Source organism: Pseudomonas mandelii (assembly GCF_900106065.1).
Classification (GTDB): Bacteria; Pseudomonadota; Gammaproteobacteria; order Pseudomonadales; family Pseudomonadaceae; genus Aquipseudomonas; species Aquipseudomonas mandelii.
In genome coordinates this window covers 2,491,062-2,548,732 of sequence record NZ_LT629796.1, presented here as the reverse complement: position 1 = coordinate 2,548,732, position 57,671 = coordinate 2,491,062, and the positions used below count along the sequence as shown (strand labels likewise).

51 protein-coding genes (2 of these 51 cut by a window edge) are annotated in these 57,671 nt (G+C 60.7%); 29 read left to right on the top strand and 22 right to left on the bottom strand.

All coding sequences use genetic code 11. The features are described from left to right. On the bottom strand, positions 1-1,823 hold the 5' portion of the coding sequence (locus BLU63_RS11495; protein WP_083375487.1) for an ATP-binding cassette domain-containing protein. Its footprint begins 88 nt before the window's first position; the window shows 1,823 of its 1,911 coding nt (coding positions 1-1,823); it begins with the start codon at positions 1,821-1,823; the stop codon falls past the left edge of the window. A 50-nt stretch (positions 1,824-1,873) separates the two neighbouring features. Here BLU63_RS11495 and BLU63_RS11490 point away from each other — a divergent pair, with 50 nt between their 5' ends. Next, on the top strand, positions 1,874-2,338 hold the full coding sequence (locus BLU63_RS11490; RefSeq protein WP_083375486.1) for a TIGR02444 family protein: 465 nt from the start codon (positions 1,874-1,876) through the stop codon (positions 2,336-2,338). On the opposite strand, the gene BLU63_RS33165 is transcribed toward BLU63_RS11490, so the two are convergent. Beyond that, on the bottom strand, positions 2,335-3,471 hold the full coding sequence (locus BLU63_RS33165) for an AlgP family protein (RefSeq protein WP_083375485.1): 1,137 nt from the start codon (positions 3,469-3,471) through the stop codon (positions 2,335-2,337). The genes BLU63_RS11490 and BLU63_RS33165 overlap by 4 nt on opposite strands. Positions 3,472-3,663: 192 nt before the next feature. Between BLU63_RS33165 and BLU63_RS11480 the strand changes: the two genes are divergently transcribed. Further along, positions 3,664-4,329, top strand: coding sequence for an FKBP-type peptidyl-prolyl cis-trans isomerase (locus tag BLU63_RS11480; protein WP_083375484.1), 666 nt, complete (start codon positions 3,664-3,666; stop codon positions 4,327-4,329). A 59-nt stretch (positions 4,330-4,388) separates the two neighbouring features. Here BLU63_RS11480 and BLU63_RS11475 read toward each other — a convergent pair whose 3' ends face one another. The 7 genes from BLU63_RS11475 to BLU63_RS11445 form a co-directional block, all read right to left on the bottom strand. Beyond that, positions 4,389-4,847 carry an Rsd/AlgQ family anti-sigma factor gene (locus BLU63_RS11475; RefSeq protein WP_007899333.1) on the bottom strand — a complete coding sequence of 153 codons (459 nt, stop codon included), beginning with the start codon at positions 4,845-4,847 and terminating at the stop codon, positions 4,389-4,391. Between the two features lie 177 nt (positions 4,848-5,024). Next, positions 5,025-5,576, bottom strand: coding sequence for a disulfide bond formation protein B (locus tag BLU63_RS11470; protein ID WP_083375483.1), 552 nt, complete (start codon positions 5,574-5,576; stop codon positions 5,025-5,027). Between the two features lie 359 nt (positions 5,577-5,935). Continuing rightward, positions 5,936-7,174 carry a heme biosynthesis protein HemY gene (locus BLU63_RS11465; RefSeq protein ID WP_010465069.1) on the bottom strand — a complete coding sequence of 413 codons (1,239 nt, stop codon included), beginning with the start codon at positions 7,172-7,174 and terminating at the stop codon, positions 5,936-5,938. Further along, on the bottom strand, positions 7,171-8,313 hold the full coding sequence (locus BLU63_RS11460) for a uroporphyrinogen-III C-methyltransferase (RefSeq protein ID WP_010465071.1): 1,143 nt from the start codon (positions 8,311-8,313) through the stop codon (positions 7,171-7,173). The genes BLU63_RS11465 and BLU63_RS11460 overlap by 4 nt, the downstream gene beginning before the upstream one ends. Before the next feature lie 16 nt (positions 8,314-8,329). After that, a complete protein-coding gene (locus BLU63_RS11455; RefSeq protein ID WP_083375482.1) occupies positions 8,330-9,097 on the bottom strand; it encodes a uroporphyrinogen-III synthase in 768 nt (255 codons plus the stop codon). Next, on the bottom strand, positions 9,094-10,035 hold the full coding sequence (hemC, locus tag BLU63_RS11450; RefSeq protein WP_010465075.1) for a hydroxymethylbilane synthase: 942 nt from the start codon (positions 10,033-10,035) through the stop codon (positions 9,094-9,096). The genes BLU63_RS11455 and hemC overlap by 4 nt, the downstream gene beginning before the upstream one ends. A 138-nt stretch (positions 10,036-10,173) precedes the next feature. After that, positions 10,174-10,920: a LytR/AlgR family response regulator transcription factor gene (locus BLU63_RS11445; RefSeq protein ID WP_010465077.1), complete on the bottom strand. Its 747-nt coding sequence runs from the start codon at positions 10,918-10,920 to the stop codon at positions 10,174-10,176. Positions 10,921-11,381: 461 nt separating this feature from the next. Between BLU63_RS11445 and argH the strand changes: the two genes are divergently transcribed. Beyond that, entirely contained in the window at positions 11,382-12,776 is a 1,395-nt protein-coding gene (gene argH / locus BLU63_RS11440; RefSeq protein ID WP_010465079.1) for an argininosuccinate lyase, read from the top strand. 121 nt (positions 12,777-12,897) lie between these two features. On the opposite strand, the gene BLU63_RS11435 is transcribed toward argH, so the two are convergent. Beyond that, positions 12,898-13,557 (bottom strand): glutathione S-transferase family protein, encoded by a 660-nt coding sequence (locus tag BLU63_RS11435; protein ID WP_010465081.1) that lies wholly within the window; start codon positions 13,555-13,557, stop codon positions 12,898-12,900. 125 nt (positions 13,558-13,682) lie between these two features. Here BLU63_RS11435 and BLU63_RS11430 point away from each other — a divergent pair, with 125 nt between their 5' ends. The 3 genes from BLU63_RS11430 to BLU63_RS11420 all read left to right on the top strand — a co-directional run bounded on the left by BLU63_RS11430 (position 13,683) and on the right by BLU63_RS11420 (position 17,484). Further along, positions 13,683-13,967: a hypothetical protein gene (locus BLU63_RS11430; protein ID WP_010465083.1), complete on the top strand. Its 285-nt coding sequence runs from the start codon at positions 13,683-13,685 to the stop codon at positions 13,965-13,967. 235 nt (positions 13,968-14,202) lie between these two features. Further along, positions 14,203-14,448 carry a TIGR02647 family protein gene (locus BLU63_RS11425; protein WP_010465085.1) on the top strand — a complete coding sequence of 82 codons (246 nt, stop codon included), beginning with the start codon at positions 14,203-14,205 and terminating at the stop codon, positions 14,446-14,448. A 192-nt stretch (positions 14,449-14,640) separates the two neighbouring features. Further along, a complete protein-coding gene (locus tag BLU63_RS11420) occupies positions 14,641-17,484 on the top strand; it encodes a class I adenylate cyclase (RefSeq protein ID WP_083375481.1) in 2,844 nt (947 codons plus the stop codon). Positions 17,485-17,489: 5 nt separating this feature from the next. Here BLU63_RS11420 and rnk read toward each other — a convergent pair whose 3' ends face one another. From rnk to cyaY, 3 genes are all read right to left on the bottom strand, one after another. Then, positions 17,490-17,900, bottom strand: a complete 411-nt coding sequence (rnk, locus tag BLU63_RS11415; RefSeq protein ID WP_010465090.1) for a nucleoside diphosphate kinase regulator — start codon at positions 17,898-17,900, stop codon at positions 17,490-17,492. Positions 17,901-18,176: 276 nt separating this feature from the next. After that, positions 18,177-18,395, bottom strand: a complete 219-nt coding sequence (locus BLU63_RS11410) for a DUF1289 domain-containing protein (RefSeq protein WP_010465092.1) — start codon at positions 18,393-18,395, stop codon at positions 18,177-18,179. Positions 18,396-18,399: 4 nt separating this feature from the next. Next, on the bottom strand, positions 18,400-18,732 hold the full coding sequence (gene cyaY / locus BLU63_RS11405) for an iron donor protein CyaY (RefSeq protein ID WP_010465094.1): 333 nt from the start codon (positions 18,730-18,732) through the stop codon (positions 18,400-18,402). A 314-nt stretch (positions 18,733-19,046) separates the two neighbouring features. Here cyaY and lptM point away from each other — a divergent pair, with 314 nt between their 5' ends. The 6 genes from lptM to BLU63_RS11370 are packed head-to-tail and all read left to right on the top strand — an operon-like array spanning position 19,047 to position 23,654. Continuing rightward, the gene (gene lptM / locus BLU63_RS11395) at positions 19,047-19,220 is read left to right on the top strand and encodes an LPS translocon maturation chaperone LptM (RefSeq protein WP_010465096.1); all 174 of its coding nucleotides are present in this window, start codon (positions 19,047-19,049) and stop codon (positions 19,218-19,220) included. Positions 19,221-19,229: 9 nt separating this feature from the next. After that, entirely contained in the window at positions 19,230-20,477 is a 1,248-nt protein-coding gene (gene lysA, locus BLU63_RS11390; protein WP_083375480.1) for a diaminopimelate decarboxylase, read from the top strand. Between the two features lie 4 nt (positions 20,478-20,481). Beyond that, positions 20,482-21,312, top strand: coding sequence for a diaminopimelate epimerase (dapF, locus tag BLU63_RS11385; protein ID WP_010465099.1), 831 nt, complete (start codon positions 20,482-20,484; stop codon positions 21,310-21,312). A 13-nt stretch (positions 21,313-21,325) separates the two neighbouring features. Next, the gene (locus BLU63_RS11380; RefSeq protein WP_010465101.1) at positions 21,326-22,051 is read left to right on the top strand and encodes a DUF484 family protein; all 726 of its coding nucleotides are present in this window, start codon (positions 21,326-21,328) and stop codon (positions 22,049-22,051) included. A 2-nt stretch (positions 22,052-22,053) separates the two neighbouring features. Next, positions 22,054-22,953, top strand: a complete 900-nt coding sequence (xerC, locus tag BLU63_RS11375; RefSeq protein ID WP_083375479.1) for a tyrosine recombinase XerC — start codon at positions 22,054-22,056, stop codon at positions 22,951-22,953. Next, complete coding sequence (locus BLU63_RS11370) at positions 22,950-23,654, top strand: HAD family hydrolase (RefSeq protein ID WP_083375478.1); 705 nt, start codon at positions 22,950-22,952, stop codon at positions 23,652-23,654. The genes xerC and BLU63_RS11370 overlap by 4 nt, the downstream gene beginning before the upstream one ends. A gap of 200 nt (positions 23,655-23,854) precedes the next feature. On the opposite strand, the gene sutA is transcribed toward BLU63_RS11370, so the two are convergent. The 4 genes from sutA to glnK form a co-directional block, all read right to left on the bottom strand. Beyond that, positions 23,855-24,178, bottom strand: coding sequence for a transcriptional regulator SutA (sutA, locus tag BLU63_RS11365; protein ID WP_010465107.1), 324 nt, complete (start codon positions 24,176-24,178; stop codon positions 23,855-23,857). Positions 24,179-24,279: 101 nt separating this feature from the next. Further along, positions 24,280-24,705: a secondary thiamine-phosphate synthase enzyme YjbQ gene (locus tag BLU63_RS11360; RefSeq protein WP_008030499.1), complete on the bottom strand. Its 426-nt coding sequence runs from the start codon at positions 24,703-24,705 to the stop codon at positions 24,280-24,282. Between the two features lie 214 nt (positions 24,706-24,919). Beyond that, on the bottom strand, positions 24,920-26,257 hold the full coding sequence (locus BLU63_RS11355; protein WP_010465110.1) for an ammonium transporter: 1,338 nt from the start codon (positions 26,255-26,257) through the stop codon (positions 24,920-24,922). Between the two features lie 37 nt (positions 26,258-26,294). Next, a complete protein-coding gene (gene glnK, locus BLU63_RS11350) occupies positions 26,295-26,633 on the bottom strand; it encodes a P-II family nitrogen regulator (protein WP_002555808.1) in 339 nt (112 codons plus the stop codon). A 417-nt stretch (positions 26,634-27,050) separates the two neighbouring features. Here glnK and BLU63_RS11345 point away from each other — a divergent pair, with 417 nt between their 5' ends. After that, on the top strand, positions 27,051-27,311 hold the full coding sequence (locus BLU63_RS11345; RefSeq protein ID WP_010465113.1) for an accessory factor UbiK family protein: 261 nt from the start codon (positions 27,051-27,053) through the stop codon (positions 27,309-27,311). Between the two features lie 418 nt (positions 27,312-27,729). Further along, positions 27,730-28,257, top strand: a complete 528-nt coding sequence (locus tag BLU63_RS11340; RefSeq protein ID WP_010465114.1) for a BRO-N domain-containing protein — start codon at positions 27,730-27,732, stop codon at positions 28,255-28,257. Here BLU63_RS11340 and BLU63_RS11335 read toward each other — a convergent pair. Then, positions 28,254-28,532: a HigA family addiction module antitoxin gene (locus BLU63_RS11335; RefSeq protein WP_042932484.1), complete on the bottom strand. Its 279-nt coding sequence runs from the start codon at positions 28,530-28,532 to the stop codon at positions 28,254-28,256. The two genes, BLU63_RS11340 and BLU63_RS11335, sit on opposite strands and share 4 nt — an antisense overlap. Before the next feature lie 294 nt (positions 28,533-28,826). Between BLU63_RS11335 and BLU63_RS11330 the strand changes: the two genes are divergently transcribed. Together BLU63_RS11330 and BLU63_RS11325 are read left to right on the top strand one after the other, a co-directional pair. After that, positions 28,827-30,320, top strand: coding sequence for a YifB family Mg chelatase-like AAA ATPase (locus BLU63_RS11330; RefSeq protein WP_083375477.1), 1,494 nt, complete (start codon positions 28,827-28,829; stop codon positions 30,318-30,320). A gap of 57 nt (positions 30,321-30,377) precedes the next feature. Next, positions 30,378-30,956, top strand: a complete 579-nt coding sequence (locus BLU63_RS11325) for a hypothetical protein (RefSeq protein ID WP_083375476.1) — start codon at positions 30,378-30,380, stop codon at positions 30,954-30,956. Positions 30,957-31,298: 342 nt separating this feature from the next. On the opposite strand, the gene BLU63_RS11315 is transcribed toward BLU63_RS11325, so the two are convergent. Continuing rightward, positions 31,299-32,510 (bottom strand): aldose 1-epimerase family protein, encoded by a 1,212-nt coding sequence (locus BLU63_RS11315; RefSeq protein WP_077748592.1) that lies wholly within the window; start codon positions 32,508-32,510, stop codon positions 31,299-31,301. A 266-nt stretch (positions 32,511-32,776) separates the two neighbouring features. Between BLU63_RS11315 and BLU63_RS11310 the strand changes: the two genes are divergently transcribed. Genes BLU63_RS11310 through BLU63_RS11260 form a run of 11 tightly spaced genes read left to right on the top strand, consistent with a single transcriptional unit; the run spans position 32,777 to position 49,172 of the window. Beyond that, positions 32,777-34,150, top strand: coding sequence for an SrfA family protein (locus tag BLU63_RS11310; protein ID WP_083375474.1), 1,374 nt, complete (start codon positions 32,777-32,779; stop codon positions 34,148-34,150). 17 nt (positions 34,151-34,167) lie between these two features. Next, complete coding sequence (locus BLU63_RS11305; protein ID WP_010465128.1) at positions 34,168-37,233, top strand: virulence factor SrfB; 3,066 nt, start codon at positions 34,168-34,170, stop codon at positions 37,231-37,233. After that, positions 37,230-39,941, top strand: a complete 2,712-nt coding sequence (locus BLU63_RS11300) for a putative virulence factor (RefSeq protein ID WP_083375473.1) — start codon at positions 37,230-37,232, stop codon at positions 39,939-39,941. The genes BLU63_RS11305 and BLU63_RS11300 overlap by 4 nt, the downstream gene beginning before the upstream one ends. 3 nt (positions 39,942-39,944) lie before the next feature. Further along, positions 39,945-40,961, top strand: coding sequence for a hypothetical protein (locus BLU63_RS11295; protein ID WP_083375472.1), 1,017 nt, complete (start codon positions 39,945-39,947; stop codon positions 40,959-40,961). Then, on the top strand, positions 40,961-42,952 hold the full coding sequence (locus tag BLU63_RS11290) for a vWA domain-containing protein (protein ID WP_083375471.1): 1,992 nt from the start codon (positions 40,961-40,963) through the stop codon (positions 42,950-42,952). The genes BLU63_RS11295 and BLU63_RS11290 overlap by 1 nt, the downstream gene beginning before the upstream one ends. 10 nt (positions 42,953-42,962) lie before the next feature. Beyond that, entirely contained in the window at positions 42,963-43,664 is a 702-nt protein-coding gene (locus BLU63_RS11285; protein ID WP_010465137.1) for an ABC transporter ATP-binding protein, read from the top strand. Then, entirely contained in the window at positions 43,648-44,871 is a 1,224-nt protein-coding gene (locus BLU63_RS11280; protein WP_010465139.1) for an ABC transporter permease, read from the top strand. Before BLU63_RS11285 ends, BLU63_RS11280 begins: the two co-directional genes overlap by 17 nt. Continuing rightward, positions 44,861-46,405 carry an SUMF1/EgtB/PvdO family nonheme iron enzyme gene (locus BLU63_RS11275; RefSeq protein ID WP_077748589.1) on the top strand — a complete coding sequence of 515 codons (1,545 nt, stop codon included), beginning with the start codon at positions 44,861-44,863 and terminating at the stop codon, positions 46,403-46,405. The genes BLU63_RS11280 and BLU63_RS11275 overlap by 11 nt, the downstream gene beginning before the upstream one ends. A 45-nt stretch (positions 46,406-46,450) precedes the next feature. After that, a complete protein-coding gene (locus BLU63_RS11270; protein ID WP_083375470.1) occupies positions 46,451-47,182 on the top strand; it encodes a hypothetical protein in 732 nt (243 codons plus the stop codon). A 4-nt stretch (positions 47,183-47,186) separates the two neighbouring features. Continuing rightward, positions 47,187-47,693, top strand: coding sequence for a hypothetical protein (locus tag BLU63_RS11265; RefSeq protein WP_010465145.1), 507 nt, complete (start codon positions 47,187-47,189; stop codon positions 47,691-47,693). Between the two features lie 57 nt (positions 47,694-47,750). Further along, positions 47,751-49,172: a vWA domain-containing protein gene (locus BLU63_RS11260; protein ID WP_083375469.1), complete on the top strand. Its 1,422-nt coding sequence runs from the start codon at positions 47,751-47,753 to the stop codon at positions 49,170-49,172. A 139-nt stretch (positions 49,173-49,311) separates the two neighbouring features. Here BLU63_RS11260 and BLU63_RS11255 read toward each other — a convergent pair whose 3' ends face one another. After that, on the bottom strand, positions 49,312-51,288 hold the full coding sequence (locus BLU63_RS11255; RefSeq protein ID WP_010465150.1) for a methyl-accepting chemotaxis protein: 1,977 nt from the start codon (positions 51,286-51,288) through the stop codon (positions 49,312-49,314). 184 nt (positions 51,289-51,472) lie between these two features. After that, positions 51,473-52,393, bottom strand: coding sequence for a LysR substrate-binding domain-containing protein (locus BLU63_RS11245; RefSeq protein ID WP_083375468.1), 921 nt, complete (start codon positions 52,391-52,393; stop codon positions 51,473-51,475). 159 nt (positions 52,394-52,552) lie between these two features. On the opposite strand from BLU63_RS11245, the gene BLU63_RS11240 reads away from it, so the two are divergent. Next, entirely contained in the window at positions 52,553-53,947 is a 1,395-nt protein-coding gene (locus BLU63_RS11240; protein ID WP_042932982.1) for a NorM family multidrug efflux MATE transporter, read from the top strand. Positions 53,948-54,055: 108 nt separating this feature from the next. Here the strand turns inward: BLU63_RS11240 and BLU63_RS11235 are convergent, their stop codons facing one another. Next, complete coding sequence (locus BLU63_RS11235) at positions 54,056-55,729, bottom strand: putative bifunctional diguanylate cyclase/phosphodiesterase (RefSeq protein WP_010465155.1); 1,674 nt, start codon at positions 55,727-55,729, stop codon at positions 54,056-54,058. A 262-nt stretch (positions 55,730-55,991) separates the two neighbouring features. On the opposite strand from BLU63_RS11235, the gene rep reads away from it, so the two are divergent. Further along, positions 55,992-57,671 carry the 5' portion of a DNA helicase Rep gene (rep, locus tag BLU63_RS11230; RefSeq protein WP_010465157.1) on the top strand. It continues 330 nt past the right edge of the window, so the window shows 1,680 of its 2,010 coding nt (coding positions 1-1,680); the start codon lies at positions 55,992-55,994; the stop codon falls past the right edge of the window.

Here is a 57,671-nt window from a genome sequence, read left to right as displayed (position 1 = left end):
TTCAACTTGGCCTGTTCAGCCAGCAGATCGCGCAAATCGTTCTTGCGCGCCGGTTCGTAAATGTCACTGTCGCCAAGGCTGGTATCGATCTTCGCCAGTTTCTCGTGCAGCTTGCCCAACTCGGTTTCGAGCTTGTCAGCCTCACGCTTGTGCGGTGCCAGTTGCTGACGCAACGCAGCAGCGGCCTGGCGCTGGGCCTTCTTGTCGGTCTTGTCCGGGTTGACCGGGGTGTTGCTGACCGGCGCATTGCGCTGACGGTAGTCGACCAGCCAGCGGGCGTAGTCTTCCAGATCGCCGTCGAACTCCTCGACCTTGCCGTCGGCCACCAGATAGAAATTATCGGTGGTGCTTTTGAGCAAATGACGATCGTGAGAGACCACCAGCACCGCGCCACTGAATTCCTGCAGGGCCATGGTCAGCGCCAGGCGCATTTCGAGGTCCAGGTGGTTGGTCGGTTCGTCGAGCAGCAACAGGTTCGGCCGATCCCAGGCAATCAATGCCAGGGCCAGACGGGCCTTTTCGCCACCGGAGAAATTCAGCACCGGCTCATCGATGCGCGCGCCACGGAAGTCGAAACCGCCAAGGAAATCACGCAGAGTCTGCTCGCGCTCGGTCGGTGCCAGGCGCTGCAAATGCAGCAACGGGCTGGCCTTGGAATCGAGAGAGTCCAGCTGATGCTGGGCGAAGTAGCCCACGACCGTGTTCTCGCCACGGGTCAGGCGACCGGCCAGCGGCGACAGTTCACCGGCGAGGTTTTTGATCAGGGTCGATTTACCGGCGCCGTTCGGGCCGAGCAAACCGATCCGTGCGCCGGGGGTCAGTTGCAGCTTGACCTTCTCCAGCACGGCTTTGTCGCCATAACCCAGGCGAGCATCCGACAGATCAATCAACGGGCTGGAGATTTTCTGCGATTCGCGGAAGACGAAGTCGAACGGCGAATCGACGTGGGCGGCGGACAGTTCCTCCATCCGCTCCAGCGCCTTGATCCGGCTCTGGGCCTGACGGGCCTTGGTGGCCTGGGCCTTGAAACGGGCGATGTAGCTTTCCATGTGCGCACGTTGCGCCTGCTGCTTCTCGTAGGCCTGCTGTTGCTGGGCCAGGCGTTCGGCACGGGCGCGTTCGAAGGCGCTATAACCACCGCGGTACAGAGTGATCTTGCGCTGGTCAACGTGGGCGACGTGATCGACCACGGCGTCGAGGAAGTCCCGGTCGTGGGAAATCAGCAGCAAGGTGCCCGGATAGCTTTTCAGCCAATCTTCGAGCCAGATGATGGCGTCGAGGTCCAAGTGGTTGGTCGGTTCGTCGAGCAGCAACAGGTCCGAGGGGCACATCAAAGCCTGCGCCAGGTTCAGACGCATCCTCCAGCCACCAGAGAAATCTCCTACCGGACGATCCATTTGCTCGTTAGTGAACCCAAGACCGGCCAGCAGCTTGCGGGCCCGGGCGTCGGCGGTGTAACCGTCGGCACTGTCGAGTTCCACGTGCAGACGGGCCTGAGCGGCGCCGTCATGCGATGCTTCGGCAGCGGCGAGGTCGCGTTGCACCTCACGCAGGCGCAGGTCACCATCGAGCACGTAGTCGACCGCCAGGCGTTCGAGGGTCTCGATTTCCTGACGCATGTGGGCGATGCGCCAGTCGGCCGGCAGGAAGCAGTCACCCGAGTCCGGGTGCAGTTCGCCTCGAATCAAGGCGAACAGGCTCGATTTGCCGGCGCCGTTGGCACCGATGAGGCCGGCTTTGTGGCCGGCATGCAGGGTCAGCTCAGCGTCTTCTAGCAGACGTTGAGGGCCACGCTGTAAAGTCAGGTTCTGAAGTCGAATCATAATGGCGGCGGAGTCTACCAGCTTCGCTCGCAACTGGCGCGAGTAGCACTATGTCCTCTGACCTGTGGAGCTTTTCCCTTACCACCTACGCGCGTCCCGGCATTGAAGACGCGTGCCTGACGTTGCAGTCGGCGGGTGTGAACGTGTGCTTGCTGCTATGCGGGTTGTGGCTGGGAGAACGGGGCGTCACCTGTAACGAACAACGCTTGCAGTTGCTTCGCGATATAGCCGGACCTTGGGACGCAGATGTCGTGCAACCGTTGCGCGCCTTGCGAATGCAATGGAAAGCCGCCGCCAGCGAGGATGCCGGACTGGATGATCTGCGCGAACAAGTGAAAGCACTGGAGATGGAAGCCGAACGGCATCTGCTGTTGCGACTGGAACGTGTGGCGCAGAGTTGGCCGCAGTATGAGGTGACCGATTCAACGGCCTGGCTGGAAGGTGTGGCGGCAGGCGCCGCCCACCTGAACCGCGACGCGCTGCATCAGCTGCGCGTCGCGGCAACCGGCACTTAAGAAGCGCTGGCTGGGGTGGTGCTGGTGCTCGACGGTGCGGCTGGCGTTGGCGCAGTCGATGGGGTCGAGGGGGTGGCTGCTGCCGCTGGCGAAGCCGATGCAGCTGGAGTCGCGGGTTTGGTAACTGGCGCAGTAGCTGGCTTGGCAGCAGCGGCAGGCTTTTTCACGGCCGGTTTGGCGGCAGGTTTTGCAGCTGGCTTCGCGGCAGCAGGTTTTGCTGCAGCTGGTTTGGCTGCTGGTTTCGCTGCAGCAGCTGGCTTGGCGGCGGCAGCGGGTTTCGCGGCGGCAGCTTTGGCAGCGGGTTTAGCAGCGGGTTTCGCCGCAGCTTTTGCAGCCGGTTTTGCGGCAACGGTTTTAGCCGCGACAGGTTTTGCGGCTGGCTTGGCGGTAGCAGTTCTTGCAGCGGCAGGTTTTGCAGCAGGCTTCGCAGCAGCCGATTTTGCAGCTGGTTTTGCCGCTGCGGTTTTCGCCACAGCCGGTTTCGCAGCAGCGGTTCTTGCAGCAGGTTTAGCGGCGGCCGTTTTGGCAGCAGCTGGCTTGGCGGCAGTTTTGGCAGCCGTCGATTTAGCCGCTGGTTTTGCAGCGCTGGCAGCAACCGGTTTTTTCGCCGCAGGTTTTGCTGCGGCTTTCACCGGCGCTTTGGCGACAGGTTTGGCAGCAGGCTTGGCCGGTGCTTTTGCAGCCGCCGGTTTGGCAGCGGCTTTCTTGGCAGGTGCCGCAGCAGGCTTGGCCGAACGCAGGGACAACGCCTTGCCGACAGCCTCTTGTACACGACCGATACCCTGGGCCAGTTTCAGGCTTTCTTGAGCATCGCGCTTGAGTTGCAGAATGTAGCTGCGCGTTTCGGATTGACGATCCTTGAGGGCATCGAGCAAGTCCTCAAGTTCTTTCACCGCACCCTTCGCTTTGGTTTGTGCCTTGGCTTTACCGGCAGTTGCGGCGTCCTGCAACTTGGTACGGGATTTGTGCAATTTCTCCTGCGCTTTTCCGCGCTGCTTTTCCAGTTTGGCGAGCAGTTTTTCAGCATCAGCCAAGGCTTGGGAACAAGCGTTTTCCAAATGATCGAGCAGGCTGCCCGAGAGTTGTTGGAGTAAGTGCAACGGGGTATTTACAGGCTTCTTGGTGGCCGACATGGTTTACCTCCTGGCTGACGTGGGTGCGGCTCATACTAGACCTCTGATGACACCGCCGCTAGGGCATGTTGACAGTATCGAAAGCGCTGCGTTGCAACAGATTGAAATTCTTCTGCGCGGGTGCAAAACCAGTTCACCTTTGAGCGCACTCACACTGGCATAATCCACCGCATCTCAGATCGGAGTGTGCCCATGTCGCGCTACTTTTTTTTATCGTTGTGTGTGTTTTTTTCCGTGGCCCAGGCCGCCGAAAAAACCACCCCGAACGAGGCTCACGATCTTGCTTACAGCCTGGGTGCGAGCCTGGGTGAACGCTTGCGCCAAGAGGTGCCGGATCTGCAACTCCAGGCATTGCTCGACGGTCTGCAACAAGCCTATCAAGGCAAGCCACTGGCATTGAAAGACGAGCAGATCGAACAGATTCTGGCCGAGCACGAAGCCCAGGTCGCCGAGCAACCCGCCCTGCCACAAAGTGAAGTCGCGCTGGAAAAAGAGCAGCGCTTTCTCACCGAGGAAAAAGCCAAACCGGGTGTTCGTGAATTGGCGGATGGCATTTTGCTGACCGAGTTGGCACCGGGCACGGGGGCCAAGGCAGGCCCTGATGGCAAGGTCGAAGTTTTATATGTCGGACGCCTTCCCGACGGGACCGTGTTCGATCAGAACAGCAAGCCGCAGTGGTTCAGTCTGGATAGCGTAATCAGCGGCTGGCGCAGCGCATTGCAAAACATGCCGGTCGGTGCGAAATGGCGCCTGGTGATTCCATCGTCGCAAGCCTATGGCGCGGACGGTGCCGGCGACCTGATCGCTCCATTTACGCCGCTGGTGTTCGAAGTCGAATTGCGCGGTGCCACAAGCTGAAAACCGAGAACGAAAAACGGCGCGCATAGCGCACCGTTTTTTAGTCTTGCAGGAGAGGTTCAGGCCTGAACCGAGTCCTCTTCCTTGTGAGCAGTGTGCAGCACTTCGATCAGGCAATCTTCCAGTTCGAAGCGTTCGTGCAACAGCCCGCCCAGCTCCTTGAATTTCTCTGCCACGCACTTGCCTGCATCACACAGGTCGTTGAACGCCAGCAGCTTCTCGGTGATGACGTCGATGCGCGGGTAAATCGTCTCGGCCAGCTCCAGCCCGCGAGTATCGCCAAAAGCCTTGGCTTCGCCGGTCAGCTGTTCGTAGATTTCGAAGTGCCCGGCAGACACGTAGTCGACCAGCACGCCGCAGAATTCCTGCAACGGCTTTCGGTTTTCGCCCAAAGCCTCTGGCTTGGCACCGAGAGCATCGTAGGCTCGAACCAGTTCGTGACGCTCCTGCAACCAGCGATCGATCAGCAGATGCACTCCACCCCAACGTTCCTGAGCATTCTGACAACTTTCGAGCATGGTGATCTCTCTTCCCTTGTGGGTCATGCTGCCCTACACCTGTCGCAGTCTTGATCATCAAGAATCGGCCAGGCAGAGCGCCATCGAGCAACATAATTCCAATGACACGTGCGGGCCAGATTATGCCCGCGCGACAATGGCTTCAAGGTACGCAGGAGATAAAGTTCATACAAGTGTTTAATCACCCGCCAGCCCCCGGTGCGACGACACGCCGCTGAGCGGTCGCTTGCAGGCAAGCCAGACAACGCGCAGCAGCAGATAAACACTCAGAATTGTCACCGCCATGAAGAGCAGCAGACTCCACTCCGGGATGCTCAGGTCGAACAGCGTCCAGGAGATTTCTGCGCAATCTTCGTCCCCTTTGAACATCCGCGTCACTTTGCACAGCCAGGGCACGTTCTCGTATAAGGCCTGCGGATTGGTAGAGCAGGTCGATAGCTGATGCGCCGGATCGCTTTGCAACAAGACTTGCCGCCACGCCGCGACCATACCGGCGAGACTGCATGACAAACCGAGCAGCCAATAAAGACAAGTCCCGAAGCGGCCGGGGCCATGCACCGAAGCTGTCAGGCAGACACCGGTGAACAACGCCAGGCAGACTCGCTGCAAAAGGCATAACCCGCAAGGCTTGAGGCCGATTGCGTATTCCAGGTAATAGGAAACGCCCAAGGCCAAGGCACCTGCAATAAAAGCCATGAAAAACAAGGAGCGTGAGCAGGCCAAAAACATGGCTTATCCGTAACAGTAGAGACAGGCGGTTACGGTAGAGGAAAGCGCGCCAGCCTTTCAAGGCAGGCCGGCACGGACACTTCACCAGAAGTGTAGGGAATTCCCGACAGCGTCGGGAGGACTTGATGAAGTCCCGTGTAGGACAAAGCCGATCAGGGATTACAAAGCTAAACATTCAGCGAAATTCGAGCGGCCGGATCGCGCCCAGGAACGACTCCCGCCCCAGGCGCAGCCTGCATCCGGCTGCTGAGCAGTCGTCATACATTTAAACGCGATTGGCCTGATGAAACCGTGGTGCTCGCTTTACAACTGCTTCGCAGCCGGACGCAGGCTGCGCCAGCTGCTACAGAAGGAATACGTCAGGCGTAAACGGGCGCTGGGAGTGGTGCCGCCAGCAGGCGCTCATCCAGCAGGCCCAGACCTTCCTGAAACAGCTGATTGCTGCGCTCTGTGTCGCCGAGCTGAGCGAGCAACCGCGCCAGTTCCGCACAGGCTTCCGGGTTGCGCTGGACCCGCAAACTGCTTTCCAGATAGTCCCGCGCCTTGCCCCACAGACTGCTTTGCAGGCACAGGCGGCCGAGTGTCAGCAGAAGGCTTGGGTCGGCCGGATGATCCTTGAGCCAACCCTCGGCCGTTTGCAGTTGACGAGCCGGATCGCTACCACGCACCAGACCGTAGAGACGCGCCAGATGACTGTCGTACTTGCGCTTCAGCGCTGTGCGCAAAACCTCCTCCGCTTCGACCTGTGCTCCCAGTTGCCGCAGTTGCTCGGCATAGGCCAGCACCAACTGAGGCTCCTGGCGCTGAGCCGAGGTGAGTTGCTGCCAGGCGCGATTGAGCGATTGCAAACCCACCGTGCCGTCCGCTTCCTGATGCGCCGCCAGGGAAAGGTTTTCACCCCACGCCCGTCGCTCCAGATCGGCCAGCTCGGCGGGAGGCAAGACTTTATCCTTGCGCAGCTCCGGCAGCAGGCGAATCACCGCCGACCAGTCGCCGCGCTGCTGATGCAGACGCTGCAACTGGCGCAAGGTCTGGACGTTATGAGGATGACGCTCGTGCATGGCTTGCAGGGTCACCAGGGCGCCTTCGGTGTCGCCACGGTCGTTCTGCAACTGGGCGTGACTCAAGGCAATCGCCAACTCCGCCTGGGGCTGGCGTTCGAGGGCGCGCTCCAGCAAGTTGTCGCATTCCTCGTAGTGACCTTGTTCATTGGCGGCGCGTGCGGCGCCAAGGTAGTAGAGCAGCGGCTGGCGCTCGGCTTCGGCGGCGCGATGCAAATGACGCTGCGCACTGGCCCAGCGACCTTCCGCCAGGTCCAGCTGACCGTGTTCGATCGCCACTTGCACCCGACGGCTGCGATTGCGCCGCGACCATGGATTGACCACGCCGCTGGACGTCATCACCAGCTCAACCAACGCCTTGATGCCCCAGAACACCAGCCAGAGCACCGCGACCAACGCCAGGGTGGCCCACAGACTCGCTTCATAACGGAAGGTCTTGTAGGCAATCAGCACGTAACCGGAATGCTCGGCGATCGCCAGGCCCAGTGCAGCGGCTGCGGCGATGACCAGAAACACGATCACATAGAGGCGTTTCATGGCGTGGCCTCCTGCGCAGTGTTCGCGGCCGGTTTTGCCATCGGTTTGATCGAATCTTCGGCGTTGACGTTACGCCGCTCCAGATACCCCTGAACCGCACTCAATGTCCCGGTCAGGTCCGGCGTGACCACAGTGACCGGCTGCTTGCTCAACTCGCCCACCTGCTCAAGCATGACTTTGCTTTGAGGGTTGTCCGGGTTGAAGTTGCCCGTCAATACGTCACGCGCCTCAGCCAGCGCCTGGGTGTAGACCGCTGCCTGGCCATTGAGCGCGGCCCATTGCGCCTGCTCCAGCGCCAGGCTCAGCGCCAGACGCACCTGACTCAGGCTCTGCCCTGCCAGCAATGGGCGAACATTTTTGTCAGCATTGAAGTCGATGCGGATGTAGCGCGAAATCTGATCCCACCACTGCGCCCAACGACTGGCTCCGTCGCCATCGGCCGTCAGGCCCAACAGCGATTCGCCACGATCCTTGTACTCGGGGGCCAGCTCGGTGAGGTTGATGACCTGATCGCGCAGTGCGCCCAATCGCAGGAACAACCCGGTGCGATCCGGCTGTTCTGTGCTGCGCAGCGCCACCAGGGTTTTGGCCACTTGCTCGCGAGCTGCGAAGGCACCGGGATCGTTCTGTTCACGCAGAATTTCATCGGCACCCTGCACCAGGGCCTGGGCGCTGCTGATGTCCTGCAGCGCAGAAAGGCGCAGGCTGGCCAGACGCAACAAGTGCTCGGCTTCGGCCAGACGCCAATCCTTGCGACTCGCACCGAGGACCGTCTCCAGACGCTGATTCAAGCGTTGCTGATCGCCTTGCAACTGCGCCACCAAACGGCTGCGAGCGTCCAGTTCTTCGGCTGCAGGCATTTGTTCAAGGCGCGCGCTCAAGCGCTGTTCATTGAGTTTCAGGCTCTGCGCCTGATCGCTCAACGCCTGGACCTGGCTCAACTGCTGCTGAGTGTTGGCTTGCAGGTGACGCACCTGCCAGACACCCCAACCGCCCACGGCAACACCGGCGGCGCCCAACAGCAGCGCGACGATTGCCAGCCCATTGCCCCGGCGCTGCACTGTGGCAGGTGGTGGAGTTTCAACCGGCGCTTCAAGCACCGGCAGCACGTCATCTTTAGGCAAGGCTGTTTCGCTCACGTATCCATCCTTTGCATTAGAGAACGGGTTCGGGATGCTCCCGTAACGCCGTCAGCAAAGCCGTGGCACTGGCGCCACGACAATCCACAACTGTTTGGGCCCCGGCGGCACGTGCCAGCTCGGCGACCCTGGGGCTTGGAACAAACAACGGCAACTGCGCCATTTCAGTCCAGGCATTGCCTGCCAATTGGCGCAGGTGCTCAAAACCCTGTCCACTGCTGACCACCAGCCCGTTCAAGCGTTCCGCTTCGATCCGGTCAGGCAGCACCGTCGACGGGTAGTGAGGCAGTCCACGACGGTATAACTCCAGATACTCGACACTAGCACCAAGCTCGCGCAAACGCTCAGCCAGCAACTCGCGCCCGCCCTCCCCGCGCAAGATCAGCACCCGCGGATAGGGTCGGGCAATCGCCTCGCGCAACGAGGGCAACTCAAGCAAGGCTTCGCTGTCATCGCCCTCGGCGGGGAAACTCACGTCCAGCCCGTTATCCGCCAGGATCTGCGCAGTCGCAGCGCCCACGCTGAACCAGCGCGGGGACGGTGGCTGTGGCCAATACTGATTGAGCAGGTCAACGCCCATTCTCGCGGCCGGTTTACTGACCACGATCACCGCACAGTAACGATCCAGCCCCTGAATCACCTCGCGCATTGTGTCAGAGACAGCAATCGGCTCGATCTCCAGAAGCGGCAAACTGCTGCTGAAAATCCCCGCTTGCGACAAAACGCTGGCCAGCGCCGCCGACTCATCTGCGGGGCGCGTCAGCAGCAGGCGCCAGCCCGTCACTCGTGACCTGCCTCGCCATAGACCGCTTTCAGAATGTCGGCGGCGCCCTGGCTCAGCAAGTCTTCAGCGACTTGCACACCCAAGGCTTCTGCATCGGCCCTTGGCGCACGAGCCTCGGCGTTGAGCAGCAGGCCGCCGCTCGGATCGCCCACCAGACCGCGCAACCAGATCTGCTCGCCTTCAAGCACGGCGTAGCAGGCGATTGGCACTTGGCAGCCACCATTCAGATGTTTGTTGAGGGAACGTTCCGCGGTCACGCGGGTGGCGGTGTCCTGGTGGTGCAACGGCGCCAGCAGGGCGTGAATTACGCTGTCGGCGCTACGGCATTCGATGCCGACCGCGCCTTGGCCACCAGCCGGCAAGCTGTCGTCGACACTGATTGCCGAGGTGATGCGATCTTCGAAGCCGAGACGAATCAGGCCGGCAGCCGCGAGGATGATGGCGTCGTATTCGCCGGCATCAAGCTTGGCCAGGCGCGTGTTGACGTTGCCGCGCAGGAAGCGGATTTCAAGGTCCGGGCGGCGAGTCAGCAGCTGAGCCTGACGGCGCAGGCTGGAGGTGCCGACGATGCTGCCTTGCGGCAACTCATCCAGGCTGGCGTAGGTATTGGAAACGAACGCATCGCGCGGGTCTTCACGCTCGCAGATGCAGAACAGACCGAGGCCTTCGGGGAAATCCATCGGCACGTCTTTCATCGAGTGCACGGCGATGTCGGCTTCGTTTTCCAACAACGCGGTTTCGAGCTCCTTGACGAACAGGCCCTTGCCACCGATTTTCGACAGGGGCGAGTCGAGCAGCTTGTCGCCACGACTGACCATGGGCACCAGCGTCACAAGCAAGCCCGGATGAGCCTGTTCCAGACGTGTCTTGACGTATTCGGCTTGCCACAGGGCAAGAGCACTTTTGCGGGTGGCGATGCGGATTTCGCGAGAGGACATGGATCAATCCGTACTGAATAGATACGGCGGATAATAACAGCTCAGCCAAATCCACTTTGACTTGTATCAGAAACTACGTGGCCTCCCTGGCCCCGGACGTCCAACAAACGGGTGTGAAGTTCGCTTCTGATCAGCGAATCAAAGCTGTTGCATCATTTTTCGTACGCCGGCCACATGGCGACGGCTGACGATCAGGGCATCGCCATTGAGGCCTTTGAGGAACAGCTGAAAATGCCCCAGCGGCGTGCGCTGCAAGCGTTCGATGCGTTCGCGGGCGACCAGAGCGTTGCGGTGAATGCGCACGAAACGGTCGCCGAATTCATCTTCCAGGGCCTTGAGCGGTTCATCCAGCAGCACTTCGCCGCCTTCATGGCGCAAGGTCACGTATTTGTGGTCGGCAATGAAGTAGACCACCTGACCCAACGGGATCAGCTCAATGCCTTTACGTGTTCGGGCACTGATGTGGCTGCGGGGGCCGCTGCCGCTTTCGGCGGCTGGACGGGTCAGGGCGGCGAGCTGGACGCGATTGGGCCGCTCGGCTTTTTTCAATGCATCATGTAAATGTTCGGTTCGCACAGGCTTCACCAGATAGCCCACGGCGCTGGCCTGCAGGGCTTCCACGGCAAATTCATCGGGCCCGGTGCAAAACACCACGGCGGGCGGGGTTTCGCGTTCGCACAACCGGGCAGCCACTTGCAGGCCATCAAGGCCTGGCATGCCGATATCGAGCAACACGATATCCGGCTTGTGACTGTCGATCAGCGCTAACGCCTCTTCGCCGTTCGTGGCGCTGGGCTCCAGGACAGTGTATCCCTCGAGTTCGCCAACCATTCGGCTCAGGCGCTCGCGGGCTAGGGGTTCGTCATCAACGATCAGGACATTCATATTGCGCTGGATTCCTGCGTGAGTCTCGCACAAGGATAGCGTAGACAGGTGAAGTGACGTCCGTCACCGCGATCCACGCTAAGACTAGCGCGAGGGCCAAAAAGTGCCGCGAGACCGGCGGCTAAATTTTCATCTGCCAATTGATTGGAGGCTCTGGCCCGCATAAGCGAGGTATCGCCGTAGGGTTTGCCGATACACAATATGAACACCCCCTCTTCTTATAGTCAGCCGCAGCGCCGAGAAGTGCGCTGTTCCTATTGTCCAACTGTAGACGGTTGCAGGGACGATATTGCTCAATCGGAAAATATCGTTGCGCAATTTCCCACAAGGCATGTCCCGAGTATGGACCCCGCCTTGTGAAAAAAACCTGTCGACCAGCGTCAGCGACAGGATTGGCAACCCTGTTATTATCCGCGGCAGCTTCCACCGTCATTTTTTCTTCAGCCGACACGAGCGAATTCATGAGCACTGACAAGACCAATCAGTCCTGGGGCGGCCGCTTCAGTGAACCCGTCGACGCCTTCGTCGCCCGCTTCACCGCCTCCGTCACTTTCGACCAGCGCCTGTATCGCCACGACATCATGGGCTCGATCGCCCACGCCACCATGCTGGCCAAGGTCGGCGTGCTGACAGACGCCGAGCGCGACAGCATCACCGATGGCCTGAAGACCATCCAGGGTGAAATCGAGGCCGGTCAGTTCGACTGGCGCATCGACCTCGAAGACGTGCACATGAACATCGAGGCGCGCCTGACCGACCGCATCGGCGTCACGGGTAAAAAACTGCACACCGGGCGCAGCCGCAACGACCAGGTCGCCACCGACATTCGCCTGTGGCTGCGCGACGAGATCGACCTGATCCTCAGCGAAATCACCCGCCTGCAAAAAGGCTTGCTGGAGCAGGCCGAGCGCGAAGCCGGCAGCATCATGCCGGGCTTCACCCACCTGCAAACCGCGCAGCCGGTGACTTTCGGGCACCACATGCTGGCCTGGTTCGAAATGCTCAGCCGCGACTATGAGCGCCTGGTCGACTGCCGCAAGCGCACCAACCGCATGCCGCTGGGCAGCGCCGCGCTGGCCGGCACCACTTACCCGATCGACCGCGAGTTCACGGCTCAGTTGCTGGGCTTCGATGCCGTGGGCGGCAACTCGCTGGACAACGTGTCTGATCGCGACTTCGCCATCGAGTTCTGCTCGGCCGCGAGCATCGCGATGATGCACTTGTCGCGGTTCTCCGAAGAGCTGGTGCTGTGGACCAGCGCCCAGTTCCAATTCATCGATCTGCCGGACCGTTTCTGCACCGGCAGCTCGATCATGCCGCAAAAGAAAAACCCGGACGTTCCAGAGCTGGTGCGTGGCAAGACCGGCCGTGTCTTCGGCGCGCTGATGGGCCTGCTGACCTTGATGAAGGGCCAGCCACTGGCCTACAACAAAGACAATCAGGAAGACAAGGAACCGCTGTTCGACGCGGCCGATACGCTGCGCGATTCGCTGCGAGCCTTTGCCGACATGATCCCGGCGATCAAGCCCAAGCACGCGATGATGCGCGAAGCGGCGCTGCGTGGTTTCTCCACCGCGACTGACCTGGCTGACTACCTGGTACGCCGCGGCCTGCCGTTCCGTGATTGCCACGAAATCGTTGGCCATGCCGTGAAGTACGGCGTGGAAAGCGGCAAGGACCTGGCGGAAATGAGCCTGGAGGAGCTGCGCAAGTTCAGCGACCAGATCGATCAGGACGTATTCGCCGTGCTGACCCTGGAAGGCTCGGTGAACGCCCGCGACCATATCGGCGGGACTGCGCCGGCGCAGGTGAAGAAGGCCGTGGCGCGCGGTCAGGCATTGCTCGCCAGCCGCTAAAAGCTTCGCGGGCAAGCCTCGCTCCTACGGGATCTGTGTCGCCCCGCAATTGCGCGAACGACACCGATCCCGCAGGAGCGAGGCCTGCCCGCGAAGACTGATTCAAGAACGCTACAAAACCCTACTTCTTGGAAGCGACCATCGCCATAAACGCCGGCATCGCCGCTTCCTTGTCCGCCGCAATCCGCTGTACGTTCGGGTTCTGCTCCAGTCGCTCCAACAGCGCCCTGGCCGCCGGCATCTCGGCCAGCAGATCGATATCGAACAGCTTATGCGCCACCGCACAGGCCAGTGGAACGCTGTACAGGAAGTACAAATCCGCAATGCTCAGACTGTCCCCTGCCACATAAGGGGCGAACTTGCCGTGCCTGCCCAACGCGGCAAAGCCTGCCAGCAGCTCGGTCTTGGTCTTGTCCCTGATCGCGTCCGGCACCTGCATGCCGAAAAATGCCTGGGGATAACAGGCGCGAGCCGGCAACTCGATGTACAACTCGATTTCCTTGGCCACTGCCAGCACTTGCGCCCGCTCGAACGGGTCGCTCGGCAGGAGCGGTATACCGTTCTGACTTTGCTCGATGAACTCGAGGATTACCGCGGTTTCATTGATGAAACCCTGCTCGGTGCGCAAAACCGGCACCTTGCCGCGCGGACTGATGGCCAGCGAGTCCGGGCTGGTGCCGGCATAAAACGGTACTTCTTCAAACGGCACGCCCTTCTCCAGCAGCGCCAGCTTGACCATGTTGTAGTAGTTACTGACGGAAAATCCATAAAGCTTGAGCATCACAAAGCCTCCAGGCCGTGCGGGGTTGGCAGTGCCTGTTTATAGAACGCCGAAGCGATTCCTGCCAGCAGCATCACAGCGCTGAATGCAGGTAAACTGGCCGCCTTAAACTTGAGGAGCCTGCCATGAGCGAGCCAACTGATATCGATAGCGACGAAGAAGAATTCACCGAAACCACCCTGATCGAAGCCATCGAAAACCAGATCGAAAGCGACAACCCGCCTGCGGCCAAGGCCACGTTCAACAAGCTGACCCTGGTCGGTTACGAGCGCGAGGAAATCCTCAACCTGATGGCCCATGTGCTGGCAGTAGAAATCGACGCAATCCTCGAAGAAGACCGCGCGTTCAACACCGAATGGTATGAAACCGCCCTGCGGGCATTGCCAGAGTTGCCGCCGGAAAAGAAGTAACCCCGATTCCGTAGGAGCGAGGCTCGCCCGCGAAGGGTGCGCTGAAGTTTTTCCAGACAAACCGTGTCATCGCTCTTGGCGGGCAAGCCTCGCTCCTACGCACCCCGCTGGCGCACCACCCTGCGGGGAATGCATCCCGAGGCGAAAAAACCCTGTCGCGAGCACTGGACATGCCGCACGAGTGGGCTCACCTTAGGGGCGCTGTCGTCCAATTCCTAGAAAGTCTGGAGTCCTTATGTCGCTTACCCCTGAGTTGGTTGCCGAACTGGAAATCCTCGCACTCTTCAACCTGGACAGTTCCCAGGAAGGTTTGAAAATTCATCAGACCGCTGCCCCGAAAGCCATTGCTGCCGCCCAAAGACTGTTCGACAAAGAACTGATCACCCAGCCAGATGGTGGTTATCTGACCAGTCTGGGTCGTGACGCCGCGCAAAATGTGCAAACCGTTCTGACCATTCTCAACGTCCAGGAAACAGCCTGAGCATTACCGTAGCGCCCACGGAAACCCCTGCTACGGGTTTTCCGCGGGCACACTTTGTGACTTGACGTCGCCTCGCGGTAGAAATCTGGCGTCAAAAATACAAATTCAGCTTAAAAGTCCCGCGTCCGAGGCGCTAAACTGCCCCCATCCGCAGACCCCACGTCCGAGCTTCGCGAGCCGGTTTGAGCTGACATGACCCGCACCCATGAAATCCGCCCCGATCTGGACGAGGGAATCGACCGCAAGGTTCTCAGCCAGCTGCGCGCTCGCTTTCTGAAGCTCAACGAAGGCCGCATGGCCCGTGCCATGGAAGGGCTGTCGCCCCGCCAACAAACGGTGCTGACGCTGCTGCCGCTGTTTTTCCACGTCAATCACCCGCTGTTGCCAGGTTATGTGTCGGGCAGCACGCCAGCCGGGCTGTCGAATTTCGAGCCTGACGCCAACGCCCTCGCCGAAGCCCAGCGCCTGACCCGATCGTTTTCCTATAAGCCACGCCACGGCAGCAATCCACCGCGTCCGATCCACGGACTATTCCTGATGGGCAGTCTGGGCACCCTGGCCCAGGCCGATCAAAGCGACATGGACGTGTGGGTCTGTCACAGCCCGGAATTGAACGAGAACGAACTCGCCGAGCTGCGCAAAAAGTGCCAGTTGCTCGAGGCCTGGGCCGCCAGCCAGGGCGCCGAGGCGCATTTCTTCCTGATCGACCCGGCCCGCTTCGTGCTCGGCGAGCGCGATACGCAATTGAGTTCGGAAGACTGCGGCACGACCCAGCACTACCTGCTGCTGGATGAGTTCTACCGCACCGCAATCTGGCTGGCCGGCCGCACGCCAATCTGGTGGCTGGTGCCAGTCTACGAAGAAGCCGCCTACGACCGTTACACCCACACGCTGCTGTCCAAGCGCTTCATCCGTGCGGACGAGTCGCTGGATTTGGGGCATCTGGCCTATATCCCGCCGGGGGAATTCATCGGTGCCGGGCTCTGGCAGTTGTTCAAGGGCATCGAGTCGCCCTACAAATCCGTGCTCAAACTTCTGCTGATCGAGGTGTATGCCAGCGAACACCCCAAGGTCCATTGCTTGAGCCTGCGCTTCAAGCAGGCGGTATTCGCCAATCAACTGGACCTCGACGAGCTCGACCCCTACATCGTGGTCTACCGACGCATTGAGGAATACCTCACCGCGCGGGGCGAGCCGGAGCGCCTGGAGCTGGTACGCCGCGCGTTGTACCTGAAGGTCAACCGCAAGCTCACCGGCAGCAGTCGCACCCAGAGCTGGCAACGTTCGCTGCTTGAGCGCCTGGCTCACGAATGGCACTGGGATCAGCGGCAGCTGGCGCTGCTCGACAGCCGCAGCCAATGGAAAGTCCGCCAGGTCAGCACCGAACGCCGAGCCCTGGTCAATGAACTGAACTACAGCTACCGCTTCCTGACCCAGTTCGCCCGCAACGAGCAAACCGCCAGCCTGATCAACAAACGCGACCTCAACGTGCTGGGTCGGCGGCTGTATGCAGCCTTTGAGCGCAAAGCGGACAAAGTCGAGTTCATCAACCCCGGCATCGCTCCGGACCTGGCCGAAGACACCCTGACCCTGGTGCAAGCACCCAACAAGAAAGAACCCGGGCAAACCCAGTGGGGCTTGTACAACGGCAGCCTGGCAGCCCACGAGTGGGAACATTTCGCGCCGATCAAGCGCAGCCGCCAATTGCTGGAGCTGCTGACCTGGTGCCACCGCAACGGTGTGATCGACAGCAGCACCCGCCTCGCCTTGCACCCAGGCACCAGCGATTTGAGCGAGTTCGAACTGTTCAACCTGCTCGGCAGCCTGCAACAAAGCATCGCCCTGCCGTTGGCGACGGTTGCCGAAGAGCCCTTGCTGCGCGCCAGTGTGCCGAGTGAAGTGCTGATTCTGGTAAACGTCGGCGTCGATCCGCTCAAGCATCACCGCGACCTGAATATCCTGATGACCACCGAGCGCACCGACTCCCTGAGCTACGCCGGTGTCCGGGAAAACCTGGTGCTGACCCTGGACCAGGTCACGCTCAACAGCTGGAACGAAGTGCTGGTCAACCGCTACGACGGCCCCCACGCCCTGCTCGACTGCCTGCGCGATTACCTCAACAACTTGCCGAACGGTCTACAACAACCCCGTTTGAGGGTGCGTTGTTTCTGCCACAACCGGGCGCAATTCATTGCACGGCGGGTCGAAGAGGTCCTCGATACGGCGCAGAACCTGCTGCTGAGCCAGCTCAATCATCGCTACCTGCTACAGGTCCAGCAGCATTACCACGTGCTGGAGTTGGTGCCCGGCCAGGTCAATCACGTCGCCCTCGCCACGCTGCCGGCGCTGTTCGATTACCTGGGCGAAGAACTGGCGAGCTACAGCCCGCTGCACCTGGACCCGATGGCACTGGAAGACCACGACCTGGCGCTGATCCTGCCCATGGGCCAGCCCGAATGCATTCAAGTGTTCTACCGAATCACCGAACAGCAGGCGGAGCTGTACGTACTGGATGAATTCAATGCCCTGTGGCAGCAGCGCTTGCCCTATCACGACGAACAAAGCCTGCTGGTGCCACTGCAACGGTTCCTGCAATCAATCAAGTACCGACGCGACGCGTTGTTGCCGATGAACGCCGCCCAGCCCCTGAACCTCGACACGTTGTATTACCAGCTATTGCCGTCAGGTCCTGGCCGGGCGCGTCGCGTCGAAGCCCGGCCGGCGCCGCAAACCCCGATCAATAAACCGTTCTACGACGTGCAGGCGATCATCGGCAAAGCCGCGCCGGGACAGGTGCAGGTCACGTTGTATTGCAATCAGCGAGAATTTTCAGAGCTGGAGTATGGCGACCATTTGTTTAGCGTGGTCGCCCAGGAGATCGTCGAGCAGCGCCGGGAAATCGAGCGCTATCGCTGCTACATCACCGACCTGGACTTGTCGGGCCTGCTCGGTGATGGTCAGAGTTCAAGCAATTTGTACTTGCGCTACAAGGCCGACCTGGAGCGCGCGTTGAATGAGGCGCTCGAGCAGGTCTAAGCGGTTTATTCCGGAAAATGACCGCCCCCGGCCGGCTGGGATTCAACTTCCAGCAGGGTCAGTTTGAGGGTTTTGCCGCCTGGTGCTGGCCAGTCGATGTGCTGGCCAACTTTAAGGCCGAGCAGCGCGCTGCCGACCGGCGCCAGAATGGAAATCTTGCCTTCGTCGGCGTTGGCGTCCTTGGGATAAACCAGGGTCAGGTGATAGTCCTTGCCACTGCCTTCTTCGCGGCAATGCACACGGGAATTCATGGTGACGACATCGGCGGGCACTTCTTCGTGACCGACCACGGTATCGGCGCGATCCAGTTCGGTTTGCAGCGCAATGACGCCCGGCAGCGTGTCATCCAGGCTGTCGATCAGGCGCTCCAGACGTTGCACGTCCAGACGAGTAAGGGTGATGGAAGGTGTGGTCATGATTGAGGCAGACTCCTTTCTTCTGCACAAAAAAAGCAAAACCCCGCCAGAAAAAGGCGGGGTTTTCACGAGCCTCGATGGGTTGAGGCGTTTCTGGACACTATCACAGCTCAATAAATATACAAGTGAGCGGCGACCACGCACCTGCGCTGACATTTTTGAGAGAGGCTTGCCTGTGGCGAGGGAGCTTGCTCCCGTTCGGCTGCGCAGCAGTCGTAAGCTTTTTGGGGCCGCTTCGCAGCCCAGCGGGAGCAAGCTCCCTCGCCACAAAAGCTCTTATGCCAAGGCTTTGCGCTGGACTGCCTGGGCGCAGATCACACGCCGACGATCATCATCCGCCGAGCGCCATTCGCGGATGTCTTCGACATGGCGAAAACAGCCGAGGCAGACCTTCTGTTCGTCCAGCCGACACACACCGCTGCACGGCGAAGGCACGGCCGGGCTGACATTGCTGTAGAGCGGTTTGGGCGGACGAACGGGCGCAGGCTGGGTCACGGTCTCACAGGCCTTCGAAATCGAGCTCGACGTCAGCTTGCTGCTTGACGATGCGCTCAAGCATCTCGCCCAATTGTTCTTCACTCTTGTCGCACATCCAGCGCTCGCTCTCTTCGTCGTAATCGAAGTGGAAACCACCGGACACGGCCGCAAGCCACAGCTGACGCAGGGGTTCCTGGCGGCTGAAGATCAACTGGCTGCCGTTTTCGAACTTGACGGTGAGCACACCGGCCGAGCTCTCCAGATCGATATCCAGGCCACTATCGTCAAAAATATCCTCCAGCGTCTGCTGGGTGGCATCGACCAGGTCATGGAAACGGGCTTCGGTCAAACTCATTACGGCAACCTCAAAAAGTGTCTGTTCACGCTCAAGCGCCGCAAGATACGGGCGAGCCCCGGTGATTGCAAAGGATAACGACCCACGGTGATCACGAAACCTGTGGGAGCGAGCCTGCTCGAGAAGGGCCCATCATATTCAACATCAATGTTGACTGACACTACGCCTTCGCAAGCAGGCTCGCTCCCACAGGGATTGCGCCCGGCTGACCAGCATCGTGCCAAGCCCCGCCGGACGGGAGCCCCGTCGCATAGGCAAGCTGACGGGTGGCCGGTATACTCCGGCGCAATTAATGCATTTTCAAGGATTTCGCCATGAAGCGCCTGATCTCTTCCCTTGCTGCGCTCGTCGCGGTTGCCTGCCTTGTGTCGGCCTGTGGTCAAAAAGGCCCGCTGTATCTGCCCGACGATTCCCAGGATCCCGCCGAGCAGGCTCAGTCCTCGCAAAAGCAGCCGTCCAAAGCACACAAGCACGACGTCTACCAATAAGGGAACGCCATGGACGCTTTTAATTACCGTGGCGGGGAGCTGTTTGCCGAAGGTGTGGCCCTGTCGGCCATCGCCGAACGTTTCGGCACACCGACCTACGTCTACTCCCGCGCGCACATCGAAGCCCAGTACCTGGCATACGCCGATGCGCTGGTCGGCATACCGCACCTGGTCTGCTTTGCGGTCAAGGCCAACTCCAACCTGGGTGTACTGAATGTCCTGGCCCGTCTTGGCGCCGGTTTTGACATCGTCTCCCGTGGCGAGCTGGAACGCGTACTGGCCGCCGGCGGCAGCGCCGACAAGATCGTTTTCTCCGGTGTCGGCAAGACCCGTGACGACATGCGTCGCGCCTTGGAAGTTGGCGTCCATTGCTTCAACGTCGAATCCACCGATGAGCTGGAGCGTCTGCAAGTGGTCGCCGCCGAGCTGGGTGTTCGCGCACCGATCTCGCTACGTGTGAACCCGGACGTCGATGCCGGCACGCACCCGTACATTTCCACCGGTCTCAAAGAGAACAAGTTCGGCATCGCCATCGCCGACGCCGAAGACGTGTACATCCGCGCCGCCCAGTTGCCCAACCTGGAAGTGGTCGGCGTCGATTGCCACATCGGTTCGCAACTGACCACCCTGCCGCCGTTCATCGACGCCCTCGACCGCCTGCTGGGCCTGGTCGACCGCCTCGGCGATTGCGGCATTTACCTGCGCCACATCGATCTCGGTGGCGGTTTGGGCGTGCGTTATCGCGATGAAGAGCCGCCATTGGCTGCCGACTACATCAAAGCCGTGCGCGAGCGTCTCGACGGTCGCGACCTGGCGCTGGTGTTCGAGCCGGGCCGTTTCATCGTCGCCAACGCCGGCGTGCTGCTGACCCAGGTCGAGTACCTCAAGCACACCGAACACAAAGACTTCGCCATCGTCGACGCGGCCATGAACGACCTGATCCGTCCGGCGCTGTACCAGGCCTGGATGGATGTCACCGCCGTGCGCCCGCGCACTGCAGCAGCGCGCGCCTACGACATCGTCGGCCCGATCTGCGAGACCGGCGACTTCCTGGCCAAGGATCGTGAACTGGCCCTGGAAGAAGGCGATCTGTTGGCCGTGCATTCGGCCGGCGCCTATGGGTTTGTCATGAGTTCCAACTACAACACCCGCGGCCGCGCCGCCGAAGTGTTGGTGGACGGTGATCAGGCATTTGAAGTGCGTCGCCGTGAGACGGTAGCCGAGTTGTTTGCTGGCGAAAGCCTGCTGCCGGAGTAATCCCATGCTGCTGCGTTTTACCAAGATGCACGGCCTGGGCAACGACTTCATGGTCCTCGACCTGGTCAGCCAGCACGCGCACATCCTGCCCAAGCACGCCAAGCAATGGGGCGATCGGCATACCGGCATCGGTTTCGACCAGTTGCTGATCGTCGAAGCGCCGAGCAACCCGGACGTGGACTTCCGCTACCGGATCTTCAACTCCGATGGTTCCGAAGTGGAACAGTGCGGCAACGGTGCGCGCTGTTTCGCCCGCTTCGTGCTCGACAAACGCCTGACCGCCAAGCGGCAGATTCGCGTCGAGACCAAAAGCGGCATCATCGAACTGGATATCCGCAGCGACGGCCAGATTGGTGTCAACATGGGCGCACCGCGCCTGGTGCCGACCGAGATTCCATTCGACGCGCCAGAACAGGCCTTGAGTTATAAGCTCGATGTCGAGGGTACGACCGTCGAACTGGCCGCCGTGTCCATGGGAAACCCCCATGCCGTGTTGCGGGTCAGCGACATCAACAACGCACCGGTGCATGAACTGGGACCGAAAATCGAACACCACCCGCGCTTCCCGGCGCGGGTCAACGTCGGTTTTCTCCAGGTCATCGACCGGAACCGTGCGCAGTTGCGCGTCTGGGAACGTGGCGCCGGGGAAACCCAGGCCTGCGGCACCGGCGCCTGCGCTGCCGCAGTGGCCGCGATCAGCCAGGGGTGGATGGATTCGCCGCTATTGATCGACCTGCCCGGCGGGCGTCTGTCCATTGAATGGGCAGGCCCTGGCCATCCGGTCATGATGACCGGCCCGGCAGTCCGCGTTTATGAAGGACAAGTGCGTCTTTGAGAGAGTCGAATCCATGAAAGATAAGCCCCAGGTTCCCGCCCCACAGCCCGACGAATCCCCTTCCGAAAGCCTTGAGGCGGCGGCGATTGCCGCGTACCTGGAGGCTCATCCGGATTTCTTCGTCGAGCACGAAGAACTGCTCCCGGCCTTGCGCATTCCGCACCAGCGCGGCGATACCGTCTCGCTGGTCGAACGCCAGATGAAGATCCTGCGCGACCGCAACATTGAGTTGCGTCATCGCCTCTCGCATTTGATGGACGTGGCCCGCGACAACGACCGCCTCTTCGACAAGACCCGCCGCCTGATTCTGGCGCTGATGGATGCCAGCAGCCTGGAAGACGTGGTGATCAGCGTCGAAGACAGTCTGCGCCAGGACTTCCAGGTGCCTTTTGTCAGCCTGATCCTGCTGGGTGACAACCCGATGCCGGTGGGCCGCTGGGTCACCCATGCCGACGCGCAAACGGCCATTGGCGGCTTGCTCTCGGAAGACAAAAGCGTCAGCGGCAGCCTGCGCGATCACGAACTGGACTTCCTGTTCGGCGAAGAACAGCGCAAACAGATCGGCTCCACCGCCGTTGTCGCCATCAGCCATCAAGGCATCCACGGCGTCCTGGCCATCGCCAGTCGCGACCCGCAACACTACAAAAGCTCGGTCGGTACGCTGTTCCTGAGCTACATCGCCGAAGTCATGGGTCGCGTGCTGCCTCGGGTCAACAGTTCCCTGCGCTCGGTACGCTGACCATGGAACGGCAACTGGACGCTTACTGCGAACACCTGCGCAGTGAGCGGCAGGTGTCGCCCCAAACGCTGCACGCCTACCGCCGCGATCTCGACAAAGTGCTGGGCTGGTGCGTCAAACAGAACATCAGCAGCTGGGCCGCGCTGGACATTCAGCGTCTGCGCAGCCTGATCGCGCGCCTGCATTCCCAGGGTCAATCTTCGCGCAGCCTGGCGCGACTGCTGTCGGCCGTCCGTGGGCTCTATCATTATTTGAACCGCGAAGGTCTTTGCGATCACGACCCGGCCAACGGCCTGGCACCGCCCAAGGGCGAAAGACGGCTGCCGAAAACCCTCGATACCGACCGCGCGCTGCAACTGCTTGAAGGCGCGGTGGAGGATGACTTCCTGGCACGTCGGGATCAGGCGATTCTGGAGCTGTTCTATTCCTCGGGTTTGCGCCTTTCGGAGCTGACCGGGCTTAATATGGATCAGCTGGATCTGGCCGACGGCATGGTTCAGGTGCTCGGCAAGGGCAGCAAGACTCGCCTGCTGCCGGTCGGCAAAAAAGCGCGTGAAGCCCTGGAACTGTGGCTGCCGTTGCGGGCCATGACTAACCCGGCAGACGATGCGGTGTTCGTCAGCCAGCAAGGTCGGCGCCTTGGCCCCCGGGCGATTCAGTTGCGGGTCAAAGCTGCTGGTGAGCGCGAGCTGGGGCAGAACCTGCACCCGCACATGTTGCGGCATTCCTTTGCCAGCCATTTGCTGGAATCCTCGCAGGACCTGCGCGCCGTACAGGAATTGCTCGGCCACTCGGACATCAAGACCACCCAGATCTACACCCACCTGGACTTCCAGCACCTGGCCACGGTCTACGACAGCGCCCATCCACGGGCCAAACGCATTAAAGGCGATGATTCATGACCATCCAATTGATCACCTTCGACCTCGACGACACCCTGTGGGACACCGCCCCGGTGATCGTCAGCGCCGAAGCCATACTGCGTGAATGGCTGACCGAGCACGCACCGAACCTGGGCGCGCTGCCGGTGGACCATTTGTGGGCTATTCGGGAACGGGTCCTGACCCTCGAACCGAGCCTCAAACACCGTATCAGCGCGCTGCGGCGCCGGGTGTTGTTCCATGCGTTGGAGGAGGCCGGATACGACCACGGCGAGGCGTCGGACCTGGCCGACAAGAGTTTTGAAGTGTTTCTGCATGCCCGGCACCAGATCGAGGTGTTTCCCGACGTCGAGCCGACGCTGGAAACCCTGGCCAAGCATTACGCCCTGGGTGTGGTCACCAATGGCAACGCCGATGTGCGCCGGCTGGGACTGGCCGATTACTTCAAGTTTGCGTTGTGCGCCGAAGACATCGGCATCGCCAAGCCCGATGCGCGCCTGTTTCATGAGGCATTGCAACGGGGTGGTGCGACGGCGGAGACGGCGGTGCATATCGGCGATCATCCGGGGGATGACATTGCCGGGGCGCAGCAGGCGGGGTTGCGGGCGATCTGGTTTAACCCGGCGCGCAAGGCCTGGGAAGCCGAGAAGGCACCGGATGCCGAGATTCGCAGTTTGACCGAATTGCCGGCGTTGCTGGCTCGGTGGAACGCCCATCACTGATCCTGAATTCACATACAACCCTTGTGGGAGCGAGCCTGCTCGCGAAAGCGGTGGGTCATCCGACATCTATTTTGAATGTGATGACCCCTTCGCGAGCAGGCTCGCTCCCACAGTGGATAGTGCCAAGTCCATACCTTTTCTTCGCCCATGAAAAAGCCCGCAGCGACGGCGGGCCTTTTCAGCAAGCCAATAGCAGACGCTTAGATAGGCCGGCTGCCGTACTTGTTGTCAGGCTTCTTGGGCGGATCGGCGACCACATTGGCCTCCACTTCCTGCACCTTGCCGCCCCGTGCCAGAAACTCTTCCATGGCCTTGGCCAGGGCGTCGCGTTCCTTGTTCTTGGCTTCGACGCTCGGCAGCTCGTCAACCGACACCGCAGCCTTGGCTTTGCCTTTGGCGGTCGGAACGGGCGTTTCACCGCCGTCGTCTTCAGCGACGTCTTCGGCCGCTGCTTCCAGACCTTCTTCGGTTTCGTCGTCGTCGCCTACTTCGAGGTCGTCGTTTTCCAGATCATCGTCGCTCATGTTCTACCTCATGACTTGCGAAAAGCAGATTAGTTATAGCCCAGCTTCACCGTCTGTCGACAGCCGCCGGAAAAATTCAATAACCACTGGTGACCAGCGGTTCATGCCTCTTCACCATGCACGGTGGCGAGGACTTTACGGGCACCGCCAAAATCACGGTGCTCGCCCAGATAAACACCTTGCCAGGTCCCCAGCGCCAGTCGGCCTGCCGAAATCGGCAAACTGAGCTGACAGCCAAGCACGCTGGCCTTGAAGTGCGCCGGGAGGTCGTCCAGGCCTTCGTCGTTATGCTCATAGCCGTCTGTTCCTTGTGGGATCAGACGATTGAAAAATCGTTCGAAGTCGCGACGTACCGCCGGATCGGCGTTCTCGTTGATGGTCAACGACGCCGAGGTATGCTGCAGCCACAAATGCAACAGACCGACCCGGCACGCCTTGAGTTCAGGCAGGCCGGCGAGTAACTCGTCCGTTACCAGATGAAAGCCCCGGGGCCGTGCCCGCAGGGTAATCAGAGTCTGTTGCCACATACAGTTCTCCGCACGTTCGGGGCGCATTCTAGCGCGCTCTGGGAAAAAACAAAGGCCCTAATATTCCTTCAATCATGTAAGCCATTGGCCGCAGAAAAACGCCCGTCGTAAACGCCACCAAACGTGTACGAAAAAACCTTTCAGCAGTCTCTTCACTGACAAACGCCAGACAAAAAAATGCCCGGCAAGCCGGGCAAGTTTTTTATGCGCGTGCTTACAAGTTGTAGCCGCGTTCGTTGTGGAGTGCCAGGTCGATGCCGACGGCCTCTTCTTCTTCCGTGATACGCAGACCCATGACAGCGTCCAGTACCTTGAGAATGATGTAGGTGACGATCGCGGTGTAGATCACCGTGAAGCCCACGCCTTTGCACTGAATCCAGACTTGAGCGGCGATGTCGGTGACGGTGCCGAAGCCACCCAGGGACGGTGCGGCGAACACACCGGTCAGGATCGCGCCGAGGATACCGCCGATGCCGTGCACACCGAAGGCGTCCAGGGAATCGTCATAACCGAGTTTGCGTTTCAGGGTGGTGGCGCAGAAGAAGCACACCACGCCCGCTGCCAGGCCGATGACCAGCGCGCCCATCGGGCCCACGGTGCCAGCGGCCGGGGTGATGGCGACCAGACCGGCCACAACACCCGAAGCGATACCCAGTGCACTTGGTTTGCCGTGAGTGATCCACTCGGCGAACATCCAGCCCAGTGCAGCGGCGGCGGTTGCGATCTGGGTCACCAGCATTGCCATACCGGCCGTGCCGTTGGCCGCAGCGGCGGAACCGGCGTTGAAACCGAACCAGCCGACCCACAGCATCGCGGCGCCCATCAGGGTGTAACCGAGGTTGTGCGGTGCCATCGGGGTGGTCGGGAAGCCTTTGCGCTTGCCGAGCACGATGCACGCAACCAGACCGGCCACACCGGCGTTGATGTGCACCACGGTGCCGCCCGCGAAGTCGAGCACACCCCAATCCCACATCAGGCCGCCGTTGCCGGACCAGACCATGTGCGCAATCGGTGCATAAACCAGGGTGAACCACACGCCCATGAAGATCAGCATGGCGGAGAACTTCATCCGCTCGGCGAAGGCACCGACGATCAGCGCAGGGGTGATGATGGCGAAGGTCATCTGGAAGGTGATGAACACCGCCTCAGGGAACAGCGCCGCAGGACCGGTCAGGCTCGACGGCGTGACACCGGCGAGGAATGCCTTGCCCATGCCACCGAAGAACGAGTTGAAGTTGACGACGCCCTGCTCCATGCCGGTGGTGTCGAACGCGATGCTGTAGCCATAAATGACCCACAGAATGCTGATCAGACCGGTAATGGCGAAGCACTGCATCATCACGGAAAGAATGTTTTTGGAGCGAACCATGCCGCCGTAGAACAGGGCGAGGCCGGGAATGGTCATGAACAGCACGAGGGCTGTCGAGGTCATCATCCAGGCGGTATCGCCGGAGTTGAGGACTGGGGCCGCCACTTCGTCTGCCGCCATAGCCAGGCTGGGCATTACGAGGGACAACAGGGCTCCTAGCCCTGCGAATTTACGCAGAGTCATATTGTTTTCTCCTGGGGCGTTGGGTTTGTGGCGGCGTTTAAATCGCGTCGGTATCGGTTTCGCCGGTACGGATGCGAATCGCCTGTTCCAGATTGACCACGAAGATCTTGCCGTCACCGATCTTGCCGGTGTTGGCGGCCTTGGTTATCGCCTCGATAACCCGGTCCAGATCCTTGTCGTCAATGGCGACATCGATCTTTACCTTAGGCAGGAAATCGACCACGTATTCCGCGCCGCGATACAGCTCGGTGTGACCCTTCTGCCGACCGAAGCCTTTGACTTCAGTAACGGTAATGCCCTGCACGCCGATCTCGGACAGCGACTCGCGCACGTCGTCCAGTTTGAACGGCTTGATGATGGCAGTGACTAGCTTCATGAAAACTCTCTCCCGAATTGGTGGACTTGCCCCAGGAAAACAAACCCGACTCAAGTCTAAGCGCAGTGCCTGGCTTTGTAACGCATCGTCGACCTTACCTGCCCGTCCGACGCCAGCTAACCGCTCCTCACGAAACAACTCCCCGTTCCGCTTGGCGCACTGCATTCGTCACAGCGACTGCATCAGTGCATGGGTTACGACTGACTAAGCAGAAAGCTTGCCATCTCGCCAAAACCCACTGAATTCAACCCCTTGACCGCCGCCAACAGCCCCTTTCCTCAATCGGCCCCACGGATACGCACAACAACAGTGCGCAGCCGTCTGTCCACATGCGCGAAAAGCGTGCATCCCTGCTGACGGAATTGACTATAGACACTGCGTGATACACTGCCCGCCATTGTTGACAGGACATTTCCCATGCTCGCACCCAAAGATTTCCTCGACGCCCTGAGCGGCACCGCCTCCCGCCTCTTCAGCGGCGAAACCCCATTGCCGAAAAGCGAAATCGAAAGCCAGTTCAAGGCGTTGTTGCAGAGCGGCTTCAGCAAGCTGGACCTGGTGAGCCGGGAAGAGTTTGATAGCCAGATGGTTGTGCTGGCGCGGACCCGGGCACGGCTGGAAAGCCTCGAAGCGAAGGTTGCGGAGCTGGAAGCGAAGCTGAATCCGCCTGCCGAGTAACCCACCCCTTCAAGTCTAAACATACAAGCGAGCCTGCTCGCGATTAGAGTCACCTCGGTCTACCAGCCTTCCCACACTGGACCGACCAACCCTGTAGGACCTGCCAAAGGCTGCAATCTCCTGATCTGCCGCCCCGCCACCATCTCGGCAACGTCCTACAAAGATCACCACCGCCGTCCGATAGCGCCGTGAAGCCCAGGCTCCTAAGCTCATTCTCAGCTGAATATTCAGCACTGGGTTTGGCGACCTGGAAGCTTAAGGCGTACGACGACCATCTCTCGAGTCATGGCGGCTGTGCGTGGGAGACCTTCGGGTCTGCCGGGTTCCTTTTGCTCCGGTTCGCCAACCCGCGTACAGCTGCCACCCAATTGTTTGGCGACGATTGACGGCAGCCTCTTTAGCAAAAGGAGCTGTATTAATGAGTTGCGATAACGCTTATCTAGTCCCTCACGTCTTCACCCGCCACAAACTCCACCTCCACGCGCTTTTGATCGAAAACCAGCCTTGGTTCAGCGCCCGAGACCTGGGCCGTCTGCTTCGCCTTTTCCTCGACGAACGCGCCGTCCGAAAACTCGATCCCGATCAACATCAATCCGCGCGAGTCGTCATCCACGGCACCCTCGAAAACACCTTGCTGATCAGCGAATCCGGCGTCTACGCCCTGCTCGTCTACCACTACTGCCCCGAATACCGAGGCCTGCGTGAATGGCTGACCCACGACGTAGTGCCAGCCCTCAGAGACGCCCAACATCCGGCAACAAGCGAACGCCCGATTCTGAGTCTGTTGAACTGGCCGGAGATGTCGCTGAGTTTGCTGCACTGGAATAACCAGCCGTGGATTCGGTTGCAGGATGTTCCGCACATGCTTGCGGAGGGTGAACGGGCGCAACGGACGGTCAATGCGCCTTGGTGGAAGCGTGCTTCGCGGATGTTGCAATCGCTTTAAGTATTTAAAGCCCTACCACGTTCGATTCCAGCTTCCCGCAAATCGTAAGTCGCTTGCAGGTTCAGCCAGAACTCGGGCGTGGTGTTCAGGTGGCCAGATAGCTTCCCCGCTAGATCAGCACTGACACAACGCTGTTGCATCACGATGTCGTTGACCACATTTAACGGTTCGTTCAACGAATGGGCGAAAGCTGACTCTGAAATGCCCAACGGTTCAAGAAACTCCTCCTGAAGAATTTCGCCAGGATGAACGGGCCGCATTCCATTACTGTTCATTATCCTCTCCGAAGTCAGCGATCAATTAATGATCATAAGCAGCCCTGCCAGACAGACAAGAGCGCTCACCCACTTTCACCGGCGTCCGTCATTGTTCTAGGCAAGGTCCTACAAAAACATCATCCCGAGACCCATTACGTCGGCACCCCACGCTCGCTTACGCTTCATCACCAGAAAGACACTCGCAACATCCAGTGAAAGTTTGTCGCCTCATTCGTAACGCCGAAGAACAACACCCCGACTACCCTTCAAAAAACCGCAGGAAGCGGTTCCCGTAAAGCTCAAGGAACGACCATGTCCCTCTCCATCGTCCACAGCCGCGCCCAGATTGGCGTGGATGCGCCCGCCGTTACCGTAGAAGTCCACTTGGCCAACGGTTTGCCGTCCCTGACGATGGTCGGATTGCCCGAAGCGGCAGTAAAGGAAAGCAAGGACCGGGTACGCAGCGCGATTATCAATTCAGGGCTGCAATTCCCGGCACGGCGTATCACGTTGAATCTCGCTCCCGCTGACCTACCGAAGGACGGTGGACGATTTGATCTGGCCATTGCGCTGGGGATTCTGTCAGCCAGCGTGCAGGTGCCGACGTTGACGCTGGATGACATTGAGTGTCTGGGAGAGTTGGCGCTATCGGGCGCGGTGAGGGCAGTTCGCGGTGTGCTGCCGGCAGCATTAGCAGCACGCAAGGCCGGGCGGACGCTGGTAGTGCCGCGGGCAAATGCAGAAGAGGCGTGTCTGGCGTCGGGGTTGAAGGTGATCGCGGTGGATCATTTGCTTCAGGCGGTGGCGCACCTTAATGGACACACTCCAATCGAGCCCTTCGTATCCGATGGCTTGCTGTACGCCAGCATGCCGTACCCCGATTTGAATGAGGTGCAAGGTCAAATGTCAGCCAAGCGCGCGCTGCTGATAGCGGCGGCAGGTGCGCATAACTTGTTGTTCAGCGGTCCGCCGGGAACAGGGAAAACCCTGCTGGCCAGTCGTTTACCGGGGCTGCTACCGCCATTGGCTGAGAATGAAGCGCTTGAGGTCGCAGCAATTCAATCGGTTTCCAGTTGCGTGCCGCTGAGCCATTGGCCGCAACGACCGTTTCGCCAACCTCACCATTCCGCATCAGGCCCGGCACTGGTCGGCGGCGGCTCACGACCACAACCCGGCGAAATTACCCTCGCCCATCATGGCGTGCTGTTCCTGGACGAACTTCCTGAATTTGATCGCAAGGTATTGGAGGTTTTGAGAGAGCCTCTGGAATCCGGCCACATCGTGATATCCCGCGCCAAGGACCGCGTGCGCTTCCCGGCGCGATTCCAATTGGTGGCAGCAATGAATCCATGTCCCTGTGGATATCTTGGTGAACCGAGTGGTCGCTGCTCCTGTACGCCGGACATGGTCCAGCGCTACCGAAACAAACTGTCGGGGCCGCTGCTGGATCGCATTGACCTGCACCTGACCGTCGCCCGAGAAGCCACCGCATTAAACCCATCACAGAAACCCGGTGACGATACAGCCACCGCCGCGGCACTGGTCGCCGACGCAAGAGAGCGTCAAAACAAGCGCCAAGGCTGCGCCAATGCATTCCTCGATCTGCCTGGCCTGCGCAAACACTGCAAGTTATCCACAGCCGATGAAAACTGGCTGGAATCCGCGTGTGAACGACTGACCTTGTCGCTCAGAGCTGCTCACCGATTGCTCAAGGTCGCCCGCACCTTGGCGGATCTTGAGCAGGTCGATGGGATCACCCGCGAGCATTTGGCAGAAGCGCTGCAATACCGACCGACCTCAGCGTAATCGATGACTATCACAGCAAATCATTCAGATAATATTCAGAGAGAGCGTCAGTAATACATGAAGTTACTAAGAAGTCATTGGATCAGATTCGTCTATTGCCTGATAAGCATTGCTATCGTATGGGCGGCGCTATTGCAGCAGGAAATTGTTGTTGGCTCTCCGACAACCCTGAACAACTTTTCCTACATTGGCACAGTCATTACGATCGTCGCGCTAATCATTTCAATATCCGAAGTTCTGCACAGTGTTCGTTACTCACGCAGCATCAGTGCTGAAGCCAACAGAATACTCAAGGACGCAAAAGCTGTAGAAGGCGCCTCGGCCGTCAGTGAATGCCTTGCGACGCTCAATGAAGCAGCAGGTTATGTGGACACCGAAAACTATCCATTGGCGCTGAAGTGCTATCAGCATTTCAGGATTCTGTTTGCCAAAATACCCGGTACAGGTCAGGAGTTCGAAAGGATTGACAATATCCTTGGAGAAACTGAAATCACCATCAGAAAAGGGGTTTTCGCGACGGCAAACGCTCCGCTCGAAAAGCCGATCAGAATCCTTCTTCACCACAATCTTGAAAACATCAAAGAAAACCTCGAAAAGGTTAACCCGGCCAGAGGGCGTCAATATGCTACCGCCTAGATTTCTCGATTTCATCAAAGCACTCACCGCGAGAACGGAGAGAGGCGAATTCTCCTGGAGTTATGACGACAACAACTCGTTTGTGAAACTCAAGGAAAATGACTTTTCTCTTTCATTGCGTTACAGCTTCAACGCCGACGAGAAATATGCGGAGTACGTTATCTATTACATCGACGAGATCGGAAATAAGGAGCATCGGTTTTATACCAACCAAACCTGGAACGACTGCGATTTCATCCGGCGTCTGTTTGATGCGGCACAAGCGTCAGAAATGAGACTTCCTTTTTAGCCTTTTGATGAGCGGTGAACCACAGACTTCCACTGCTCATCTCGAAAGGCCGCTTACTCTTTGGTCAAATCCACCAGCGGCGCCTGCCTTACCTCAGTCTCCCGCCCACCTTGAATCTCACTCACACGCTTCAACGCCTTATCCACAGCCCCCTTATCTGCCAACAAGCTGTAATGGATTTGAAACTGCCTCTGCTCTTTAACCCCAATCATCGGCACCAAACCAATCGGCCGCTGATACCGACGGTTGTAAGAAAAACTCGTCCCCGGTTCCAACCCGGTCACATACCCCTGCCCTTGCGTATCCGTGTTCTTCCACAACGAAAACACCGGCAACTGCTGCGTATTGAACCCCACCGACACCCCAAGGCTCCCGGCTTTGTTATGCAACACGGTCAGCGTGTCGCCCTTGGCATCGCCATAAGGCACGACGTTGTAAACCGTCTCGTCGTAGTCCTTGGTCGGTGCACGGTAAGTCTGCCAATCCGGTAAATCCCCTTTGGCCTTGTCGTTGAACGGCGACACCTGTTTAACCGGCGCAGCAAAACGCGCGCCCTGCTCCAGGAATGGCGTGCTGAAGTTGCTGTGGTACAGCGCCTGGTATTCCTTCGGGTAGTCGCCGTTGTTGGTCAACGTGTCGTTCAGGGCGAACGCTACGCTGCCGGGTTCAGTGACCAACTCAGTCACCACCGAGAAATCGACTTTTTTGAACGCCTGCTCTTTCAGCTCGCCGCGCAGGCTGATGGCGTAAGGCGGTTTTTCATCGATGTGCAGGGTGACTTTGCTGGCCGGGATGTTGGCGGCGCGGCCATGCAGGGTCAGCAGTTCGCCGTTGTCGATGCCGGGATGGCCGACCCATTCGTAGCCGCAGCGAGCCACCAGTTCGTTGAAGCCTTCGAGCCAGCCCAGTCCGCCGCGGCCGTTGAGTTCGATGAAGGACGGATTGACCACGTCCTTGACCGGAGAGTCCCAGCCCATGCGCACATCGCCGACCGATGCTTGCAACACGTTCATGCCGCGAGTGGGCACCACCGAGAGTTTCATTGTGCCGTTATCGATGTCGACGATGCTGACGCCCTCTTGCCGGCCGCCGTGCAAGGTGCGCAGGGTCACGGAGAAGGGTTTGTCGGTTTTGACACCGAGTTGCTGGCTGGTGATCTGCCAGTTCTGGGCAGCCTTGTCGCTGTCGAGCAGGACGTAGTCCCAGGCCATGGCGTGGGAGGCGGACAGCGCGCCAAGGGCAACGACTAATTTGAGCGGGGTCATGGGGAAGCCTTTTTTGGAGTTGTGCATTTTTTATAGCGCTGATGAAACGATTCAGCAAGCTTAAAAAAGCGGACGTCCGAGTCTTCCCAAATCAATTCACATTGCCCCCATGCAACCTCCGCACGCTTACGCTAGTCTCATACGGTTTTGGACCTCTGCTGATTGACGGCGACATCATTATGACATTAAGGTCGCCAGCTAAATGCAGGAGCAGGAACAGACACCTTTGTCTGTCATTTTTGCGCAACGGAACATATGGAGTTTGAATGCGCGGGGCATTATTACGCAGCGGTAAGAGCGGGTCATTCACAGCCCTGGGCGAAACAGGTCAACCGGTCTATCGGGCTGCCCTGCAATTGCGCGAAGCCATTCGCCGCAAGAACCCCGACATGGTCGACCACCTGGCCATTCCTCAAAGCGATGAACTCGGCAACCAGATCGATTGGTACAGCGGTATCGAAGGCGATGTGATCCCGTGGAGCAGTGCGACCGAAGAAGAACGCGCTCCGGCCCGTCGCCAACTTGAAGCCCTGAAGACTGCGCTCGATGAGTTGAGCCAGCGTTTCCTGGGCACGGACCCGGCCGAACAGCAGCAAGGCGACAAAGCCGTGTTCGGCAAGCTGCTCAAGCGCGTCATTCATTTCCCTGACGAAAACTTCGTCTACCTGGTGCAAGGCAAGCCGGTGCTGACCTTTTGGGGTTTCGAGCACGCCGGTACCGGCAATCGCGATCCCCTGCACTGCCTTTATCAGGTTCCGCCCGTCTTCACGCTGCCACCCGTGGTTGAAGAACCGGTGGTGGCGCCCGTCGTGCCCGTGGTAGCTCGTCCGTGGTGGCGTCGCTGGTGGTGGCTGTTGCTGCTGCCGCTCCTGTTGCTGCTGTTGTGGCTGTTGCTCGGCCTGCGCGGTTGCGTACCGATTCCATTGGTGGCGGTGGACTTGCTGCCCGAGGGCATCGTGCCGGTGGAAAATCAGCTGGAAGAGCCACAACTGACCGGCAATGTCACAACGCTGAATAGCGTTCCCGTGACCGGCACGGTCGCTGGTTCCACCACAGGCACCGCCGTGACCGGCACCCAAGGCGCGGAAGCGCCGGCGCTCGCTGGCAACGAAGCTGACGCCGCGACTGCCGGCATCACGCAAGACCCGGCCGCCGAATCCCCAACCGCGCCACCGGAAGCCGAAGCCGAAGCCAAAACCGAGGCACCTGTCACCACACCGCCCGACGCACAAAAATCCGCCGCCGCAGCCGCAACCACAAAACCGGGCCCGGCCTTGAGCATTCCGCCTGACGCCGCCGACGGTGCCGCCAAGTTCCTCGACGGTCAGTACCGCGCCGGTGCCGGCATTCAGGATCGCCGGACCGGCAAGCCGCTGCGCCTGGAATACCAGCTCAAGGACGGTAAGGGCGAAGTCACCGTACACCAGGCCGACGGCACGAAATGCAGCGGGCCGGTGAGCGCTACCATGAAAGGCGGCAGCCTCGCCATCGACAGCCAGGGCCAGGCCGTGTGCGGCGATGGCAGCACTTACGACATGCCCAAGGTCAACTGCCGCAAAGGGGCGACCACGGTCGCGGACTGCACCGGCGGTTACGGAAAAGATCAATTCCCCATGTCCATGCGGCAAATGGGCGAATAAGACTGGAATAACCCGACATGTTGCCTGAAGTCACCCAATTCGAAGACACCGTCACGCTCGTCAGTGACACCGGTATCCAGTTCATGGATTTCGCCCTGCGCCTGGATCCTCGCAAGGAACCGGCGGGCGAGTTCGCGCCGATGATCAGCGGGCTGATCTGCCGGCTGATGTACAACGAAGAGAAAGACTTCTACTTCTACGAGCCCGAACCGGAAAAGGTCGAGAAGGCCAAGCCGGCGTTCAGCGTCGACATGAAAAGCAGCCTCGAGCTGCTGGACGGTGTCTGGCTGCCGACGCCGTTTTTCCGTTTCATGCCGCCGCACCGCTTCGACGAAGGCCCGACCAACTGGTCGCGGATGCGCCTGGTGAAACTGGCCACGCCAGACATCGACGGCAACACCCATCGCCTTACGATGGCGTTCGACAGCCGCGTCATGCCCAAGCGTGACGGCACCGCCTACCTGGCGCCGAACGAAGAAGACATCAGCTCCGGCGTGTCCTTCAAACTGGCGACCAAGGCCAGCGAAACCCGTTGGTTCCTGGCCCAGCCATGGGTCAACGAATGGCTGCTCGAAGTGTTCAACGAAGGCAATGCCCATCGTTCCCGCGAAGAGCTGGACATCGACATCCGCGCCAACCATCACCTGGCGCACTACCTCAACCTGCTGAGCCTGTTGAGCACGCCGTCTGCGGCAGCGCAGTCGACCGCCAGGCCGAAGGTGGAAATCCCTGAGCTGAAAGTGGTGGCCAACGACAGCAATGGCCTGGTCAAACCGATTCCGGTGGACCTGGTGCTGGACGTCGGCAACTCACGCACCTGCGGCATCCTGATCGAGAACCACGGTCAGGCCGGCTCCGGGCTGAAGCAGAATTACGTGCTGGAACTGCGCGACCTGATCACCCCCGAACACACCTACAACCTGCCGTTCGAAAGCCGTGTGGAGTTTGCCCAGGCGTATTTCGGCAAGGACCACTGCTCGGTCAAGAGCGGCCGTCACGATGCGTTCCAGTGGGCGACGATCGCCCGGGTCGGCAACGAGGCCAGCCGTCTGGCCAGCCGCCGTCGCGGCACCGAAGGCTCGACGGGCCTGTCCAGCCCGAAACGTTACCTGTGGGATGAAAACGCCTACGGCCACGGCTGGCGTTTCAACTGCTCGTACATCAAGACCGACAACGAGCCCTACGCCACCGCCGCGCCGTTCTCGCACCTGATCAACGAAACCGGCGAGGCGCTTTACAGCCTCGAAGAAGACGATCGTCTGCCGGTGTTCATGCCGCGTTACTCGCGCAGCTCGCTGATGACCTTCATGCTCGCCGAAGTGCTGGCCCAGGCGTTGTCGCAGATCAACAGCCCGGCCCAACGCTCGCGCCAGGGTCACACCCGCGTGCCGCGCCAGCTCAACAGCATCACCCTGACCGTGCCGCCGGGCATGCCCCAGGCCGAGCGCAGCATCCTCAACGAACGCATGCAGCAGGCCATCGGCCTGGTGTGGAAAAGCCTCGGCTGGCACGCCGGCGAGGAAGATCCGCATCAGGATCAGGCCGTCAGCCCGCGCACGCCGATCCCGAGCATCCGCGTGGAATGGGACGAAGCCTCCTGCGGCCAGTTGGTGTACCTGTACACCGAGGTCAACGAGAACTTCGCCGGTCACCCGGAAGAGTTTTTCGACACCATCGCCCGGCCAGACAAGACCGACCGCGAACGCATCACCCTGGCGACCATCGACATCGGCGGTGGCACCACCGACCTGGTCATCACCGACTATCGCCTCGACCGCGCCGGCAACACCGGCAGCGGCAGCAACGTGCACATCGTGCCCGAGCAGCGTTTCCGCGATGGCTTCAAAGTGGCCGGCGACGACATCCTGCTGGACGTGATTCAGGATTTCATCCTGCCGAGCTTCGAGAAAGCCTTGCAGAACGCCGGTGTAAAAGCCCCGGATTCGCTGATGTCGCGGCTGTGCGGCGACGAATCGGTCAGCGCGCAGGACATGATTCTGCGCCAGCAACTGAACCTGCAGGTGTTCGCACCGCTGGGCCTTGCGTTGCTTAAGGCCTACGAGCATTACGACCCGCAAGTCCCGCAGGAAGTCAGCCCGCAAAGCTACCGCCAGTTGCTGGGCGACAACGCGATCAGCCAGACCGTCCTTGACTACGTCAACGCCGCCGTGCGCCGTGATGTCGGGGGTCAGAGCGGTTTCGACCTGTACGAATCGCTGATCGGCTTCGACCTGCAAAAGCTCCACGCTGCGTTCCTCAACGATCAGATCAACATCACCAAGATCCTCGGCGCACTCTGTGAAGTGGTCGCGCACTATCCGTGCGATGTTCTGCTGCTGACTGGCCGCCCTTCGCGTCTACCGGGCATCCAGGCGTTCATTCGCAAGGTTCTGCCGCTGCCACCCGGGCGCATTCTGGCGCTGCAAAACTATCGCACCGGCGGCTGGTACCCGTTCCACAAGAACGGCCGCATTGACGACCCGAAAAGCACCGCTTCGGTGGGCGCGATGTTGTGCCTGTTGTGCGCCAACCACAGCGTGCCGAACTTCTACTTCCGCTCTTCGGCGCTCAAACCGTATTCGACGGTCAAGCACATCGGCGTCATAGACCTGAACAACGTGATCAAGGATGCCGACGTGCTGTACCGCGACATCCAGTCCGAAGACTACAAAATCAAGTTGCCGGAAATCGGCACGGGCGATGACGCCGACACGCCGCAGCTGGAAATGCGCGGCGACCTGCGTCTCGGTTTCCGCCAGTTGGCCGCTGATCGCTGGGCGGCTTCGCCGCTGTACACCCTGCGGTTCACCAAGGCCGGCCGGGAAAAGTTCTCCCGGGCTATTGGAGAAAACGGCAGCGCGCCGCTGCTCAAGGTGCGCTTCGAGGTCAAGGCGGCCGACAAGTACACGCGCAAGCAGGATCTGGTCAGCGACCGCCTTTCGGTTCGCGACATCGAATCCAACAGTAACAACGTCAACTTCAACCCGCGCAGCGACCTCGAGCTGGAACTCAACACCATGCTCGACGCCGGCCTGAGCGAGACCAAGTACTGGCTCGACAGTGGAAGTGTGAAACGCAAATGAATGACCTGACCCCCGAACAAACTCAGCTTTCAGCCCGCTGGGCCGCTGTTTATGAAGGTGCCGGTCAGGCGCTGGAATGGATTGGCCAGACACGCGGCAACGCACCACGGCTGGACAGCGAAGCCGACAACCTGAACATCCGCCTGCACCGCGCCCGCAACCTGGCCCACAGCCTCGGTCGCGTGGCCTGCACGCCGATGACCATTGGCTTTTTCGGCTTGTCCCAAGCCGGCAAGTCCTACTTGATTTCGGCCCTCGCGGCCGGTCAGAACGGCAAACTGGAAACCGATTTCGGTGGCCAGCGCCTGGACTTCATCAAGCACATCAACCCGGTGGGTGGCGGCAAGGAAGCCACCGGCCTGGTGACGCGCTTCAGCCGCCGCGCCACGCCGAGCCAGGATCCGCAGTTCCCGGTCGAACTGACGCTGTTCAAGGAAATCGAGCTGGCGAAGATTCTCGCCAACTCGTGGTTCAAGGACTTCGACCTTGAGCGGATCTCCTACGAGATCGACGAAGCGCGCATCCAGCGCGTGTTGAAACCATTCGAAGGGCGCGAGACCGGGCCGCTGCAACCGGGCGTCAGCGCTGACGATCTGGTGTCGCTGTGGGATTACCTGCGCGACAACTTCCGCAACTCGGTGAAGAAGCTTGAGCACCTGTATTGGCCGACGGCGCTGCAACTGGCGCCACGCCTGAACTTCCAGGAGCGTGCCGAGCTGTTTTCCATCCTTTGGGGTGAGCAAAGCGAGCTGACGCGCGTTTACCAGCAATTGGCCGGCGCGCTGCACAAGCTGGGCCTGCCCGAGACCGTCTTCGCGCCTTTGAAGGCTTTGGTAAGTTTCGAAAACGACACCTACAGCCAGCGCGACAGCATCATGAACGTCGACATCCTCGAGCGCTTCGGCAGCCCGCGGGACTTGCCGATCGACGTGCGGCCCCGGGTCGACGGACGCCTGCAAAACAGCCAGGGCATCCCGGTCGCGCAACTGGCGGCACTGACCGCCGAGATGACTTTCGGGTTGATCGAAGCCCCGGCGGACGACATCGTCAACCAGGTCGACTTGCTGGATTTCCCCGGTTATCGCGGGCGCAAGAAGCTGCACGAGATAGCCGACTCCAACGACCCGGAATCCGCCACCAAGGACAACTCCGTCTCGCAGCTGATTCTGCGCGGCAAGGTCGCTTACCTGTTCGAACGCTACACCGACAACCAGGAAATGAACGCGCTGGTGGTCTGCACCGGTTCGACCAAACAGAGCGACGTCAACGACGTCGGCCCGGTGCTGACGCGCTGGATCGAAAAGACTCAAGGCGCCGACGCGGCCGCCCGCAGTAAACGCGACACCGGTCTGATCTGGGCCCTGACCATGCTCGACCTGCGCATCACCAACTCCCTGAGCCTGACGCCTGATCAGTACGACGAGAGTTGGAACGGCATGGTCAAGCTGACCATGCTCGAACGCTTCGGCAGCCTGAGCTGGATGAACGACTGGGCCGGCACGCCGTTCCAGAACACCTTCCTGGTGCGTAAACCGCGCATGGATGCCGCATTCATCGTGCAAGACGCCAGCGGCGCCGAAACCGGCCTCAACCCCAGCTACCTGGAGCGCGTCGACGCCCTGGGCACAAGCTTTGCCGGCAACGAACTGGTGTGCAAACACATCAACAATCCCGCCAACGCCTGGAAAGAAATGCTGCGCAACGATGACGGTGGCATCAGCCATTTCAGCGGCAGTTTCAAAGGCGTGGCCAACATTGAATTCAAACTGCAGCGCATCCGCGAACAGCTCAGCGAATGCCTCGAAGGCCTGACCACTCACGGCCTGAGCACCTGGTATCACGCCGACGGTGACGGTGCCGCAGCCGCCAAAAAAGCCCAGGCGCAGATGATACTGACGGGGCTGGGCCGTCGTCCGGCCGTGCTCGGCGAGTTCATCGATGAACTCGACATGCCCAGCGAGTCGGTGCGCGACCTGTACCTCAGCGGTGTATACGAAACCGATGACGCGCCCGCCGCCAGCGATGAGCCGGCCGCGCCGACACCGAGCCAGAGCCTGTACGGCAACGACGCCGGGTTCGATTTTGATTTCGGCGACGACCTGAGTCACGACACACCGGCCGCCAGTAAATCCAACACCCCGACGCCGGAACTGCAAAGCAACGAACACCGCTTCGCCAAAGCCGCGTTCAAGGCCTGGATTGCACACCTGCGCGAATTGACCACCCGGCAAAGCCTGCTCACCCTGCTAGGACTGGAAAAAGCGTTGATCGAAGCGGTGGTCGACGAATTGATCACGGCCGGTTACCGCCAGGACTTGCCCGGCCAACTGAGCCGTGCGGTGCTCAAGCGTGCACAAAGCGGCGCACGGCGCGACCAACTGGTCGAACGCCAGGTGCTGGAAGTGCAACGCGTGCTGCGCGACTTCGTGTCCTGGTTCGGCTACCTGCAAAAACCGGTCAACGAGCGCCCGAACAGCCGTGCCGGTGCCAAGGCGCCCTTGTTCTCGTTCTATACCGACATCGGTCCGGGACAAGTGCCGGTGTTGCCGCCGCAACCGGCTAACCAGGCGCAGCGGTATCTGGGTGACTGGCTCTCGGGCCTGGCCTACATCACGCAGGACAATGCCGGCCATGGTGCCGGTCGCGAAATCACCCCTGAACAGAATGAACGGCTGGGCCATGTGCTCACAGCCTTCACAGCGAGATAAGCAATGCCAATTCGTGTCGACCTGCTCGCCTTAGAACCCAACGTGCCTGGCCAGGCGTGCCTCACTGTGAAGAAATGGCAGGGTGGCGAAGAACAGCTGGAGTTCTCCATTCAGCGTAACCAGGACGGGTTCTACCTCCAGGATCAGAAAGCCTGGAGCAGCAATCCGTTCTGGTTCAAGGTCTCGCGCTTCAGCGTTGCGACCAGTGGTGAAGCCCTTGAAGCCCAGGTCGGCCCGGAAGTAGTCGACCCGCTGCTCGAAGGCGGCACCAACTCGCAATTCATGATCGAGCTACGCGAACAGAGCCAGGGGCACACCGACAAAGGCGTGGTCCGTCCAGGCGTCGGGTTGCTGCCGTCCACGGCCGGTGGCCAGACGCGTTCGACTTACGGTGGTGCAGACTTGAGCGCACCTGCTGCACCGGAACCCGAAATTCCAGAGCTGCCGGAATTGGTCCTGAACACCGCCGAGCCAGAAATCGAACTGGAATCGGTGCCAAACGAACCTGCTTACACACCGCCTCCACCCCCGGTAAAGAAAAGCAAAAAAGGCCTCATCGGCCTCGCGCTCGTCGTGCTGTTGCTGGTGGCCGCAGCGGCCGGGTTCTGGTTCTACAAACGTACTCCGGTCCCCGCCCCGGCCATCGCTGCCGCCGTACCGGCCGGTGCCGATGCGCAAGCCTGCACCCTCGACAGCATGAACAGCCTGCCCGAGCTGACCTTCGTCCAGACCTGCATCAAGGCCGCGCCCGACAGTGCCAAGTTGCTGGAGATCATCAACGAAGCCAAGGCCGGCAAACACTGCGGTGTTGCCCAGCGCCTGTACGCCAACCGTGCCCAGGCCGGTGACGCGCTGATCGCCAACGCCTATGCCCGCGAGTACGACCCTAAATACCTGAAAGCCAGCGAGTGCTTCCCGGCCGCGGACAACGCCACCGCCGCCTACTGGTATGAAACGATCCTGACCCAGGACCCGAACAACGCCGAAGCCAAACAGCGTTTCGAGGAGTTGCAGAAGTGATGCGTTCTCCCCTGAGTCGTTTCCTGCTGAGCGGCGCCGCGCTGTTGGCACTGTGCATCAGCCCGTTGTCCCAGGCCGAAGACAAACCGCTGATCCAGGCCGGTAAAAAGACCTTGTTCCAGCGCGTACTGACCACCCCGGGCTGCAAACTCAGCCCGACGGCAGGCGGCGCGGCAGGCGATGCACAACCAGTCTTCAGCCGCTTCTATGTTTATGAGCGTGCTCAAGCGGCCAACGCCGAATGGCTCAAAGTCGGTCCCGACAGTTACGGCAAAACCATTGGCTGGTTGCCCGCCAGCTGCACCACCGACTGGAAAATGCAGCTGACACTGGCGTTCACCAACCCGGCCAACCGCGACCGGCTGCTGTTCTTCAAGGATCGCGCCACTGTCGAAGGCATCCTTGATGCACCGGACCCGGTGAGCAAAGTCGCCCCGCTGCGGGCCACGCTGAAAAAGGGCAAGCAAGCACCGGGCGTGCTCGCCGAAGAACCTGAATACTTCGTCGACCTGCAAAAGCAGTTCTACCTGCTGCCGGTCCTCAGCGGCGAAGAAGTGATGACCGAAGGCGGTTTCCGCACGCGGCTGCTGAACGTCGCATCGGTCAGCAAGCCCGATGACCAGAACGCCAAGGGTGGTGCGGCCAACAGCGCGGCCGGTGGCAAGGAAGCCGAGGACAAGGCGGCCAACCAACTGAAGGAATTCACTGCAGCGGTGGTGTTTGTCATCGACTCGACGATCTCGATGGACCCGTACATCGACCGCACTCGCGAGGCGATCCGCAAGGTCTATCAGCAGATCGAATCGCAGAACCTCGGCAAGCAGGTCAAGTTCGGCCTGGTGGCGTTCCGCTCCAACACCCAGGCGGTGCCAGGCCTGGAATACACCACCAAAATGTATGCCGACCCGACTCAAGTGAAGGACAGTTCCGACTTCCTCGCCAAGGTCGCCGACCTCAAACAAGCCAAAGTATCGAGCAGCAGTTTCGACGAAGACGCCTTTGCCGGTGTCATGGAGAGCATCGACAAGGTCGACTGGAGCCAGTTCGGTGCGCGCTACGTGGTGTTGATCACCGACGCGGGCGCCATCGAAGGCGACGACAAGCTGTCGAAAACCGGTTTGAGCGCCTCGCAGGTTCGCCTCGAAGCCGCCAACCCGGGCGTGGCGATTTACACCCTGCACCTGAAAACCCCGGCCGGAATCAAGGACCACGCCAAGGCCGAGGCGCAGTATCAGAATCTGTCGACCTACCCGGGCACCAACACCTCGCTGTATTACCCGGTGAACGCGGGCGATATTCAGGAGTTCGGGCGCAAGGTGGATTCGCTGGCCACCGCGATCACCTCGCAAGTGAAAGCCGCCTACATGGGCGAAGACGCCATCGGCAGCGCGGTGAACGCCAAGCAGGACCCGGCCGAGAAGAAAATGCTCGAAGACGCGGCACTGATCGGCCACGCCATGCAACTTGCCTATCTGGGCGAGAAGACCAACAGCAAGGCACCGCCAGTGTTCAAGGCGTGGATCACTGACCGTGACCTGATCAAGCAGAACATCCCGACCACGGATGTGCGGGTGCTGCTGACCAAATCCCAGCTCAGCGACTTGAGCGACGTGATGAAGCAGATCCTCGATGCGGCCAACGAAGGCCTGATCTCGCCGACGGAAATGTTCGAGCGCCTGCGCTCGGTGGCCGCCACCATGGGCGCCGATCCCAATCAGCTCAAGCAGAACGGCAACACCAAACTGGCGGACATGGGCGTGCTCGGCGAGTACCTCGAAGACCTGCCGTATCAGAGCGAAGTGCTGAACCTGGACGAAGAAACCTGGAAGAGCTGGGATGGCCTGGCGCAGGAGAAATTCATCCGCACGCTCAATACCAAACTGCGGCACTACCAGCGTTACAACGCTGACGTCGACCGTTGGGTGGCTTTAGCCAAGGACAGCGATGCACGGGACAACGTGTACCCCGTGCCACTGGAAATGATGCCTTAACGAGACGCCGATGCTCGATATCAAGAACCTGCTGGTGCGCCGAGGAGAAGGTGCGCTGGCTCATCATGTGCGCCTGCCGCACCTGCACGTCGGTGCCGGGGAAATCCTCGCCATCACCGGCGAGAGCGGCAGCGGCAAAAGCACGTTGCTCGAAGCCATCGGCCTGTTGCTGGCGCCGATAGAGCTCGAGCGTTTTCGGCTGGGCGCAACGCAGGATCAAGACATCGCACAATTGCTGGCCAGCGATGACCAGCCGGCCCTGGCGGCGGTACGTTCGCGGCACTTGGGATTCATTTTGCAGAGCGGCGGTTTGCTGCCGTTTTTGAGCGTGCGCGACAACATCAGCCTGCCCCGTCGTTTGCTCGGCATGCCGGTCAAGAGCGCGCACATCGATCACGCGGTTGAGGTGCTGCGCCTGCAAGGCTTGCTGGATAAACACCCTCAAGCGTTGTCGATCGGTGAACGCCAACGCGTGGCCTGCGTGCGGGCGATTGCCCATGAGCCGCTGCTGCTGTTGGCCGACGAGCCGACAGCGGCACTCGATCCGCACAGCGCCCGGCGCTTGTTCGAATTGTTGATGAGCCTGGTGTCGAGCATGGGCCTGAGTGCGCTCGTTGTGTCCCATGACTGGGCCCTGCTGAAGGATTTCGGCTTGCCGCGACTCGGCGCTATCAGCCGTCAGGGAGAGACTCTGTTTGAACCGATGGACTGACCGCTTGCGCCTGCTCGCAACGCTGGCCCTGCAAGACCTCTGGCACGACCGCAAGGTGTCGTTGTGCATCGCCGCCTCGCTGGTGGCGGTGATCGCGCCGCTGTTGCTGCTGTTCGGCCTCAAGCACGGCGTGGTCAGCCAGTTGCAGGACGAACTGCTGCGCGACCCGCGCAACCTTGAAGTAAAGATGCTCAGCAACGGCAACTACGACAGCGCCTGGATCGAACGGGTGCGCCAGCGTCCCGAGACCGGATTTGCCCTCGGCCAGACCCGCTCGCTCAACACCCAGGCAGATTTGCTGATGGGCATGCAACGGTTTGTCGAAGGCGCGGAAATCATCGCCACCGAACCCGGCGACCCGCAGTTGAACCTGCCACAACTCAACCCGACCGGCGACCAAGTGATCCTCAGCGCCCGCGCCGCGCAACGCTTGCAGGCCAAGGTCGGCGACCGCGTGCAACTGCGCGTGTTGCGCCGACTTGAAGGCGTCAACGAGCGCGGCGAGATGACGCTGACTGTGCTGGCAGTACTCGACGGCGCTCGTTTCGGCCGCGCAGCCGGGTTTGTTGCCCCTCCGTTGTTGCTGGACCTGGAGCGCTTTCGCGACGGTTATCAGGTCAGCGCATTCGGCATCGAAACCGGCAAGCCGTTGGGCGACCTGCAACCGCTGTATGCCCGCGCCCGCCTTTATGCCCGCGACATCGATCAAGTGGCGCCGCTGGAACGCTGGCTCAACGAACAACACATCGAAACTTCAAGCCGACTGGCCGACATCGACAACGTCAAAGCCATCAACCATGTGCTGGGGCTGATCTTCGGGGTTATCGCCCTCGCCGCGCTGATCGGCTGTGTGGCGTCGATGGTCGGGGCGTTCCTGGCCAACATCGACCGCAAGCGCAAAAGCCTCGCGGTGCTGCGCCTGCTGGGTTTCAAACGCACGGCGGTCGCCGGTTTCGTGGTCTTGCAAGCGCTGGTGCTGAGCCTGGCCGGCTACCTCGGTGGATTGGGCTTTTACGCTGTCGGCAGCCATTTGTTCGACTACCTGCTCGGCAGCAGCCAGGCCACCGGCACTTTTGTTTGCCACATCACACTCTGGCACGGCCTCGCCGCCCTGCTCCTGACCTTTCTGGTCGCTGCACTGGTGGCCGTGATCGGCGCCGTGCGAGCGATCAACATCCAACCTGCGGAGAGTCTGCGTGAGCTATAAACGTTTTGGCTTGCTGTTGCCCCTGAGCCTCGGCTACCTGCTCGACGCTTCGGCGGCGGGCTGGGAAGAGAAGTATTACAACCCGATGCCCGAGGCCAGCGACGTCGTGCTGCCGATGCCGTGCGAAGGCTCGATGGTGTTTCGCAAGGTGTTCATTCCGGTCGCCGGACCGCTTGACGACTACCCGATCAACATCGGTCAGGACGGCGCGGAATACGGCTACGTCGAACAGACCCGGCCGACCTTCATCGCCGGCAGTTTCACCGGCGCCAAGAATGACAAATCCCGCTACTACCTGATGGCCAAGTACGAGATGAGTCAGCTCCAATACGCCGCGCTGACCGAAGAAACCTGCCCCACCGCCGCCACCAAAATGCGCCTGCCGCAAGTGTCCGTGAGCTGGGTGCAAGCCGTCGAAGCGGCCGACAAATACAACCTGTGGCTGCGCAAAAACGCGGCCGGCAAATTGCCGAAAGAAGACGGCGCACTGGGCTTCCTGCGCCTGCCGACGGAAGTCGAGTGGGAGTTCGCGGCGCGCGGTGGCCTGGAAGTCGGCGCAGCGGAATTTCGCGATACGCGCTACCCGATGCCCGACGGTATCAACGCCTACGAGTGGTTCGCGGGGGCGCAATCGTCCAACGGCAAACTGCAATTGTCCGGCCTGCAAAAGCCTAATCCATTGGGCTTGCACGACATGCTCGGCAACGTCGACGAGATGATGTTCGAGCCGTTCCGCCTGAACAAACTCGACCGCCAGCACGGCCAGGCCGGTGGCTATGTGGTCCGTGGCGGCAACTACCTGACCGCCCAGGCCGACCTGCGCACCGGCTTGCGCAAGGAAGAGCCGTACTACAACGCCGAAGGCCAGGTGAAAAACAAAACCACCGGTATGCGACTGGTGCTGGTCTCGCCGACCCTGACGTCCCGCGAGCGTGTCGCCAGCATTGAAAGCAGCTGGAAGAAACTCGGCACCGGCAGCAAGGAAACCGAGTCGGCAGATAAAGGCACCGTTCAGTCACTGAACACCCTGGCCTCGGGCGTCGAAGACAAGGCGCTCAAGGAAAAGCTTCAGGCGCTGGAAAACCAATTGCGCGCCAGCAACCAGCAGCAGGAAGAAACCCGCGACCAGGCGATCCGCGCCAGCCTCAACCTCGGTGCGTTCCTGTGCACCAAGATGCTCGACGACGGCCAGTACGTGGACTTCTTGCAGAAGAACTACAAGCTGAACTGCGAATCCGCCGATAAAGACGCCAGTTGCGACATGCGCAAAGGCAAGCTCGACGAGCAGAAGGATCGCCTGCACAAACTCAGCCGTTACTACGCCAGCAGCCTGGTGGAATCGGCAACCTTGTATGGCCAGCCGCTGCTGGAAGCGCAGGTGCCGGTGATGGAAGAAATCATCACCCGCAACAAGCAGCTGCAAGAACTCAAACCCTATTTGCGCACCCACTGGGCCAATCAGAAGACCTTCCTGCAAAAGCAGAAGATCGACACTGATGCCTGGCTGACCAGCTGCAAGACCGTCACTCAATAACTTACTCAACAACAACAGCCAACACCGTCACCAAGGAGTTTCACCATGTCGCGCAGCCTCTGGACTCGCTTCAAGCTACAGATCGCTTTTGTCCTCACTGGCAGCCTGTTGCTGACAGGTTGTGCCAACACCGGCAGCTCGATGCTCGGTGGCAGCGAGGGGGCCGACCCGCGTCTGACCCAAGGCAATGACGCAGAGTTTTTCAGCAAATCCGGTTACCAGGCCTGTGCGGTCGGCGCCGGTGTCGGCATCCTCGGTTGCGCACTGTCCAATAGCAGCAACAAGGCGGTCTGCGCCATCGCCGCCGGTATTACCGCGTGTGGCGTGGCCATGGGCGCGAACTATTACCTGGATCAACGTCGCAGCGAATACTCCGACACCACCACCCGCCTGGCGAAGATGAACAGCGACGTCGAGCAAGACACCCAGAACGTGATCGCCCGTACCGCGACCGCTCAGCAAGTCATCAATGATGACCAGGCGCAAATCGCCCAGATCAAAAAGGACATCGCCAACAAGAAAGTCGACAAGGCCAAGGCCCAAGTGCAAATCGCCGAGATCGATTCGAACATCGCGCGCCTGCGTAAAGACCTCGGCAACATGCGCACCAAGGTCACCGAGTACACCAAAGTGGCGGATGCCGAGCGTGCACAAGGCGCCGGTGCCGAGATCAAGCAGGTGGACATGAACATTTTGAAAATGAACCAGAAAGTCGCCGCCCTGCAAAAGGAAGTCGACGGTCTGTACAACCAGCGTTCCGCGATCACCCTGGGCTAAGCACATGACTCTACGACAGCTGGCGGTCCTCACCGCCGTCCTGGCCCTGAGCGGTTGCGCGACGAAGCCGGGCGAATGCGATGCGACCAATCGCGACAGCAGCATGCTGACCAAGATGAACTGCGACTACTCTGGTGGTTATAGCGACCAGGTCAAACAGAAGGAACTGGCCCTGACCGCGTCCCGCCAGGAAAACGCGATGTTCCGCCAGGTGTACGAGAACATTCAGGCCCAGCAGCTCAGCACCAAGACCGATCTGGCCAGCCAGCAGAAGTCCCAGGCGGCGCTGAACCAGTCGCTGGGCCAGTTGCTGACCTCGCTCAAGGCCCGGCATGGCAACCAAAGCCAGGTGCAGAAGCAGATTGCCGGGCTCGAGCAGCAGCTCAAGGCCTCCCAGGCAGCGCCCGTGACCAAGACCTCACCCGCGACGCTGGCTGCCAAGCAGGAACAACTGAAGGCCTTGCAGAAGAAAGTGAATCAGCTGCAATTCAGCCTCGGTTACGAAGAGTAACTTTTCACCCCGCAGGCCTGCCGATGGCGGCCTGCACCCTTTTCAGGAATCGTCGTCATGCAGCGGGTCATCAGGGATGCGCAAGCCACACCAGAGGGGATGAGTGCGCTGCAAGCCAAAGTCGCCCTCATCCAGAAACACTTTCCGCCGACCGTCGCCAGCCTCTTCGCCATCCCGCGAATGGGCAGCGGTGACGTGCTGGAATGGTGGACTGAACTGGGTGGCCAACCCACGCCCTATGCCGACCTCAACGAGGACGCGCAACGACGTTTGCTGGAAACCTATGAAGTGCGTCAGACGTCCCTTGGACAGTTGGCGGACGAACTGCAAAAACGCGGTCAGCCCACCGTAGCGGATGACCTGCGCAGCCTGCTCGGCACGCCCGAGCTGGATAAACTCTACAGCCTCAACGGCGAGCCGCTGGTGGTGCGCTGGAACCAGCGCCCGCCCAAACCGATCGTGCCGCCGGTTGTTCCAGTGGTGCCGGTAGTGCCGCCGTCGCGTCGCGGCTGGTGGATCGCGGCGGCCTTGCTGGCGCTGCTGTTGCTGCTTCTGGCGCTGTGGCTTTGGTGGTTCTTGCACCGTGAACCCGTTGTCGTGGTTCCACCTGTAGCGCCAGTGGTGACGCCGGTCGAGAAACCGGTTGAGAAACCGGTTGAGCCTGTTCCCGAGCCTGTCGTGGAACCCGAGCCGGTTCCAGAACCGGAACCCGTGCCAGAACCTGTGCCGGTGCCGGTGCCGGAACCCAAGCCCGTCCCGCCACCAAAACCGGTCGTGGCCGCCCCGCCACCGGCCCCGACGCTGGACAACTTCGCCTGCCGCAAAAAAGCGCCCAACGCAGAGATCCCGCAATTTGTGGTGGTGCTCGACACTTCGGGTTCGATGGATTTGAACATCAAGTCTGTGAAAGCCGACGAGGACTGGTTCTTCGGCAACGAGCTCAACAAGTACCTGGATGTGAACCGCACCACGCAGATCTTCGCCAAACCGAGCCGCATGGACGTCGCCAAGGACTCGCTGGCCGGCATGATCAACGGGCTGGACCCGAAGATCGACACGCGCCTGATCACCTTCGCCGGCTGCGAAAGAACGCCGGACCAGGGCGTGTTCAAGTTCGGCGACCGTCAGCGGCTGATCAACGGGATTCGAGGCCTGGTGCCCAACGACGGCACACCACTGGCCGACAGCCTGGCCCACGCGGCAAGCACCGTCGACGGGCGCAATAACGACGCCGTGATCGTGATGTTCGTCGACGGTGAGGACGGTTGCCAGAAAGACGTGTGCGCCGTGTCCCGCCAAATCGCCAGGGATCAACCGCGGCTGCGGGTCAACGTAGTGAAAATCGGTGCCGGCGGCCCGTCACGTTGCATCGCTGAAAACACCGGCGGCCGGGTTTACAGCAGCACCAATGCGGCGGAGCTGGGCAAGCAGTTGAAACTGGCGAGCAAGGAAGTGTCGAGCAATGCCAAGTGTGATTGATCGTCTGATCTGAACATTGAGGTGAGCCCTTCGCGGGCAAGCCTCGCTCCCACAGGTGATATGTCGTTCACACAAGAGTGGAACGCCACATGCCCCTGTAGGAGCGAGGCTTGCCCGCGAAGACTATTTCAGCGACGACTCAACGAAACCGGTCAACCTCTTGGCGCAAGTCCGCCGCCAGCTTCTCCAGCTCTTTGGCGGTCACGGCCAGGTTCGACACCACTTCGCGCTGCTCGCTGTTTGCCAGCGCAATGCTTTGCAGGTTGCTGCTGAGCAAGGTCGCGGTGCTGCTCTGCTCCTGGGTCGCGGTGGTGATCGCCGCAAATTGCTGGCCCGCCGAGCGGCTTTGCTCATCGATCCGCGCCAGGGCCGAGGCCACGTTGGCATTGCGTGACAAGCCTTCCTGCATCAGCACATTGCCCTGTTCCATGGTGCTGATCGCATTGCCGGTTTCCTGCTGGATGCTTTGAATCATCCCGGAAATTTCGTCAGTGGCCTGACGCGTACGCGAAGCCAGGTTGCGCACCTCGTCGGCGACCACCGCAAAACCACGACCTTGCTCACCGGCGCGGGCCGCTTCGATGGCCGCGTTCAGCGCCAACAGGTTGGTTTGATCGGCGATCGAGGTAATCACCCCGACGATGCCGCCGATTTCCTGGGAGCGCTGCCCCAAGGTATTGATCACGATGGCGGTGCTGTTCAAGGCGCCAGCGATTTGCTCCAGCGACGAGGACGCCTCGTCCATCGAGGTACGACCGATCTGGGTTTGCTGTGCGTTTTCCTGCGCCAGACGCTGGGTGCTGCCCATGTTGTCGGCAATGTTCAGCGAGGTTGCGCTGAACTCTTCCACGGCACCGGCCATGCTGGTGATTTCGCCCGACTGCTGCTCCATCCCTTCATAGGCACCGCCGGACAGACCGGACAACGCCTGGGCACGGCTGTTGACCTCGACCGAGGCCTTGCGAATGTGCTCGACCATGGTCGACAAGGCTTGGCTCATCTGGTTGAAGGCACGGGCCAGCTGACCGATTTCGTCGTTGCTCGACACGCTCAGGCGCACGCTCAAATCACCGGCGCCCAGGGCTTCTGCCTGACGCACCAGATCACCCAGCGGCGCAAGTTTGCTGCGCAGCAGCCAGACCGCCGAGCCGACGGCGATTAACGTCGCCAGCAGACTGCCGATCGCCAGTTGAATGCCGACGCTCCAGGTCACGGCGCTGATTTCGGCTTTCGGCATGCTTGCCACCACCGACCATGGGCCGCCTTCAAACGGCACGGCCACGCTGTAGAAGTCTTCGGACTTGTCGCTCCAGAAATCACCCTTGCCCGGGGTTTTCGCCAGATCGACGATGGCCGGGACTGCTTGATCCAGCGCTTGCACACCCGCAATCGGCACCAACCACTTCTTCTGCTCATCGAGCAGCGCCAGCGAGCCGGTCTGGCCGATGCGGAAGCGTTTGAGGTTCTCAAACTGTGCGTTCTGTGCGTCGGTGTAATCGAATCCTACGAACAGCACGGCAATCACCTTACCGCTGCTGTCGCGTACAGGCGTGTACTGCGTCATGTAGGAACGGTCGAACAGCAAGGCGCGGCCGACATAACTCTGCCCCGCCATCAAGCGTGCATAGGCCGGGTGAGCGTGGTCCAGCAGGGTGCCGATGGCCCGGTTGCCGTCCTGCTTGGTCAAGGACGTGCTGACGCGGATGAAATCTTCACCGCTGCGCACAAACACCGTCGCAACGCCCGCGGTCATCTGCTTGAACTCGTCGACTTCCTTGAAGTTGTTGTTCAACACTTCGCTGCCCAGGTGCAGGCCCGGGGTCTGCGTACCCGCCACGGCCACCGGTTCGTCCGGGTGCACGCTCAGGCCGGCGCTGAAGCGCTTCTCGAACAGACCGGCCAGACGCTGAGTGCTTTCACGCAACGTGCCGTGAAAGGTACTCAACTGGTCGGCCAGCAACCGGGCTTCACTGGCCAGGTGCTCTTCGCGGGTGGCGAGGTTGGCGGAGTCCAGCGAACGCAGGGCGAACACGGTACTGCCAGTGATGACGATCGCCAGTATCACGGCAAGCGCAAGACCAAGCTGTGAGGCGATCCGAGCACGAGGTTGAGACATGACAGCTCCTGGCCAAGTGACCGGATCATCCTGATCACGATGCACACTCAGCAAAATTCTAATTAGAGGAATTACAGGGGACCTGCACGAAGGTCCCACCTGCAGATTTTCGGCGGCAAACCTGAATACTTGAGTAAATAGCCGGGATATGGCTCAAGGCCTCTATTGCTGGGGCTCCATCGATTCAGCTCAAGCGTTCTACATCGGGTAAATCCATGGCCCGGACCTCGCCTTGCAGAAAGTCGCTGAGGCGGCGCAAACGTTCACCTCCCGGGCGGGTTTTCGGCCAGACGAGGTAATAATGCTCACCGCTGGCGACAGCCGTCGGCCACGGCAAACTCAGACGACCCTGCGCGACATCTTCCGCCACCATCAGCAAATCCCCCATGGACACGCCATAGCCTCGGGCCGCCGCGATCATGCCCAACTCCAGCGTGTCGAAAACTTGCCCGCCCTTGAGCGAGACCTGATCCGTCAGCCCCATGCGCTCCAGCCAACTGCGCCAGTCACGACGATCTGGCGTTGGATGCAGCAGCTCTGCGCTGGCCAGGCGTGCGACGTCCCACGGCTGGTCCTTCAGCAGGTTCGGCGCGCCGACCGGGATCAGTTCTTCCGGGAACAGCAACGTCGCCTCCCAGTCCGGAGGAAAACGCCCGTTACTGAGGATGACGGCGCAGTCGAAGGGTTCGTGGTTGAAGTCCACGGTGTCGATGTCCATCCAGGCACTGGTCAATTGCACTTCGTTGCCCGGTTGCAGGTGCCGGAAGCGACTCAGGCGCGCCAGCAGCCAACGCATGGTCAACGTCGACGGGGCTTTCATGCGCAAGATGTCGTCTTCGGCGCGCAAGGTATTGCAGGCGCGTTCGAGCGCGGTGAAACCTTCACGGATGCCAGGCAGGATCAACCGCGCCGACTCGGTCAGTTGCAGGTTGCGCCCGCTGCGGTGAAACAGCCGGCAGGCGAAATGATCTTCGAGGGTACGAATGTGTCGACTGACCGCACTTTGGGTGATCGACAATTCTTCAGCGGCGCGGGTAAACGAGCTATGCCGCGCCGCCGCTTCGAATGCGCGCAGGGCATACAAGGGAGGAAGACGACGGGACATTGGGAAAGCTCCTATAGCGCGGTTGCGCCACGTTAGCAGAAACTTGCCTGCATGAGTCTGACTCATGCCACCCATCCTTTTTATCCCTTTGTGAAAACCCCGCAGAGCGCCGAGAATCGGCTCTCTCCTGTTTACTCCGATAACCGAGGCGTGATGACCATGCAGCATCCAGCACGTACCGAACTCCGGGCCATCCTGCGGCTGGCGGGGCCGTTGATTGCCTCGCAGTTGGCGCACATGCTGATGGTCCTCACCGACACCTTAATGATGGCGCGCCTGAGTCCCGAAGCGCTGGCCGGTGGCGGCCTGGGCGCGGCAACGTATTCGTTCGTGTCGATCTTCTGCATCGGCGTGATCGCAGCGGTCGGCACCCTGGTGGCGATCCGTCAGGGCGCAGGCGATATCGTCGGTGCCGCGCGCCTGACCCAGGCCGGCTTGTGGCTGGCGTGGTTGATGGCGCTGGTGGCCGGCCTGCTGCTGTGGAATCTGAAACCGGTGCTGCTGCTGTTTGGCCAGACCGAAACCAACGTCCAGGCTGCCGGGCAGTTCCTGCTGATCCTGCCGTTCGCCCTGCCCGGCTACCTGAGCTTCATGGCCCTGCGCGGTTTCACCAGCGCCATCGGCCGGGCGACCCCGGTGATGGTCATCAGCCTCGGCGGCACCGTGGCCAACTTCCTGCTCAACTACGCGTTGATCACCGGGATGTTCGGCTTGCCGAAAATGGGCCTGGTGGGCATCGGGCTGGTCACGGCGATCGTCGCCAACCTGATGGCCGTGGCGCTGGCGCTGCACATCCGTCGGCATCCGGCTTACGACGCGTATCCGCTGCGCCAGGGTCTGTCGCGGCCTAACCGCCAGTACCTGAAAGAGCTGTGGCGTCTCGGCCTGCCCATCGGCGGCACCTACGCGGTGGAAGTCGGGTTGTTTGCATTCGCTGCGCTGTGCATGGGCACCATGGGCAGTACGCAACTGGCGGCGCACCAGATCGCCCTGCAGATTGTTTCGGTGGCGTTCATGATTCCGGCGGGGCTTTCTTACGCGATCACCATGCGCATCGGCCAGCACTACGGTGCCGGGCAGTTGCTGGACGCGCGACTGGCCGGCCGGGTGGGGATCGCCTTTGGCGCGGCGGCGATGCTGGGTTTTGCCATGGTTTTCTGGTTCCTGCCGAATCAGTTGATCGGCTTGTTCCTGGACCACAACGACCCGGCCTTTCGAGACGTCTTCAACCTGGCTGTGAGCCTGCTGGCGGTGGCGGCATGGTTCGAGCTGTTCGACGGCACCCAAACCATCGCCATGGGCTGCATCCGCGGGCTCAAGGATGCCAAGACCACGTTCCTGGTCGGACTGGGTTGCTATTGGCTGATCGGTGCGCCGGCGGCGTGGTGGATGGCGTTCAACTTGAACTGGGGGCCGACAGGCGTCTGGTGGGGATTGGCGCTGGGCCTGGCGTGCGCGGCGGTGAGCCTGACGCTGGCGTTTGAGTGGAAGATGAAAGGGATGATTCGGCGCGAGCCGTCAGTACAGCGTTTCGAAGTCCCTCAGACAGACTGAGATCCCCTGTAGGAGCGAGGCTTGCCCGCGAAGGCGTCGTGTCAGTTAACAAAGATGTCGACTGATGTGACGCCTTCGCGGGCAAGCCTCGCTCCTACAGGGGCGGGGTTAGCTCACGATTTCGAGGGCAGGCTGCTGGCTGCTGCCAAACGTCAGATACTCAACCAACTCCGCCAACGGCAGCGGCTTGCTGATCAGATACCCCTGCACCTGATCGCAACCAAACCCGCGCAACAACTCCAGCTGCTCCGCCGTCTCCACGCCTTCGGCCACCACTTCAAGGTTGAGGTTGTGCGCCAGGTTGATCATCGCGTGGACCAATTTGCGATTCTCTTCCCGCTCTTCCATGCCGCCGACAAAGCTCTTGTCGACCTTGAGCAAGGCAATCGGCAGGCTGTTGAGGTGCACGAAGGACGAGAACCCGGTGCCGAAATCATCCAGTGAGAAGCGCACGCCCAGGCGCCCGAGGGCGTCCATGGTCTGTTTCACCAGGTCGCTGCGGCGCATGACCGCAGTTTCGGTCAGTTCGAATTCCAGCCATTGCGCCTCGACGCCACGCTCGGCGATCAGCCGGCTCAGGGTCGACAACAACTGGCTGTCCTGAAACTGCCGGAACGACAGGTTGATCGCCATGTGCAGCGCCGGCAAACCACGCTCGCGCAATGCCTGCATGTCCCGCAGGGCCCGGGAAATCACCCAGTAACCGAGCGGTACGATCAAACCGCTTTGCTCCGCCAGCGGCACGAACTCGCTGGGCGCCAGCAAACCGCGCTCGGCATGCCGCCAGCGCACCAGGGCTTCGAGGCCGACGATCTGGCCGTCCTCAAGGTTCAGGCGCGGCTGGTAATGCAACTCCAGTTCATCACGGCGCAACGCCCTACGCAGCTCGCTTTCGAGGTCGGCCATGCTGCGGGCATTGCGGTTGATGCGTTCGTTGAAGATATGAAAGGTGCAGCCCTGAGTGCTCTTGGCTTGCTGCATGGCGATGTGCGCGTGCCACATCAGCGGGTCGGCGCCGGCCTGGGCCCGGGCGTGGGCGATGCCCAGGCTGGAACCGATCAACAGGCTTTCGCCGTCGACCCAGTAAGGTTCGGCCAGGGCTTCGGTGATGCGCTCGGCCATCCATTCGGCGCGCTGAGGCGCGCGGCGGGTGTCGATCAGCAAGGCGAATTCATCGCTGCCAAGCCGCGCCAGTTGATCGCCGGCCTCAAGCTGGCTTTTCAGCCGCGCAACCACTTGCAGGATCAACCGGTCGCCGGCCTGGTGGCCGAGGGCATCGTTGGCGTGACGGAAGTTGTCGAGATCAAGGTGACCGAGGGCCAGGCCACGGCCGTCGTTTTCCGCCAGACGCGCGGCCAGCAAGGTCTGGAAGCCCTGACGGTTGGCGATGCCTGTCAGCGGGTCTTGCTCGGCCAGGCGTTGCAGAGTGTTTTCCAGCAAGCCACGTTCGCGCACATGCCGCAGGCACCGGCGCAGCATGCCGGCATCGAGATGGTCGCGCACCAGCCAGTCGCTTACACCATCGGGCGACGTCAGGGGCTCGTGCTCGAGCAGCAGCACTGTCGGCAAGCTGCATCGGCCTGGCAGAGGCTGAAGTGCTGGAATGGTCAACAACACCGCGTTGCGGTTGTCATCGAACAGACTGCTGACCGACTCCCAGCTCGGCGCGCTGATAAGCACGGCCGAGCTCCCCATCGGAGCCAGACACTCGCGCAACAACGCTGCCCACACCGGCTCTTCGGCCAGTAGCAGCAAACGCAAGGGTTCGACAGGCGTAGACAAGCTAGCTCCCTAGACTCTGCAAAGATGTAGGCGACGGGCATTATGCCGCGCCTGTAACCAATGACCAAATGACATCAGTTATCAAACGTGAGTTTGTGTCTGGAATACGAACATTAGCCGCTAATTCACCGCGCATCCTGCTTGAAAGTATCAAAACCGGCAAATAGAGATAGCGTGGTGCGTCACAAGTCGGAGAGAGCAGCACAATTCGCTGAGCCTGTTAAAATGCCGGCCCATTTCACTAACGACTCCCTGATTTCGTATGTCCCGACTCAATCCCCGGCAGCAAGAAGCCGTGAGCTACGTCGGCGGCCCTCTTTTGGTGCTCGCCGGCGCCGGCTCCGGCAAGACCAGCGTGATCACCCGCAAAATTGCGCATCTGATCCAGAACTGCGGCATCCGCGCCCAGTACATCGTCGCCATGACCTTCACCAACAAGGCCGCGCGCGAGATGAAGGAACGGGTCGGCACCCTGCTCAAGGGCGGCGAAGGCCGTGGCCTGACGGTGTGCACCTTCCACAACCTGGGCTTGAACATCATCCGCAAGGAACATGTTCGCCTGGGCTACAAGCCGGGCTTCTCGATCTTTGACGAAACCGACGTCAAAGCCTTGATGACCGACATCATGCAGAAGGAATACTCGGGCGACGACGGCGTCGACGAGATCAAGAACATGATCGGCTCGTGGAAAAACGACCTGATCCTGCCGCCCGAAGCCCTGGAAAACGCGCGCAATCCCAAGGAACAGACCGCCGCCATCGTCTACACCCACTATCAGCGCACGCTCAAGGCGTTCAACGCGGTGGACTTCGACGACTTGATCCTGCTGCCGGTGAAGCTGTTCCAGGAACACGCCGACATCCTCGAAAAATGGCAGAACAAAGTCCGCTACCTGCTGGTGGACGAATACCAGGACACCAACGCCAGCCAGTATTTGCTGGTGAAACTGCTGATCGGCACGCGCAACCAGTTCACCGTGGTCGGCGACGATGACCAGTCGATCTACGCCTGGCGCGGTGCCCGCCCGGAAAACCTGATGCTGCTCAAGGACGATTACCCGTCCCTGAAAGTCGTCATGCTCGAGCAGAACTACCGCTCCACCAGCCGCATCCTGCGCTGCGCCAACGTGCTGATCTCGAACAACCCGCACGAATTCGAAAAGCAGCTGTGGAGCGAGATGGGCCACGGCGACGAGATCCGCGTGATCCGCTGCCGCAACGAAGACGCCGAAGCCGAGCGCGTGGCCGTGGAACTGCTGACCCTGCACTTGCGCACGGACCGGCCTTACAGCGATTTCGCGATCCTGTATCGCGGTAACTACCAGGCCAAGCTGATCGAACTGAAGCTGCAGCACCACCAGATTCCGTATCGTTTGTCCGGCGGCAACAGCTTCTTCGGTCGCCAGGAAGTGAAAGACCTGATGGCCTACTTCCGCCTGATCGTGAACCCGGACGACGACAACGCCTTCCTGCGGGTGATCAACGTCCCGCGCCGGGAGATCGGTTCGACCACGCTGGAGAAGCTGGGCAACTACGCCACCGAGCGCAAAATCTCGATGTATGCCGCCACCGACGAAATCGGCCTGGGCGAGCACCTGGATGCGCGTTTCACCGATCGTCTGTCACGCTTTAAGCGCTTCATGGACAAGGTCCGCGAGCAATGCGCCGGCGAAGACCCGATCTCGGCGCTGCGCAGCATGGTCATGGACATCGACTACGAGAACTGGCTGCGCACTAACAGCTCCAGCGACAAGGCCGCCGATTACCGCATGGGTAACGTCTGGTTCCTGATCGAGGCGTTGAAAAACACCTTGGAGAAAGACGAAGAAGGCGAGATGACCGTCGAAGACGCCATCGGCAAACTCGTCCTGCGCGACATGCTGGAACGTCAGCAGGAAGAGGAAGACGGCGCTGAAGGTGTGCAGATGATGACCTTGCACGCT

Bases quoted from the DNA above. Each gene is read 5' to 3' on its own strand.
- BLU63_RS11245 (WP_083375468.1), bottom strand. From the start codon at position 52,393: ATGTCCCGTCGTCTTCCTCCCTTGTATGCCCTGCGCGCATTCGAAGCG.
- xerC (WP_083375479.1), top strand. From the start codon at position 22,054: ATGGAACGGCAACTGGACGCTTACTGCGAACACCTGCGCAGTGAGCGG.
- BLU63_RS11425 (WP_010465085.1), top strand. From the start codon at position 14,203: ATGTCGCTTACCCCTGAGTTGGTTGCCGAACTGGAAATCCTCGCACTC.
- BLU63_RS11345 (WP_010465113.1), top strand. From the start codon at position 27,051: ATGCTCGCACCCAAAGATTTCCTCGACGCCCTGAGCGGCACCGCCTCC.
- BLU63_RS11290 (WP_083375471.1), top strand. From the start codon at position 40,961: ATGCGTTCTCCCCTGAGTCGTTTCCTGCTGAGCGGCGCCGCGCTGTTG.
- cyaY (WP_010465094.1), bottom strand. From the start codon at position 18,732: ATGAGTTTGACCGAAGCCCGTTTCCATGACCTGGTCGATGCCACCCAG.
- glnK (WP_002555808.1), bottom strand. From the start codon at position 26,633: ATGAAGCTAGTCACTGCCATCATCAAGCCGTTCAAACTGGACGACGTG.
- BLU63_RS11470 (WP_083375483.1), bottom strand. From the start codon at position 5,576: ATGTTTTTGGCCTGCTCACGCTCCTTGTTTTTCATGGCTTTTATTGCA.
- BLU63_RS11270 (WP_083375470.1), top strand. From the start codon at position 46,451: ATGTCGCGCAGCCTCTGGACTCGCTTCAAGCTACAGATCGCTTTTGTC.
- lptM (WP_010465096.1), top strand. From the start codon at position 19,047: ATGAAGCGCCTGATCTCTTCCCTTGCTGCGCTCGTCGCGGTTGCCTGC.
- BLU63_RS11260 (WP_083375469.1), top strand. From the start codon at position 47,751: ATGCAGCGGGTCATCAGGGATGCGCAAGCCACACCAGAGGGGATGAGT.
- BLU63_RS11430 (WP_010465083.1), top strand. From the start codon at position 13,683: ATGAGCGAGCCAACTGATATCGATAGCGACGAAGAAGAATTCACCGAA.
- BLU63_RS11355 (WP_010465110.1), bottom strand. From the start codon at position 26,257: ATGACTCTGCGTAAATTCGCAGGGCTAGGAGCCCTGTTGTCCCTCGTA.
- BLU63_RS11335 (WP_042932484.1), bottom strand. From the start codon at position 28,532: ATGAACAGTAATGGAATGCGGCCCGTTCATCCTGGCGAAATTCTTCAG.
- BLU63_RS11360 (WP_008030499.1), bottom strand. From the start codon at position 24,705: ATGTGGCAACAGACTCTGATTACCCTGCGGGCACGGCCCCGGGGCTTT.
- argH (WP_010465079.1), top strand. From the start codon at position 11,382: ATGAGCACTGACAAGACCAATCAGTCCTGGGGCGGCCGCTTCAGTGAA.
- lysA (WP_083375480.1), top strand. From the start codon at position 19,230: ATGGACGCTTTTAATTACCGTGGCGGGGAGCTGTTTGCCGAAGGTGTG.
- BLU63_RS11300 (WP_083375473.1), top strand. From the start codon at position 37,230: ATGAATGACCTGACCCCCGAACAAACTCAGCTTTCAGCCCGCTGGGCC.
- BLU63_RS11370 (WP_083375478.1), top strand. From the start codon at position 22,950: ATGACCATCCAATTGATCACCTTCGACCTCGACGACACCCTGTGGGAC.
- BLU63_RS11380 (WP_010465101.1), top strand. From the start codon at position 21,326: ATGAAAGATAAGCCCCAGGTTCCCGCCCCACAGCCCGACGAATCCCCT.
- BLU63_RS11490 (WP_083375486.1), top strand. From the start codon at position 1,874: ATGTCCTCTGACCTGTGGAGCTTTTCCCTTACCACCTACGCGCGTCCC.
- dapF (WP_010465099.1), top strand. From the start codon at position 20,482: ATGCTGCTGCGTTTTACCAAGATGCACGGCCTGGGCAACGACTTCATG.
- BLU63_RS11295 (WP_083375472.1), top strand. From the start codon at position 39,945: ATGCCAATTCGTGTCGACCTGCTCGCCTTAGAACCCAACGTGCCTGGC.
- hemC (WP_010465075.1), bottom strand. From the start codon at position 10,035: ATGTCCTCTCGCGAAATCCGCATCGCCACCCGCAAAAGTGCTCTTGCC.
- BLU63_RS11305 (WP_010465128.1), top strand. From the start codon at position 34,168: ATGTTGCCTGAAGTCACCCAATTCGAAGACACCGTCACGCTCGTCAGT.
- BLU63_RS11330 (WP_083375477.1), top strand. From the start codon at position 28,827: ATGTCCCTCTCCATCGTCCACAGCCGCGCCCAGATTGGCGTGGATGCG.
- BLU63_RS11310 (WP_083375474.1), top strand. From the start codon at position 32,777: ATGCGCGGGGCATTATTACGCAGCGGTAAGAGCGGGTCATTCACAGCC.
- BLU63_RS11315 (WP_077748592.1), bottom strand. From the start codon at position 32,510: ATGACCCCGCTCAAATTAGTCGTTGCCCTTGGCGCGCTGTCCGCCTCC.
- BLU63_RS11255 (WP_010465150.1), bottom strand. From the start codon at position 51,288: ATGTCTCAACCTCGTGCTCGGATCGCCTCACAGCTTGGTCTTGCGCTT.
- BLU63_RS11340 (WP_010465114.1), top strand. From the start codon at position 27,730: ATGAGTTGCGATAACGCTTATCTAGTCCCTCACGTCTTCACCCGCCAC.
- BLU63_RS11445 (WP_010465077.1), bottom strand. From the start codon at position 10,920: ATGAATGTCCTGATCGTTGATGACGAACCCCTAGCCCGCGAGCGCCTG.
- rnk (WP_010465090.1), bottom strand. From the start codon at position 17,900: ATGACCACACCTTCCATCACCCTTACTCGTCTGGACGTGCAACGTCTG.
- BLU63_RS11285 (WP_010465137.1), top strand. From the start codon at position 42,963: ATGCTCGATATCAAGAACCTGCTGGTGCGCCGAGGAGAAGGTGCGCTG.
- BLU63_RS11475 (WP_007899333.1), bottom strand. From the start codon at position 4,847: ATGCTCGAAAGTTGTCAGAATGCTCAGGAACGTTGGGGTGGAGTGCAT.
- BLU63_RS33165 (WP_083375485.1), bottom strand. From the start codon at position 3,471: ATGTCGGCCACCAAGAAGCCTGTAAATACCCCGTTGCACTTACTCCAA.
- BLU63_RS11435 (WP_010465081.1), bottom strand. From the start codon at position 13,557: ATGCTCAAGCTTTATGGATTTTCCGTCAGTAACTACTACAACATGGTC.
- BLU63_RS11240 (WP_042932982.1), top strand. From the start codon at position 52,553: ATGCAGCATCCAGCACGTACCGAACTCCGGGCCATCCTGCGGCTGGCG.
- BLU63_RS11465 (WP_010465069.1), bottom strand. From the start codon at position 7,174: ATGAAACGCCTCTATGTGATCGTGTTTCTGGTCATCGCCGCAGCCGCT.
- BLU63_RS11420 (WP_083375481.1), top strand. From the start codon at position 14,641: ATGACCCGCACCCATGAAATCCGCCCCGATCTGGACGAGGGAATCGAC.
- BLU63_RS11480 (WP_083375484.1), top strand. From the start codon at position 3,664: ATGTCGCGCTACTTTTTTTTATCGTTGTGTGTGTTTTTTTCCGTGGCC.
- sutA (WP_010465107.1), bottom strand. From the start codon at position 24,178: ATGAGCGACGATGATCTGGAAAACGACGACCTCGAAGTAGGCGACGAC.
- BLU63_RS11325 (WP_083375476.1), top strand. From the start codon at position 30,378: ATGAAGTTACTAAGAAGTCATTGGATCAGATTCGTCTATTGCCTGATA.
- BLU63_RS11265 (WP_010465145.1), top strand. From the start codon at position 47,187: ATGACTCTACGACAGCTGGCGGTCCTCACCGCCGTCCTGGCCCTGAGC.